This is a genomic window from Streptomyces bungoensis (genome assembly GCF_001514215.1).
Classification (GTDB): Bacteria; Actinomycetota; Actinomycetes; order Streptomycetales; family Streptomycetaceae; genus Streptomyces; species Streptomyces bungoensis.
The window spans coordinates 114,250-171,535 of sequence record NZ_KQ948851.1; the positions used below are offsets into that span (position 1 = coordinate 114,250).

General features: G+C 73.2%; 48 protein-coding genes and 2 pseudogenes (1 of these 50 cut by a window edge). 27 read left to right on the plus strand and 23 right to left on the minus strand.

What is annotated here, in order from left to right; all coding sequences use genetic code 11:
- A protein-coding gene (locus tag AQJ66_RS00400; RefSeq protein WP_061914613.1) for a hypothetical protein crosses the window boundary here: on the plus strand, nt 1-438 show its 3' portion. Its footprint begins 126 nt before the window's first position; only the last 438 of its 564 coding nucleotides appear in the window; the start codon falls outside the window, past its left edge; the stop codon is at nt 436-438.
- Between the two features lie 13 nt (nt 439-451).
- Here the strand turns inward: AQJ66_RS00400 and AQJ66_RS00405 are convergent, their stop codons facing one another.
- Both AQJ66_RS00405 and AQJ66_RS00410 read right to left on the minus strand, forming a co-directional pair.
- On the minus strand, nt 452-1,270 hold the full coding sequence (locus AQJ66_RS00405) for a PaaX family transcriptional regulator (protein ID WP_061914616.1): 819 nt from the start codon (nt 1,268-1,270) through the stop codon (nt 452-454).
- Nucleotides 1,271-1,285: 15 nt separating this feature from the next.
- Nucleotides 1,286-2,875, minus strand: coding sequence for an AMP-binding protein (locus AQJ66_RS00410; protein ID WP_061914618.1), 1,590 nt, complete (start codon nt 2,873-2,875; stop codon nt 1,286-1,288).
- 158 nt (nt 2,876-3,033) lie between these two features.
- Between AQJ66_RS00410 and AQJ66_RS00415 the strand changes: the two genes are divergently transcribed.
- The 3 genes and pseudogenes from AQJ66_RS00415 to AQJ66_RS40905 all read left to right on the plus strand — a co-directional run.
- The gene (locus AQJ66_RS00415) at nt 3,034-4,194 is read left to right on the plus strand and encodes an acyl-CoA dehydrogenase family protein (RefSeq protein WP_061914621.1); all 1,161 of its coding nucleotides are present in this window, start codon (nt 3,034-3,036) and stop codon (nt 4,192-4,194) included.
- A complete protein-coding gene (locus AQJ66_RS00420) occupies nt 4,191-4,589 on the plus strand; it encodes a RidA family protein (RefSeq protein ID WP_061914624.1) in 399 nt (132 codons plus the stop codon). The genes AQJ66_RS00415 and AQJ66_RS00420 overlap by 4 nt, the downstream gene beginning before the upstream one ends.
- Before the next feature lie 64 nt (nt 4,590-4,653).
- Nucleotides 4,654-4,917, plus strand: a pseudogene (locus tag AQJ66_RS40905) (DUF6299 family protein); the annotation flags it as partial.
- Between the two features lie 90 nt (nt 4,918-5,007).
- On the opposite strand, the gene AQJ66_RS00425 reads toward AQJ66_RS40905, so the two are convergent.
- From AQJ66_RS00425 to AQJ66_RS38720, 4 genes and pseudogenes are all read right to left on the minus strand, one after another.
- Complete coding sequence (locus tag AQJ66_RS00425; protein ID WP_061914628.1) at nt 5,008-5,223, minus strand: acyl-CoA carboxylase epsilon subunit; 216 nt, start codon at nt 5,221-5,223, stop codon at nt 5,008-5,010.
- 11 nt (nt 5,224-5,234) lie between these two features.
- A complete protein-coding gene (locus AQJ66_RS00430; RefSeq protein WP_061914631.1) occupies nt 5,235-6,779 on the minus strand; it encodes an acyl-CoA carboxylase subunit beta in 1,545 nt (514 codons plus the stop codon).
- A 145-nt stretch (nt 6,780-6,924) separates the two neighbouring features.
- Nucleotides 6,925-7,710, minus strand: coding sequence for an AfsR/SARP family transcriptional regulator (locus AQJ66_RS00435; RefSeq protein ID WP_061914634.1), 786 nt, complete (start codon nt 7,708-7,710; stop codon nt 6,925-6,927).
- A 236-nt stretch (nt 7,711-7,946) separates the two neighbouring features.
- Nucleotides 7,947-8,043: pseudogene (locus tag AQJ66_RS38720) on the minus strand.
- 174 nt (nt 8,044-8,217) lie between these two features.
- On the opposite strand from AQJ66_RS38720, the gene AQJ66_RS00440 reads away from it, so the two are divergent.
- The 6 genes from AQJ66_RS00440 to fabI all read left to right on the plus strand — a co-directional run bounded on the left by AQJ66_RS00440 (nt 8,218) and on the right by fabI (nt 13,295).
- Nucleotides 8,218-9,249: a DUF2156 domain-containing protein gene (locus AQJ66_RS00440; protein WP_061914637.1), complete on the plus strand. Its 1,032-nt coding sequence runs from the start codon at nt 8,218-8,220 to the stop codon at nt 9,247-9,249.
- 29 nt (nt 9,250-9,278) lie between these two features.
- Nucleotides 9,279-9,428 (plus strand): hypothetical protein, encoded by a 150-nt coding sequence (locus AQJ66_RS39230; RefSeq protein WP_167359135.1) that lies wholly within the window; start codon nt 9,279-9,281, stop codon nt 9,426-9,428.
- 238 nt (nt 9,429-9,666) lie between these two features.
- Entirely contained in the window at nt 9,667-10,767 is a 1,101-nt protein-coding gene (locus AQJ66_RS00445) for a fatty acid desaturase family protein (protein WP_061914640.1), read from the plus strand.
- Nucleotides 10,768-10,805: 38 nt separating this feature from the next.
- Complete coding sequence (locus tag AQJ66_RS00450) at nt 10,806-12,173, plus strand: MFS transporter (protein WP_061914643.1); 1,368 nt, start codon at nt 10,806-10,808, stop codon at nt 12,171-12,173.
- Between the two features lie 28 nt (nt 12,174-12,201).
- The gene (gene fdxA / locus AQJ66_RS00455) at nt 12,202-12,531 is read left to right on the plus strand and encodes a ferredoxin (RefSeq protein ID WP_061914646.1); all 330 of its coding nucleotides are present in this window, start codon (nt 12,202-12,204) and stop codon (nt 12,529-12,531) included.
- Nucleotides 12,528-13,295 (plus strand): enoyl-ACP reductase FabI, encoded by a 768-nt coding sequence (gene fabI, locus AQJ66_RS00460; RefSeq protein WP_061914649.1) that lies wholly within the window; start codon nt 12,528-12,530, stop codon nt 13,293-13,295. The genes fdxA and fabI overlap by 4 nt, the downstream gene beginning before the upstream one ends.
- Nucleotides 13,296-13,364: 69 nt before the next feature.
- Here the strand turns inward: fabI and serS are convergent, their stop codons facing one another.
- The 12 genes from serS to AQJ66_RS00520 all read right to left on the minus strand — a co-directional run bounded on the left by serS (nt 13,365) and on the right by AQJ66_RS00520 (nt 25,499).
- Nucleotides 13,365-14,642, minus strand: coding sequence for a serine--tRNA ligase (gene serS, locus AQJ66_RS00465; protein WP_061914652.1), 1,278 nt, complete (start codon nt 14,640-14,642; stop codon nt 13,365-13,367).
- The gene (locus AQJ66_RS00470) at nt 14,626-16,104 is read right to left on the minus strand and encodes an APC family permease (RefSeq protein WP_061914655.1); all 1,479 of its coding nucleotides are present in this window, start codon (nt 16,102-16,104) and stop codon (nt 14,626-14,628) included. Before AQJ66_RS00470 ends, serS begins: the two co-directional genes overlap by 17 nt.
- Before the next feature lie 214 nt (nt 16,105-16,318).
- Nucleotides 16,319-17,539, minus strand: a complete 1,221-nt coding sequence (locus tag AQJ66_RS00475; RefSeq protein WP_061914658.1) for a beta-ketoacyl-[acyl-carrier-protein] synthase family protein — start codon at nt 17,537-17,539, stop codon at nt 16,319-16,321.
- Nucleotides 17,539-17,769, minus strand: a complete 231-nt coding sequence (locus tag AQJ66_RS00480) for a phosphopantetheine-binding protein (RefSeq protein ID WP_061914661.1) — start codon at nt 17,767-17,769, stop codon at nt 17,539-17,541. The genes AQJ66_RS00475 and AQJ66_RS00480 overlap by 1 nt, the downstream gene beginning before the upstream one ends.
- A gap of 32 nt (nt 17,770-17,801) precedes the next feature.
- Complete coding sequence (locus AQJ66_RS00485) at nt 17,802-18,812, minus strand: beta-ketoacyl-ACP synthase III (RefSeq protein ID WP_061914664.1); 1,011 nt, start codon at nt 18,810-18,812, stop codon at nt 17,802-17,804.
- Nucleotides 18,809-19,789: a ferritin family protein gene (locus tag AQJ66_RS00490; RefSeq protein ID WP_061914667.1), complete on the minus strand. Its 981-nt coding sequence runs from the start codon at nt 19,787-19,789 to the stop codon at nt 18,809-18,811. Before AQJ66_RS00490 ends, AQJ66_RS00485 begins: the two co-directional genes overlap by 4 nt.
- Nucleotides 19,786-20,331 carry a flavin reductase family protein gene (locus tag AQJ66_RS00495; RefSeq protein WP_061914670.1) on the minus strand — a complete coding sequence of 182 codons (546 nt, stop codon included), beginning with the start codon at nt 20,329-20,331 and terminating at the stop codon, nt 19,786-19,788. The genes AQJ66_RS00490 and AQJ66_RS00495 overlap by 4 nt, the downstream gene beginning before the upstream one ends.
- Nucleotides 20,328-20,867 (minus strand): hypothetical protein, encoded by a 540-nt coding sequence (locus AQJ66_RS00500; protein WP_061914673.1) that lies wholly within the window; start codon nt 20,865-20,867, stop codon nt 20,328-20,330. Before AQJ66_RS00500 ends, AQJ66_RS00495 begins: the two co-directional genes overlap by 4 nt.
- Nucleotides 20,868-20,889: 22 nt before the next feature.
- Complete coding sequence (locus tag AQJ66_RS00505) at nt 20,890-21,372, minus strand: type II toxin-antitoxin system RatA family toxin (protein ID WP_061914675.1); 483 nt, start codon at nt 21,370-21,372, stop codon at nt 20,890-20,892.
- A gap of 2 nt (nt 21,373-21,374) precedes the next feature.
- Nucleotides 21,375-22,670, minus strand: coding sequence for an aspartate aminotransferase family protein (locus tag AQJ66_RS00510; protein WP_061914678.1), 1,296 nt, complete (start codon nt 22,668-22,670; stop codon nt 21,375-21,377).
- 21 nt (nt 22,671-22,691) lie between these two features.
- Nucleotides 22,692-23,834 (minus strand): acyl-CoA dehydrogenase family protein, encoded by a 1,143-nt coding sequence (locus AQJ66_RS00515; protein ID WP_061914681.1) that lies wholly within the window; start codon nt 23,832-23,834, stop codon nt 22,692-22,694.
- A 27-nt stretch (nt 23,835-23,861) separates the two neighbouring features.
- On the minus strand, nt 23,862-25,499 hold the full coding sequence (locus AQJ66_RS00520) for an aldehyde dehydrogenase family protein (protein ID WP_061914683.1): 1,638 nt from the start codon (nt 25,497-25,499) through the stop codon (nt 23,862-23,864).
- Nucleotides 25,500-25,661: 162 nt separating this feature from the next.
- Between AQJ66_RS00520 and AQJ66_RS00525 the strand changes: the two genes are divergently transcribed.
- The 13 genes from AQJ66_RS00525 to AQJ66_RS00590 all read left to right on the plus strand — a co-directional run bounded on the left by AQJ66_RS00525 (nt 25,662) and on the right by AQJ66_RS00590 (nt 45,885).
- The gene (locus tag AQJ66_RS00525) at nt 25,662-25,961 is read left to right on the plus strand and encodes an acyl carrier protein (RefSeq protein ID WP_061914686.1); all 300 of its coding nucleotides are present in this window, start codon (nt 25,662-25,664) and stop codon (nt 25,959-25,961) included.
- Nucleotides 25,962-25,972: 11 nt separating this feature from the next.
- Nucleotides 25,973-31,825 carry a type I polyketide synthase gene (locus AQJ66_RS00530; RefSeq protein ID WP_061914689.1) on the plus strand — a complete coding sequence of 1,951 codons (5,853 nt, stop codon included), beginning with the start codon at nt 25,973-25,975 and terminating at the stop codon, nt 31,823-31,825.
- A gap of 25 nt (nt 31,826-31,850) precedes the next feature.
- Entirely contained in the window at nt 31,851-33,455 is a 1,605-nt protein-coding gene (locus tag AQJ66_RS00535; protein ID WP_061914692.1) for a fatty acid--CoA ligase, read from the plus strand.
- 32 nt (nt 33,456-33,487) lie between these two features.
- Nucleotides 33,488-34,552, plus strand: coding sequence for an LLM class flavin-dependent oxidoreductase (locus AQJ66_RS00540; RefSeq protein ID WP_244162701.1), 1,065 nt, complete (start codon nt 33,488-33,490; stop codon nt 34,550-34,552).
- A 29-nt stretch (nt 34,553-34,581) separates the two neighbouring features.
- A complete protein-coding gene (locus tag AQJ66_RS00545; RefSeq protein WP_061916560.1) occupies nt 34,582-35,349 on the plus strand; it encodes a thioesterase II family protein in 768 nt (255 codons plus the stop codon).
- A 167-nt stretch (nt 35,350-35,516) separates the two neighbouring features.
- Nucleotides 35,517-36,986, plus strand: a complete 1,470-nt coding sequence (locus AQJ66_RS00550; RefSeq protein ID WP_079059997.1) for an MFS transporter — start codon at nt 35,517-35,519, stop codon at nt 36,984-36,986.
- Between the two features lie 196 nt (nt 36,987-37,182).
- Complete coding sequence (locus AQJ66_RS00555; protein WP_244162702.1) at nt 37,183-38,376, plus strand: cytochrome P450; 1,194 nt, start codon at nt 37,183-37,185, stop codon at nt 38,374-38,376.
- A gap of 597 nt (nt 38,377-38,973) precedes the next feature.
- Nucleotides 38,974-40,182, plus strand: coding sequence for a cytochrome P450 (locus AQJ66_RS00565; RefSeq protein WP_061914701.1), 1,209 nt, complete (start codon nt 38,974-38,976; stop codon nt 40,180-40,182).
- A gap of 62 nt (nt 40,183-40,244) precedes the next feature.
- Nucleotides 40,245-41,720 carry an MFS transporter gene (locus AQJ66_RS00570; protein ID WP_061914704.1) on the plus strand — a complete coding sequence of 492 codons (1,476 nt, stop codon included), beginning with the start codon at nt 40,245-40,247 and terminating at the stop codon, nt 41,718-41,720.
- A gap of 73 nt (nt 41,721-41,793) precedes the next feature.
- Nucleotides 41,794-42,627, plus strand: a complete 834-nt coding sequence (locus tag AQJ66_RS00575) for an alpha/beta fold hydrolase (RefSeq protein ID WP_061914707.1) — start codon at nt 41,794-41,796, stop codon at nt 42,625-42,627.
- Nucleotides 42,628-42,842: 215 nt separating this feature from the next.
- A complete protein-coding gene (locus tag AQJ66_RS00580; RefSeq protein ID WP_061914711.1) occupies nt 42,843-43,793 on the plus strand; it encodes a diacylglycerol/lipid kinase family protein in 951 nt (316 codons plus the stop codon).
- A 60-nt stretch (nt 43,794-43,853) separates the two neighbouring features.
- Entirely contained in the window at nt 43,854-44,222 is a 369-nt protein-coding gene (locus AQJ66_RS00585; protein WP_061914714.1) for a nuclear transport factor 2 family protein, read from the plus strand.
- Nucleotides 44,223-44,316: 94 nt separating this feature from the next.
- On the plus strand, nt 44,317-45,885 hold the full coding sequence (locus AQJ66_RS00590; RefSeq protein WP_079059998.1) for an MmgE/PrpD family protein: 1,569 nt from the start codon (nt 44,317-44,319) through the stop codon (nt 45,883-45,885).
- A gap of 20 nt (nt 45,886-45,905) precedes the next feature.
- Here the strand turns inward: AQJ66_RS00590 and AQJ66_RS00595 are convergent, their stop codons facing one another.
- A complete protein-coding gene (locus tag AQJ66_RS00595) occupies nt 45,906-46,655 on the minus strand; it encodes a GntR family transcriptional regulator (protein ID WP_061916569.1) in 750 nt (249 codons plus the stop codon).
- A gap of 185 nt (nt 46,656-46,840) precedes the next feature.
- Between AQJ66_RS00595 and AQJ66_RS00600 the strand changes: the two genes are divergently transcribed.
- The 4 genes from AQJ66_RS00600 (at nt 46,841) to AQJ66_RS00615 (ending at nt 51,522) form a co-directional block, all read left to right on the plus strand.
- Complete coding sequence (locus tag AQJ66_RS00600; protein ID WP_061914717.1) at nt 46,841-48,121, plus strand: extracellular solute-binding protein; 1,281 nt, start codon at nt 46,841-46,843, stop codon at nt 48,119-48,121.
- Nucleotides 48,122-48,203: 82 nt separating this feature from the next.
- Nucleotides 48,204-49,199, plus strand: a complete 996-nt coding sequence (locus tag AQJ66_RS00605; protein ID WP_061914720.1) for a carbohydrate ABC transporter permease — start codon at nt 48,204-48,206, stop codon at nt 49,197-49,199.
- Nucleotides 49,196-50,026 (plus strand): carbohydrate ABC transporter permease, encoded by an 831-nt coding sequence (locus tag AQJ66_RS00610; RefSeq protein WP_061914723.1) that lies wholly within the window; start codon nt 49,196-49,198, stop codon nt 50,024-50,026. Before AQJ66_RS00605 ends, AQJ66_RS00610 begins: the two co-directional genes overlap by 4 nt.
- 8 nt (nt 50,027-50,034) lie before the next feature.
- Complete coding sequence (locus tag AQJ66_RS00615; protein ID WP_061914727.1) at nt 50,035-51,522, plus strand: glycoside hydrolase family 3 protein; 1,488 nt, start codon at nt 50,035-50,037, stop codon at nt 51,520-51,522.
- Nucleotides 51,523-51,612: 90 nt separating this feature from the next.
- On the opposite strand, the gene AQJ66_RS00620 is transcribed toward AQJ66_RS00615, so the two are convergent.
- The 4 genes from AQJ66_RS00620 to AQJ66_RS00635 all read right to left on the minus strand — a co-directional run bounded on the left by AQJ66_RS00620 (nt 51,613) and on the right by AQJ66_RS00635 (nt 57,286).
- Entirely contained in the window at nt 51,613-54,360 is a 2,748-nt protein-coding gene (locus AQJ66_RS00620) for a bifunctional YncE/alkaline phosphatase family protein (RefSeq protein ID WP_061914729.1), read from the minus strand.
- 4 nt (nt 54,361-54,364) lie between these two features.
- Nucleotides 54,365-55,732 carry an ABC transporter permease gene (locus AQJ66_RS00625; RefSeq protein WP_061914731.1) on the minus strand — a complete coding sequence of 456 codons (1,368 nt, stop codon included), beginning with the start codon at nt 55,730-55,732 and terminating at the stop codon, nt 54,365-54,367.
- Entirely contained in the window at nt 55,729-56,649 is a 921-nt protein-coding gene (locus AQJ66_RS00630) for an ABC transporter ATP-binding protein (protein WP_061914733.1), read from the minus strand. Before AQJ66_RS00630 ends, AQJ66_RS00625 begins: the two co-directional genes overlap by 4 nt.
- 232 nt (nt 56,650-56,881) lie before the next feature.
- Nucleotides 56,882-57,286 (minus strand): hypothetical protein, encoded by a 405-nt coding sequence (locus tag AQJ66_RS00635; RefSeq protein WP_061914735.1) that lies wholly within the window; start codon nt 57,284-57,286, stop codon nt 56,882-56,884.

The window sequence follows — 57,286 nt, forward strand, 5'->3', positions numbered from 1 at the left end:
CCCGGTGGCGGCGGGCCGGCGGCGCGGTCCCTGGACGAGGCCGGCGCGGACTGGTTCGACGCCAAGGGCATGGACCCGAACGTCGTGCTCGGCAAGCTCGTCGGCTTCGCCCAGGGCATCCCGTTCGGCAGCGTCGCCGAGCCCGAGATGGTCTGGCCCGACCCGGTCGCCTGGCCCTACGGCCGGCAGGCGCCGCCGGGGGTCGCCTCCCCCTGGGACACGGGGCTGGTGCTGCAGGAACTGCCCGACGGCTGGCGGGACACCCTCGCGGCGGTCGACGAGGAGGCGGAGCCCATGCTCGCGCTGCAGTGGTACGACATCGAGGAGGTCCGGTTCGCCGACTTCCTCGACGCGCAGGCCGCCGTCCGCCTGTTCGTCGGCCTGGCCCGCCGCGCCGGGGCCGCCGGGGCGAGCCTGTACTGCCGCTGCACCGTGTGAACGCCCCCTGTCGTCAGGCCGCCGCGCCCACGAACTCGGCCCCGGCGTCCCGCAGCCGCTCGTGCAGGCCCCGGAACACCTCCGCCGAGCGGGCGCCGGGCCAGCCGGCGGGAAGCAGGCGGGCCGGCAGGCCGGGGTCGGTGTACGGCAGGTGGCGCCAGGAGTCCAGGGCGAGGAGGTAGTCCCGGTAGGCCTCCTCGGGCGGGGTGTCCGCGCGGTGCTCCCAGGCGCCGAGGACGGGGGCGTGGGCGTCCAGGAAGCGTTCGTGCTCCTTGGCGATCGCGGCCAGGTCCCACCAGCGGGAGACGGCCTCGGCCGTGGGGGCGAAGCCGAGGTGCTCGCCGCGGAAGAGGTCGACGTACGGGTCGAGGGCGAGGCGGCGCAGGGTGTGCCGCGTCTCCTCGTACAGCCGGGCCGGGGCGATCCACACCCCGGGCGCCGCCGTGCCGAAGCCCAGGCCGGCCAGCCGGGAGCGCAGCAGGTGCCGCTTCTGCCGCTCCGACTCGGGCACGGAGAACACCGCCAGGACCCAGCCCTCGTCCTCGGGGGGCGTCGTGGCGTAGACGCGGCGGTCGCCGTCGTCCAGCAACTGGACCGCCTCGGGGGAGAGCGCGTAGCCGGCCGCGCCGGACCCGGTGCGGGCGGGCAGCAGCAGGCCGCGGCGTTTGAGCCGGGACACCGAGGAGCGTACGGACGGCGCGTCCACGCCGACCGCGGCCAGGAGCCGGATCAGCTCGGCGACGGGCACCGGGCCGGGCACGAAGCGGCCGTACGCGCCGTAGAGCGTGACGATGAGGGACCTGGGGGCGTGCTGCTCGGACACGTTGATCATTTTAGGTCGTCGGCATCACTGCCGGTCACCCGCGGTGCGCAGCCGGAACCGCTGCAGCTTGCCGGTGGCCGTGCGGGGGAGCGCGTCGAGGAAGACGAACGCGCGGGGGCACTTGTACGGGGCCAGTTCGGCGGTCAGGAAGGCGCGCAGCGCGTCCGGGTCGCGGGCGGCCCCCTCCCTGAGGACCGTGTACGCCACCACCACCTGTCCGCGCGCCTCGTCCGGGCGGCCGACGACCGCCGTCTCCACCACGTCGGGGTGGCGCAGCAGCGCGTCCTCGACCTCCGGTCCGGCGATGTTGTACCCGGCGGAGATGATCATGTCGTCGGCGCGGGCGACGTAGCGGAAGTAGCCGTCGACGTCGCGGACGTAGGTGTCGCCGGTGATGTTCCAGCCGCCCCGCACGTACTCCCGCTGCCGCGGGTCGGCGAGGTAGCGGCAGCCGACCGGGCCGCGCACCGCGAGCAGGCCCGGCTCGCCGTCGGGCACCGGCTCGCCGTGCGCGTCCTGGACGCGCGCCTGCCAGCCCGGCACCGGGACGCCCGTGGTGCCGGGCCTGATGTGCTCGTCGGCGGCGGAGACGAAGATGTGCAGCAGTTCGGTGGCGCCGATGCCGTTGATGACGCGCAGCCCGGTGCGCTCGTGCCAGGCCCGCCAGGTGGCCGCGGGCAGGTTCTCGCCGGCCGACACGCACCGTCTGAGGGACGACAGGTCGTGGCCGTCGAGCGTGTCGAGCATCGCCCGGTAGGCGGTCGGCGCGGTGAACAGCACGGAGACCCGGTGCGCGGCGATCGCGGGCAGCAGCTGCCGGGGGCCGGACTGCTCCAGGAGCAGGGCGCTCGCGCCGGCCCGCAGCGGGAAGATCACCAGGCCGCCGAGCCCGAAGGTGAAGCCGAGCGGGGGACTGCCGGCGAACACGTCGTCGGCGTGCGGGCGCAGCACGTGGCGGGAGAAGGTGTCGGCGACGGCGAGCACGTCCCGGTGGAAGTGCATGCAGCCCTTGGGGCGGCCCGTGGTGCCGGAGGTGAAGGCGATGAGGGCGACGTCGTCGTCGGCGGTGGCGACCGCGGGGTAGGGGGCGTCCGGGGCCGGGCGGCGCAGCAGGTCGTCGGGCGCGTCGCCGCCGTAGGTGGTGAGGGAGAGGCCCGGTATCTCGGCCTTCGCCAGGTCGTCGACCGCCCGTATGTCGCACAGGGCGTGCCGGACCCGGGCGATCCCGCACAGGGTGGCCAGCTCGTGCGGGCGCTGCTGGGCCAGCACGGTCACCGCGACCGCGCCCGCCTTCAGCACGGCCAGCCAGCAGGCGGCCAGCCACGGGGTGGTGGGGCCGCGCAGCAGAACGCGGTTGCCGGGGACGACGCCCAGGTCACCGGTGAGGACGTGCGCGATGCGGTCGACGCGGGCCCGCAGCTCGCCGTAGGTCCAGGTGCCGTCCGGGGTGTGGAAGGCCGGGCGGCCGGGGTCGGCGTGGCCGAGGAGCTCGGCGGCGCAGTTCAGCCGTTCGGGGTAGCGCAGCTCCGGCAGGTCGAAGCGCAGTTCGGGCCATGTGTCCGGCGGCGGGAGGTGGTCGCGCGCGAAGGTGTCGACATGGGCGGAGACGTGCATGGCGGTTCGCCCCCAATGCCGTGACAGGCGTCGAGACGGGCGTCCTGGTGCGCTCGTGGATCGAGCGTATCGTGTTGGTGACGGCAGTCAACTGTCCGCGATAACCTCCGGAGTGACGGGGAGGGCCGACGGGAGCCGCCCCGGAGGGAGGACCGGCAGTGCCCGCATTCTCACTCGAACCCGAACAGACGGCCTGGTGCGCCGAACTGCGCCGGCTGGCCGCCGAACGGCTGCGCCCGGCGGCGGAGAAGGGCGAGCCCGGCCGGGTCGACCGGCCCCTCCTCGCCGAACTCGGCCACCTCGGCCTGCTCGCCCGCCTGTTCGACTCGGGCGCCCTGGACCTCTGCCTGATGCGCGAGTCCCTGGCGCAGGTCTGCACCGAGGCCGAGACCGCCCTCGCCCTGCAGGGCCTGGGCGCCCACCCGGTCCACGCCCACGGCACCCCCGCCCAGCACGCCCGCTGGCTCCCGGGCGTCACGAACGGCACGCTGGTGGCGGCCTTCGCCCTCAGCGAGCCGGGCGCGGGCTCCGACGCGGCGGCACTGTCCCTCCTCGCGGAACCGGAGGGAGCGCGGGACGGCGGGCCGGGCGGCCCCGGGCGCTGGCGGCTCACCGGGGAGAAGTGCTGGATCTCCAACGCCCCCGAGGCCGACTTCTACACCGTCTTCGCCCGGACCACTCCCGGCGCCGGGGCGCGCGGGGTGACCGCGTTCCTCGTGCCCGCCGACCGGCCCGGCCTGACGGGCCGTGCCCTGGAGATGCTGTCCCCGCACCCCATCGGGTCCCTCGACTTCGACGGCGTGCCGGTCACGGAGGACGACGTGCTCGGCGAGGTCGACCGGGGCTTCGCCGTCGCCATGGGCACCCTGAACCTCTTCCGGCCCAGCGTCGGCGCGTTCGCGGTCGGCATGGCCCAGGCGGCACTCGACGCCACGCTCGCGCACACCGGCCGGCGGGAGGCCTTCGGCGGGCCGCTCAGCGCCCTCCAGGCCGTCTCCCACCAGGTCGCCGAGATGGCACTGCGCACGGAGGCGGCCCGGCTGATGGTGTACGCGGCGGCGACCGCGTACGACCAGGGCGCCCCCGGCGTCCCCGGCCGCGCCGCGATGGCCAAGCTGCTGGCCACGGAGACCGCCCAGTACGTCGTCGACACCGCCGTCCAGCTGCACGGCGCCCGCGCCCTGCGCCGCGGCCACCTGCTCGAACACCTCTACCGCGAGGTGCGCGCCCCACGGATCTACGAGGGCGCCAGCGACGTCCAGCGCGGCATCATCGCCAAGGAGCTGTACGCCCGGCAACGTGAGAGGGAGACCCGGTGACGACCGAGCGCGTCAACCCGCCCGACCTGTCCCCGCCCACCGGCTTCTCGCACGCCGTCGTCGCGTCCGGCACCCGGCTGGTGTTCCTGGCCGGGCAGACCGCCCTCGACGCCGACGGCAAGGTCACCGGCGCCACCCTGCCCGAGCAGTTCGAGACGGCGCTCACCAACCTGCTCACCGCCCTGCGCGCGGCCGGGGGCGCCCCCGCCGACCTCGCCCGCGTCACCGTCTACGCCACCGACGTCGCCGCCTACCGCACCCACGCCGCCCGGCTGGGCCGGATCTGGCGGCACCTGGCCGGGCGGGACTACCCGGCGATGGCGGTCGTCGAGGTCGTACGCCTCTGGGACGAGCGGGCACTCGTCGAGCTGGACGGGTTCGCCGTCCTGCCGTGAGGCCCGCGCGGCGGGCGCGGGACGACCAGCGGGAGACACCCCGTGTCGGCGCCGTCGCCCTGCTGTGCGCCGTCGCCGGCCCGGCCGCGGCCCGCCCGTCCGGCACGGACACCGTGACCGCCGACGCCCTGGGCCGCGTCACCGGGACGGCGGCCCCGTCTTCGTCGGCTCCTCGATCAGCCGGGGCGACGGCCGGGTCACGTACGGCATCGGCGGCACCGGGGCCGTCCGCGACGGCGCCACGCACCGCTGGGAGGACTCCGGCACCGTCCCGCCGAAGCCCTTCGCGGCCGGCACGGCCCACGTGCGGGCCACGGTCGCCGAACTGCGCGCGGACGGCGTCCTGTCGGGGCTGCCCGACGTCCACGCCGTCAAGGAGCGGGACGTCCCGCCCGCCGGGAAGCGACGCCCGCGGTCGTCAGGTGCGCTGCCAGCTGTGCGGGGCGTGGAAGGGGTGCGGACGCCAGGACGCGGTGCCGGGGGAGCCGAGTTCGGTGCCGGGACCGGCCTGGGCGCTGCGGCTGAACAGCAGCACCGCGAGGGCGGCCAGTTCCTCGGCGGTGGCCTCCCCCTTCTCGACGCGGATCGGCGCCGTGGGGGAGGCGGCGGGGGCCGGGGCGGGGGATGCGGACATGGGGACCTCCGTCACTGAGGGGGGTTGCCGTGCTTGCGCGCGGGGCGCTCGGCGTGCTTCGTGCGCAGCATCGCCAGCGCGCCGATGAGGACGCCGCGGGTGTCGGCCGGGTCGATGACGTCGTCCACGAGGCCGCGCTCGGCCGCGTAGTACGGGTGCATCAGCTCGGCCTTGTACTCCTTGACCAGCTCCGCGCGGCGCGCCTCGGGGTCGTCGGCCTCGGCGATCTGGCGGCGGAAGATGACGTTCGCGGCGCCTTCCGCGCCCATCACCGCGATCTCGTTGGTGGGCCAGGCGTAGGTGAGGTCGGCGCCGATCGACTGGGAGTCCATGACGATGTAGGCGCCGCCGTAGGCCTTGCGCAGGATCAGGGAGATGCGCGGCACGGTCGCGTCGCAGTAGGCGTACAGCAGCTTCGCGCCGTGCCGGATGATGCCGCCGTGCTCCTGGCCCACGCCCGGCAGGAAGCCGGGCACGTCGAGCAGGGTGACGATCGGGATGCTGAACGCGTCGCACATCTGCACGAAGCGGGCCGCCTTCTCGGACGCCTCGATGTCCAGCACGCCGGCCAGGGTCTGCGGCTGGTTGGCGACGATCCCGACGACCTGCCCGTCCAGCCGGGCCAGCGCGCAGATGATGTTGCGGGCCCAGCGCTGGTGCACCTCCAGGTACTCGCCGTCGTCGACGATCTCCTCGATGACCCGGGCCATGTCGTACGGCCGGTTGCCGTCGGCCGGCACCAGGTCGGCCAGCGTCTCGCAGCGGCGGTCCGCCGGGTCGTCGCAGGGCACCGCGGGCGGGGTCTCGCGGTTGTTGCGGGGCAGCAGGGAGAGCAGGTAGCGCACCTCCTCCAGGCAGGTCTCCTCGTCGTCGTAGGCGAAGTGGCAGACGCCGGAGGTCTCCGCGTGCACGTCGGCGCCGCCGAGCCCGTTCTGGGTGATCTCCTCGCCCGTGACGGCCTTGACCACGTCCGGGCCGGTGATGAACATCTGCGAGGTCTCGCGGACCATGAACACGAAGTCGGTGAGCGCGGGGCTGTAGGCGGCGCCCCCGGCACACGGGCCGAGCATCACGGAGATCTGCGGGATGACCCCGGACGCCGCCGTGTTGCGCCGGAAGATCCCGCCGTAGCCCGCCAGCGCGGTGACGCCCTCCTGGATGCGGGCGCCGGCCCCGTCGTTCAGCGAGACCAGGGGCGCGCCCGCCGCGAGGGCCATGTCCATGATCTTGTGGATCTTCGCCGCGTGGGCCTCGCCGAGTGCGCCGCCGAAGATCCGGAAGTCGTGGGCGTAGACGAAGACCGTGCGGCCCTCCACCGTGCCCCAGCCGGTGACGACGCCGTCGGTGTACGGCTTCCTGGCCTCCAGCCCGAACCCGGTGGCCCGGTGCCGGCGCAGCGGTTCGACCTCGTGGAACGACCCCTCGTCCAGCAGCAGGGCGATCCGTTCCCGCACGGTGAGCTTGCCCTTGGCCTTCTGGGCGGCGGTCGCCTTCTCACCGGGGCCGGCGAGCACGCGCTCGCGGATGCCCGCCAGTTCCTCGACCTGGGACCTCATGTCTCCCCCTGCTGGTGCGAAGTGATGGGACGTCAGGTGGGCCGCCGGTGCGGGCCGCGCACCGAGGGCCGCGGCCCGTCGAGCGTGACGGGGCGGGCTGACCGGGGACTGACGGACCGCTTACGCCCGCCGGGGCGGCCGCCGCTCAGGCCGGTTGCAGCATCCGGTCGCCGGTCAGCGAGGGATCGTGGGCCAGGATCGCGTTCTCGACCCGGCGCAGCGCGGGGGAGGGCTGGATGCCGAGCTCCTCGTCCAGGTGGCGGCGCATCCGGTGGAACACGTCGAGGGCGTCGGCCTGTCTGCCCGAGCAGTACAGGGCGATCATCAGCTGCTCGCAGAACCGTTCCCGCAGCGGGTGTCCGGCGTGCGCCTCGGTCAGCTCGGCGAGCACCGCGGCGTGCCGGCCGAGCCGCAGCTCGGCCTCGAAGCGCAGCTCCATGGCCCGCATCCGGTACTCCTCGAAGCGGGCCGCCGCCAGCTGGCACAGGGTCCCGCCGGTGAACCCGCCGAACACCGGCCCCCGCCACATCCCGAGCGCGTCGCCGAGCAGCCGGGCGGTGCCGGCCGCGTCGGCCGGCGTGGCGGACTCGGCCAGCCGCACCGCCCGGATGAACTCGGCCGCGTCCAGCTCGCCCTCCGCGAGGGTGAGCCGGTAGCCGGAGGGGTGCATGGTCACCCGGGAGGCCGGCCGGTCCGGCTCCAGCTCCCGGAGCCTGCGGCGCAGCCGGCTGACATGGGCCTGGAGGGCGTTGGCCCGGTGGTCGGGCACGGCGTCCCCCCACATCTCCTCGGCCAGGCTCTCCCCGGACACCGGCTGGCCCTCGCTGACGAGCAGGGTCTGCACCAGCACGCGCTGCAGGTCGCCGAAGACGTCCGCCGGGCCGGCGGAGGTGTGTATCTGCAGTGCGCCGAGAACGGAGAACCTCAGCATGTATTCCCCCTCGTGAATTCCACAATTCCTGGCGAAAGTGCTTGTTCCTGGGATCTCACTGCGGCAAGGGCACGGTGACCGAACGACCGCGCCCCGGCGGGCGTCGCATTCCTGGACGGCCCGCCGGGGCGGTTTATACCGCCGGGACGGGGGGCGGCCGGCGGTACCTGGGGAATCCGGTCCCGAGCCGACTGCGGCACAGGACCGGGTGGTCGGTGAATTCATCGTCGAATTCATGGCGGAGAGGGCAGGGTTTGAACCTGCGTGGGCTGCGTGGGCCCGACCTGAAGGCATGCTCCAAGGTCCCCGATAGGCCGCTCCGGGCACCTCTCCTCGCTCCCGGCCCGGTTTTCCGTGCCGTTCACGGGAACCACAGTGGCAGGGCCCGCTGACGGAATGCTGACACGCTTCTGACGCAGGCAACGAATTTCCTGCGGCCCTTTTCCGGAACGCTCTGACGGTGCTGTACTCCCTTCGACGGAATACGCTCCCGAAAGGGGTACGCACATGACCGCGACCACCACCGAGGCCACTACCGGAACCACCACCGACACCGCCGTGCACCAAGCGGTTCTCGACGCCGTACGCACCCACACCGCAAGCGAGAATCCGAGTTCGTTCCTGGCGCTCAACAGCGGAAACAGCGTCTTCACCGTGCCGGGCGCGGACGGCGTCGTCGTCTACCGCCGCACCGGCCGCTGGGCCGTCCAGTTCGGCGGTCCCTTCGCCGCCGAGCGGGACTACGGCACCCTCCTCGACGCCTTCCGCCGCCACGTCCGCGACGAGGGTCTCGGCCTGGTCGGCGTCCAGCTCCAGCGCGCCGACGCCGAACGGTACGCCGGCCTCGGCTTCACCGTGAACCAGGTCGGCGCCTCCTGGGCGGTGAGCCTCGCCGACTTCACCCTGCGCGGCACCAAGTTCATGCAGCTGCGCAACAAGATCTCCCGCGCCCACCGCAACGGCCTGCAGATCCGCGAGGTCGACGCGGCCGACGTGCAGGGCGACATCGCCGCCATCGACCGGGCCTGGCTCGGCTCCAAGGGCGGCGCCCAGCAACTGGAGTTCCTCGTCGGCCAGATCGGCGGCGAGGCCCAGGCGCACCGCCGGCTCTTCGTCGGCACCATCGACGGCGCCCCCGTCGCCTACATCTCGTACTCGCCGGTCTACGGCAGCCGGGCCGGCTGGATGCACGACCTCAGCCGGCGCATCCCGGAGGGCTCCCCGGGCCTGATGGAGGCCATCAACGCGCACGCCATCGAGGTGTTCCGCGCCGAGGGCGTCGCCTGGCTGCACTTCGGGTTCACACCCTTCACCGGCCTGGACGCGGCCCACGAACTCGACGGGCACAGCCCCGCGTTCCAGTGGCTGATGCACGCCCTGTGGGCCGAGGGCGCTGCCCTGTACCCGGCGCAGACGCAGCTGTCGTACAAGCAGAAGTGGGCCCCCGACGTGCTGATCCCCGAGTACGTCGCCGTCGACGGGCCGCAGGCCTCGCTGCCCGGCTTCGCGCACGTCTTCCGCGCCTGCAACGCCTTCTGACCACCCCGCCACGACACGAGGAGACCGGCATGACCCAGTCCACCGAGGAACTCCAGCACGCCATGGTCGAGCAGCTGATGGCCGTCATCGGGGCCCCCGACGACGAGACGGTCGCCGAGGCCGCCGACGCGGTCGTCCGCGACCTGGACGAACGGCTGCGCGCCGGAGCGGCCGCCTGAGGGCGGGCCGCCCGATCAGGACGGCATCAGTGCCACATCAGCGCTCCACGGAACGCTGGACACACGTTCGCCCGGCGGCCCGGGCCCGGGAGCACCGCACTGTGCCCCCGACGCCCGTCCGCCGGGCGGACCCGCCCGCGACGCACGCGGGAGCTGAAGTCGACTCGCGGCGCCCGCAGGTCCGCGGGGCAGCGGCGCCGCCGCCCGAACCGGGCACTTCTCCCAAGGAGAGCAACGCATGCAGCGTCCGCACACACCACCGGCCGGTGCCCTGACCGCCGACGCCGGAACGCGCACCGGTGCCTCGGCGACCTTCGCCGAACTGCTCAAGCGGGTCAAGGCCGAGGGCCTGCTCGACCTCGACCCCCGGTACTACGTGGGCAAACTCGCCCTCAACACCGCCCTGCTGCTGATCGGTTTCGCCGCCTTCTTCGAGCTCGGCGACTCCTGGTGGCAGCTGCTGACCGCCCTGTGGATGGGGCTGTGCGGCGGCCAGTCGGCGTTCATGTGGCACGACGCCGGCCACAAGGCGATGTTCCGCAGCAAGAAGGCCGCCTCCGCGGTCGGCTACATCCACGCCAACCTGGTCAACGGGGTCAGCTACGGCTGGTGGGTCAACCACCACAACCGGCACCACAGCAACCCCAACCACCTGGACATGGACCCGGACATCGGCCGGCGCACCGCCATCTTCGACATCAAGCAGTACCCGAGCCGCAAGGGCACCCAGAAGCTCGTCGTGCGCTACCAGAGCGTGCTGTTCTTCGTGCTGCTCGTCCTCGAGGGCTTCAAGATGCTGAAGACGGCCGTCCGCTCCATCGTCCGGGGCGACACCAAGCGGCCCGTCCTGGAGACCTCCCTCATCCTCCTGCGCACGGCCGTCTACCTCGGTCTCGTCTTCACCGTCCTGTCCCCGGCCCTGGCGGTCGCCTTCATCCTCGTCCAGCACGCCGCCCTCGGCGTCTACTTCGGGATGATCTTCGCCCCCAACCACAAGGGCATGCAGATCCGCGACGGCGAGGAGGAGACCCTGGACTGGCTGGAGCGCCAGGTCCTCACCTCCCGCAACATCCGCCCCAATCGGCTGGTCGACTTCCTCTACGGCGGCCTCAACTACCAGGTCGAGCACCACCTGTTCCCGGCCATGCCGCAGAAGAGCCTGCCGCGCGCCCGCGAACTGACCATGCAGTACTGCGCCGAGCGCGGGGTGCCGTACCACGAGGTCGGGTTCTGGGCCTCCTACCGCGAGGTCGCCTCCTTCCTGCACGAGGTCAGCGCGCCGGTGCGGCGCGGTGACGTGGAGGAGCAGATCCGGCGCCGGGCCGCCGAGGCCGCCTGAGCCACACCGAGTTCCGCCCGCCCCAAGGAGCACACCCCATGTCCCAGACCACCGCGGCGGCGGGCGGAGTCACCGCCGCCGCCCCGATCGGCGCCCGCCTGGACCGCCTGCCGATCACCCCGCTGCACCGCAGGCTCACCGCGGTCGTCGGCGTCGGCCTGTTCTTCGACACCTTCGAGAACAACCTGTCCGGCACCCTCGGCAAGGTCCTGCAGAGCGGCTTCGGCTTCGGCGCCACCTCGCTCAAGCTGGTCCTGGCCTCGGTGTTCGTCGGCCAGTTCATCGGCTCGCTCACGCTCGGCCGGATCGCCGACCGGTTCGGCCGGCGCCGCGCCTTCCTCATCAACCTCGCCCTCTACTCGGTCTTCTCCCTGCTCGGCGCCTTCTCCCCGAACGCCGCCTGGCTGATCGCCACCCGGTTCCTCGCCGGTGTCGGCATCGGCGCCGAACAGGCCCTCTCCGACTGCTACCTGGCCGACGTGCTGCCCGCCGGCAAGCGCGGCCGGTTCATCGCCTGGGCCTACACGCTCGCCTTCTGCGGCGTCCCCGCCGTCGGCTTCGCCGCGCTGTGGCTGGTCCCGCTGACCCCGCTGGGCGTGGCGGGCTGGCGCTGGCTGTTCGTGCTCGGCGCGCTCGGCTCGGCCGTGGTGTGGGTCCTGCGGCGGCAGCTCATCGAGTCCCCGCGCTGGCTCGCGGCGACCGGCCGCACGGCCGAGGCCGAGCGGCTGGTCGCCCGGATGGAGGCCGAGGCGGCGGACCGCGGGCTGCCCCTGCGCCCCCCGGCCCGGGCCCCGCACCCGGTCGCCGGGACCTCCCGCCTGCGCGACGTCCTCGCGCCCGGCATGATCCGCCGCACCCTGGTGCTCTGGCTGTTCTGCGCGCTGTCCGTCGTCGGCTACTACGGCTTCGGCACCCTCGCCCCGCAGATCGTCGCCGCCAAGGGCTACGGCATCGTCGCCGGGCTCGGCTTCACCGCGCTGTCCTTCCTCGGCTACCCGGTCGGCTCGGCGCTCGCCCTGCCCGTCGTGGACCGGCTCGAGCGCCGGACGCTGATCGCCCTGTCCGCCTCCGCGATGGTCGTGGCCGGGCTCGGCTTCGCCTACGCGGACTCCGCCGCGCTCATCGTCGTCTGCGGCTTCGCCTACACCCTGTTCAGCAACGTCTTCTCCAGCGTCAGCCACGTCTACCTGTCCGAGCAGTACCCCACCGCGATCCGGGCCACCGCCTCCGGCGCCGCCTACTCGCTGTCCAAACTCAGCGCCGCCGCGCTGCCGTTCGTCCTGCTGCCGGTCCTGGACGCACACGGCGCGGGCGCCCTGTTCGCCGTCATCGCCGCCGCCATGGCCGTCCTCGCCGTCACCGTGCTGACCCTGGGCGAGCGCACCACCGGCGTCCCGGTCGAGTGACACCCCCAACCTTCCCGAGGAGTTGAGCATGGCCTACGTCATCGGACTGCCCTGCGTCGACGTCAAGGACCGCTCCTGCGTCGAGGAGTGCCCCGTGGACTGCATCTACGAGGGCCGCCGCGCCCTGTACATCCACCCCGAGGAATGCGTGGACTGCGGCGCCTGCGAACCGGTGTGCCCCGTCGACGCCATCTACTTCGAGGACGACCTGCCCGCCGAGTGGGGCGACGACCACGCGGCGTCCAACGCCGCCTTCTTCGCGGAGCTCGGCTCGCCCGGCGGCGGCAGCGCCCTCGGCCCCCAGGACCACGACTCGCCGCTGGTCAGCACGCTGCCGAAGGGGGTGACCGTAGCGTGAGCGGCATCCTCGCCGGCAAGCGGATCCTGGTGACCGGGGTCGTCACGGACGCCTCCATCGCCTTCCACGCGGCCCGGATCGCCCAGGAGGAGGGCGCCGAGGTCGTCCTCACCGGCTTCGGCCGGCTCTCCCTGATCGAGCGGTTCGCGGACAAGCTCCCCAGGCCCGCCCCGGTGATCGAGCTCGACGTCACCGACCAGGGCCACCTGGACACCCTCGCCGAGCGGATCGGCGCGCACACCGACTCCCTCGACGGCGTGGTGCACTCCATCGCCTACGGCCCCCAGGGCGCCTTCTCCTTCCTCGACGGCACCTGGGACGACGTGTCGACCGCCGTGCACGTCTCGGCGTACTCCCTGAAGTCCCTCACCACGGCCTGCCTGCCGCTGCTGGAGCGGCGCGGCGGCTCGGTCGTCGGGCTCACCTTCGACGCGGCCGTCGCCTGGCCGCACTACGACTGGATGGGCGTCGCCAAGGCGGCGCTGGAGTCCACCAGCCGCTACCTCGCCCGCGACCTCGGCCCCCGCGGCGTCCGCTGCAACCTGGTCGCGGCCGGGCCGCTGCGCTCCATGGCCGCGAAGTCGATCCCCGGCTTCGCCGACCTGGCCGACGTCTGGACGACCCACCGGGCCCCGGCCGGCTGGGACCTCACCGACCCGGACCCGGCCGCCCGGGCGGTCGTCGCCCTGCTGTCGGACTTCTTCCCGCGCACCACGGGCGAGATCGTCCACGTCGACGGCGGGGTCCACATGATGGGTGCCTGAACCTCCCGAACGTCCCGAAGGGGCGGGAGCCGAGGACCGGTCCTCGGCTCCCGCCCCTTCGTCGTGCGGTCACTCGGTGGCGCCGCCGGGCAGGATCCGCCGGAACCCGGTGTACGGCACCAGCGCCTCGGGCAGCACCACGGACCCGTCGTCGCGCACGCCCTGCTCCAGCAGCGCTGCCACCGTGCGCCCGATCGGCAGCGCCGAGCCGTTCAGGGTGGCCGCCGGCGCCTTGCGGCCGTCGGCGCCCCTGACCCGGATGTCGGCGCGCCGGGCCTGGAAGGTGCCGCAGTCGGACACCGAGGAGATCTCCCGGTAGGCGCCGCCGCCCGGCAGCCAGACCTCGATGTCGTACGTCATCCGCGCCGAGAAGCCCATGTCGCCCGCGGGCAGCAGCACGGTGCGGAAGGACAGTTCGAGCCGCCGCAGGCACTCCTCGGCGTGCCCCACCATCAGCTCCAGCTGCTCCTGGGCCTGCTCCGCCGCGCAGACGCGCACCAGCTCCACCTTCTCGAACTGGTGCAGCCTGAGCACGCCCCGGGTGTCCCGGCCGTACGCCCCCGCCTCCGCGCGGAAGCACGGGGTGCGCGCGGTGAAGGCGTACGGCAGGCTCCGCGCGTCCAGGAGCCGCCCGGCCACCAGGTTGGTCAGCGGCACCTCGGCGGTCGGGATCAGGAACAGCTCCCGGTCGCCGACCTGGGTGCGGAACAGGTCCTCCTCGAACTTGGGCAGCTGCCCGGTGCCGGTCATGGTGTCCCGGCTGACGAGGAAGGGCACCGACTGCTCGGTGTAGCCGTGCTCTTGGGTGTGCAGGTCGAGGAAGAAGTCGCCGAGGGCCCGCTCCAGCCGCGCCCCGGCGCCCCGGGCCACGCTGAATCGGGCGCCGGAGAGCCGGGCCGCGGCGGGGGAGTCGAGGATGCCGAGCGCCTCACCGATCTCGGCGTGGTGCCGTGCGCCGTCGGCCGGGCGCGGGGCGGGGCCGCCCCGCCGCACCTCCACCGCCTCCTTCTCCGAGTCGCCGTCCGGTACGGCGTCCAGCGGCAGGTTGGGGATGGACAGCAGCAGTTCGGTCAGGTCACCGGCGGCCGTGCGGGCGGCGGACTCCGCCCGCTGCACCTCGGCGCGCAGGGCCCGGGCTGCCTCCTTCTCCTCCTCGGTCGGCGGGCCGGAACGGCGGGCCTTGGCGGTGCGGTTCAGCTCGGTGCGCAGCCGGGTCACCTCGCTCTGGGCGGCCGAGCGGGCGCGCAGGGCGCCGCCCAGGGCGTCCAGGTCCAGGTCGTGGCGGCGGCGGGCGAGGCGCCGTACGGCGTCGTCGCCGGCCTCGAGCAGCTCAGTGGGATCGTGCATGACGGTCTCCTGACGGGGCGGGGGAGGACTCGGGGGCGGGGGCTACGGTGTGCCGGGTGCCGAGCAGGCGGTAGCGCAGGGGGTGCGCGGAGCGCAGCCGGGCCGCGTACGCCAGGCCGCCGAGCGCGACCAGCGGCAGCAGCCAGGGCAGGGCGGCGATCACCTTCGACGGCGAGCCGGTGAGCATGTCGAAGTTGCCCACCACCAGCCAGACGGAGGCGGCGAGACCGGCGAAGCCCAGCAGCGGCGCCACGGTCTCCCGCCACCAGTGCCCGCGCCCGGCGCGCAGCCGCAGCCCGAGCACCGACAGCGCGGCCAGCGCCTGCAGGGCGACGATGCCCAGGGTGCCGAGACCCAGCATGCTGGTGGTCAGGTCGGCGTACGGATCGAGCCCGGCCGCGGCGAAGGCGGCCACGACCACCGCGGTCAGCGCGCTCTGCGCGAGGCTCGCCCGGTGCGGGGAGCCGTGCCGCGGGTGCTCGGCGGCCAGGCCGCCCGGCAGCAGGCCGTCGGCGGCGAGCACCTGGGCGTACCGGTTGGCGGCGCTGTGCAGGGCCAGCGTCGCCGCGAACAGGCTCGTGCACAGCAGGATCTGCAGCCCGGTGCTGCCGGCCTTGCCGAGGAGGTCGTCACCGAGGACGAAGAACAGGTCGCCCATCTGCTTGGCCGCCACCTCCCGCACCCGTCCGCTGCCGACGGCGCCGACCGCCAGCCAGCTGGTGAGCGCGTAGAACCCGGCGATCAGCACGACGGCCGCGTACGTGGCCCGGGGCACACTGCGCCGCGGGTCGCGCGCCTCCGCGCCGTACAGGGCGGCCGACTCGAACCCGATGAAGGACACGAACGCGAACATCAGCGAGACGCCGACGCCGTGCCCGGTGGCGACGTGCGGGGAGAACGACGCCGCGGGCAGGGCGTGCAGCCCGTGCCGGACGAGGATCGCGACGTCCAGGGCGGCCAGCACCCCGATCTCACCGAGCATCAGCAGCGCCAGCACCCGCGCGCTGAGCGCGATCTCCCGGTACCCGAGCACGGCCGTCAGCACCAGCCCGACGGCCGCACACCACTCCCAGGACACCGTCAGGCCGTGGGCGGCCAGGACGAGCTGGGTGAAGTAGCCGAGCGCGCCCGCCAGACCGATGGTCGCGCAGTTGTACGACAGCAGCGCCACGTATCCGGCCGCCACCGCGGGCGGCCTGCCGAGCCCGTCGGCCACGGACGCGTAGAACCCGCCCGAGCCGCCGGTGCGGCGGGCGCTGACCGCGTATCCGACCGAGAAGCACAGCAGCGTGACCCCGGCGAACAGGAAGGCCGCCGGCACCCCCGCCCCGTCGCCGAAGGCGAACGCGAGCGGCACGGTGCCGACCATGGCCGAGAGCGGAGCGGCCGCGGCGACGATGAGGAAGAGGATGTGCCCGGTACCGAGCCGGCCGGCCCGGGGCGGGGAACCACTGGTGGACATGGGGAACTCCAGAGAAGGGGAGAGGGACGAAAACGGGGGACAGCCGCCCGCGGGCGAACCAGCGGACGGCTGTCGGAAGACGGGCCCCGTGAGCAGGCGGCGCAGCCGCCGCGAAAGGGGCGCGGGGCTGCACTCGACGTGCGGCTCCGCCGCGCGGGCGCGACAAGCCACGGACGAACCCGCAGCCGCCGAACGACAGGCGCCCGGCAGACGCTCAGGCAGGGGCGATCGCGAGCGCCGTGTTCTGCCCACCGAACCCCAGCGAATTGCTCAACGCCAGGTCGATCGGCATCTCCACCGGTGTCTGCGCCAACTTCACCTCGATCCGGGGATCGGGCATGACGAGGTTGGCAACCGGTGGAACCACCTCGTGCTCGACGCTCAGCAGGGTGAAGGCCGCCTCCACCGCGCCGGCGGCGCCGAGCAGGTGCCCGGTGACGCCCTTCGTCGACGTGACCACCGGATCCCCGCGCAGCGTGCGCCGGATCATCCGCGCCTCGGACAGATCGTTGAGCGGCGTGGACGTCCCGTGCGCGTTCACGTGCTGCACGTCGTCGGGATCCGCCCCCGCGTCCGCGAGCGCGGCCCGGACCGCCGCCTCGATGCCCGCGCCGTCGGGATGCGGTGACGTCATGTGGTGCGCGTCGGCCGTGGCGCCGTAGCCGATGATCCTGCCGTGGACGTGCGCGCCCCGGGCCCGGGCGTCCGCGACCCGTTCCATCACGAGGATCCCGGCGCCCTCCCCGGCCACGAACCCGTCCCGGTCGGCGTCGAACGGGCGGGACGCGGTCGCGGGGTCGTCGTGCCGTTTCGACAGCGCGCCCATCTGGGCGAACCCGGCCATGACCAGCGGGGTGATCATGGCCTCGCTGCCGCCCGCGAGGACGATGTCGCAGCGGCCGAGGGCGAGCAGGTCCCGGGCCGTGCCGATGGCGGTCGCGCCCGAGGCGCAGGCGGTCGCCACCACCAGGTTGGGCCCGGTCGCCCCGAACTCGATGGCCGTCTGCCCGGCCAGCATGTTCGGCAGCTGCATCGGCAGCAGCAGCGGCGACACCCGGTCGGCGCCCTGCTCGCGCAGCACGTGGTGCTGTTCCTCGACCGTGCCCGGACCGCCGTCCGCGCAGCCGAGCACCACGCCCACCCGCGCGCCGTCCCAGGTCTGCGGGTCGAGGCCGGCGTCGGCCACCGCCTCGTGCGCGGCGACCAGCGCGAACTGCACGAAGCGGTCCAGCCGGTGTGCGCGCCGCGCACTGAGCAGGGTCTCGGGGTCGAAGCCGGGCACCCGGCAGGAGATCTGTACAGGGTTGTCCGCCAGCACCGGATCGAGGGCGGCGGCCGGCCTGCCGTCGCAGACCGCCGCCCAGCTCGGCCCGACCCCGATCCCGCCCGGGGTGACCAGGCCGAGCCCGGTGACGGCGATGTCCATGCCGGCCATCAGACCTTCGCGCTCCGCTCCTCCATCAGCCGGACCATGTCGGCCACGGTCTCGGCCTCCAGGAGGTCGTCGTCGCTGATGTCCAGGTCCAGCTCGGACTTCAGCAGCAGCGACAGCTCCACCACGGCCAGCGAGTCCAGCTCGATGTCCTCCCGGGTGGCCTCCGGAGTGATCGACTCGGGCGACACCTTGAGCTTGTTGGACAGGATTTCCTTGAGCTGCTCCAGCATGGCGGTTCCTTTCGAAAGGTGTGTTCCGGTGGTCACTCAGTGGTCTGCAGCCCGGGCCAGACGAGGGTGGCCGCGCCCCAGGACAGGCCCCCGCCGAAGGCGGTGAGCAGCACCCGGTGGCCGGCCGTGAGCCGTCCCTCGGCGGTGGCCTCGGCGAGCAGCAGGGGGATGGAGGCGGCTCCGGTGTTGCCGACCCGCGCGATGTTGCTCAGCCGGCGCTCGGCGGGGATGCCGAGCCGGTCCGAGACGGCCTCCAGGATCCGGGCGTTGGCCTGGTGCGCGACGAACCGGTCGACCTCGTCGAGGCGCCATCCGGCCCGCTCGGCGGCCTCGGTGGAGGCGGCCGTCATGTGTTCCACCGCGTGCCGGTAGGTGTCCCGGCCCAGCATCCGGAAGTAGTGGTCCTCCGGGGCCACCGGCCGGCCGGCGGACCGGGTCCGGGAGCCGCCCGCCGGGACCTCGATCAGATGGCTCAGCTCGCCGTCGCTGCCGAGCACCAGCGGTCCCAGCGCCCCGGGTTCGTCGGGCGACCCGGCGCGCAGCACCACCGCGCCCGCGCCGTCCGCGAAGATCACCGCGGTGGTGCGGTCCTCCGGGTTGACGATCGTGGTGAAGGCGTCCGCCGCGATCAGCAGCACCCGGTCCGCGATGCCGGCCGCGACGAGCCCGGCCGCCGAGGCCAGGCCGTACAGGAAGCCCGAGCAGACGGCCGCCACGTCGAAGGCGGGCACGCGGCCCAGGCCCAGCCGGGCCGCGACCTGCGGCGCGGTCGCCGGGCAGGGCTGGTCGGGGGTGGTGGTGGCCAGCACCACCGCCCCGACCTCCTGGTCGCCCGCGGACTTCAGCGCCCTGAGGCCCGCCTCCACCGCCAGGTCACTGGTGGAGGTGCCCGGGGAGACGACGTACCGTTCGGCGATCCCGGTCCGCGAGCGGATCCAGGCGTCGGAGGTGTCCAGCCGCGCCGACAGGTCCTCGTTCGTGACGACGTTGGGCGGGACGTACGACCCGATGCCGGTGACGACGGCGGCCCGCCCGGTGCTCATGCGCCGGCCTCCGAGGAGAGGACCTCGACCGGCAGGCCCATGTAGGCCATCCGGACCTCGGCCATCTCGTCGGTCCAGCGCTCGGCCATGTCGTAGCGCTGCTCGGCGGTGGTGTCGAGCAGCCGCACGCCCGGCCAGACCTCGTAGTCGCCGATCTTGTCGGCGTGCTCGAACATGCCCTGCTGGAACAGCTCCTCGCGGTGGATGACGAACTCCCGGTCCGGGATCTCGTCCCACAGCTTCACGCCCGAGCGCAGGATCTCCAGCAGCCGCGGCTTGTACTCCGGGTGCGCGATCACGTGGTCGCGCAGGATGGTGCTGGCCACGGTGAGGTGGCGGATCTCGTCGATGGCGGTGCCGCGGGAGATCTCGCCGGTGGCCGGGGACAGCGGGGTCCACTTGCGCTCGCTCAGCTCGGCGGCCGGGGCGAGCACCCCCTCGATGATGATGGCGAACACCGCGACCCCGCCGGGGAAGTCGGCCTGGTCGCGAACGATGTCCAGGGTGAAGTCCACCACCGGGTCCAGGACCCGCTTGCGGTAGTCCCGGGCCATCGTGTCGATCTCCTTCAGGAGCGTGTCCGCCGGCACGCCCAGCTCCACCAGGTGCTGCCGGAAGACCCGGGCGTGCCGGGCCTCGTCGAGCAGCTGGGTGGCGTAGAACTCCATCTGCGGGATGCCCGGCGCGATCGACACGTAGTGGCCGAGCAGCCGGGTGGCCAGCTCCTCCGCCAGCGCCCGGAAGCCGAACTCCAGCACCAGCGCCTCGCGCAGCGGGCCGGGTGCCTTCAGGAAGTCCGGGGTGAGCGCGCTGTCGTGGTGGCCGGTGACCCCGCGGTCGCGCAGGGTGCCCTGGGCGACCGAGGTGATCCAGTAGGCGAGGTCGCACTCCTCGGGGCCGAGGGTGAGTTCCTTCGCGCCGTCCAGCAGACCGGGCGCCTTCTCCCAGTCCGCCTCGGGGGCAACGGGTGCGGTCATGATGCGGCGGCCTCCTTCGCCGGACGCAGGGATCCGGCGTAGAGCCCGCCGGCGTAACTGAACAGCGGCAGGCCCTCGTCCGCCGTGGCGCGCACGACGTGGCCGAGCAGCAGTTCGCTGTCGCCCGCCCCGTGCGCCGAGTGGAAGCGGCACACGTAGTGGGCGAGCGCGCCCGCGATCAGCGGGGCGTGCGCGTACCGGTCCGCCGTCCAGGCCAGGCCCGTGAACGCCGCGTCGCCGTCGGGCCGGGCGCTGTCGGCGAACCGGCGGGCCACGTCGGCCTGGTCGCCGCCGAGCACGTTGATCGCGAACCGGCCCTCGGCGGCGGCCAGCCGCGCGAAGGACGAGCCCGCCCGCAGCACCACCCCGACCAGCAGGGGCTCGCGCGAGACGAGGGTGACCGTGCTCGCGGTCGTGCCGTGCATCCGCTCCTCGGGTCCGGTGGTCAGCACCGACACCGGGGACGCCAGGTGGTACAGCGCCCGGCGGCGCTCGGCGGGGTCCTGCCGGACCGGCCGTCGTACGTCGGTCGCGGTGGTCATCGCGCGGCCTCCGTCTCGCGCACCGGAGCGGCGGCCCGCGCCGGGACGTGCCCGACCGGCACCGGGTCCGCGGCGTGCCCCACCGGCTTCGGGTGCGGCAGGCCCAGGTCGTCCAGCAGCCGCAGGTAGCCCGGCTGGCGCACCGGCTCGAAGGGCAGCGCGAAGGACTTCATGAAGTTGCCGAACAGGCCGCGGTCGCCGAACAGGTGGAACGGCAGCACCAGCAGCGCCCACTCGGGCTTCACCAGCCAGCACCACAGCGCGGCGACCGCGCCCTGCGTGATGAGGCTGTGCATGACGTTGTAGAGGACGTAGTACGCCTTGTGGATCGGCCGGCCGCCGCTCTTCTTGAACGCGATGGCGCCGGGGATGTAGCCGATCAGGTCGATGTAGAGGAACAGTCCGAGCGCCGGCAGCCAGCGGATGTCGCCGAAGTGGTAGACGATCATGCCGGTGGTGACGGCGAGGCCCACCAGGTACTCGGCGCGGTGCAGCGAGTAGGTGCGCGGGGTCTCGAAGGGGTTCGCCTGGTCCATGGTCAGCTCCTCCGCTTGAGGTCTAGGCGCCGACCGCGGCGGGCGTGGTCAGGTCGATGCCGCCCTGGATGCGCACGGCCGGGAACAGGCCGGTCAGCGCCCAGGCGACGGTCTCCTTGATGACCCGCTCGGCGATCGGGTCGAGGATGCCCTCGAGGCTCGGGATGCCGAAGTCGAAGTCGGCGTCGAAGCGGACGCGCACGTCGGCGCCGTCCTGGCGGACCGCCCAGGTGCCGGCGAAGGAGTCGAAGTCGCCGTCGGACTGCTCGAAGCGGATCTCGCCCTGCTCCGGCAGCACCGTGTCGTCCTCGGTCCAGCGCAGCAGGCCGCTGCGGAAGTGCAGCTCCCAGCTGGAGGAGGCGTTCGGGTCGGGGTAGGAGGCGTGCACGGTGGTCGCGTTGACGTGGGGCGCCAGGGCGGGGTACTTCTCCCAGCGCCGTACGGCGTGCAGGACCGTGTCGGCCTGCTCCGCGGGTATCAGGGCATCGAGTTCGACGTGCCGCACGATCAGTTACCGCCTTCCGGCATTGTGGCCGCGCCCTTGATCAGGTCGCGGGTGGCCAGGTCGAAGGAGTTGACGAGGAAGTCCACGTCGGTGTCGTCCAGCACGGCGGGCGGGGTGAACCGCACCACCGAGCTGCCGTTCATGGAGTGGTTGGCGACCACGCCGTGGTTGAACAGCTCGATCAGCAGCTCGCCGGCGAGGCCCGCCTCGACCAGCTCGACACCGATGAGCAGGCCCCGGCCGCGCACGTCCACCACCAGCTCGGGGATGTTGCGGTGGGCGACCTCCGCGATCCGCGGCAGCAGCCGGGCGCCGAGGTCCATGGCCCGGGTGACCAGGCGCTCCTCCTTGACGGCCCGGATCGCGCCCTGCACCGCGGCCATCAGCACCGGCTGCCCGGAGAAGGTGGCGGTGTGGACGTAGGGGTCCTTGTCGAAGGGGCGGAACGCCTTGCGGGTGGCGACGGCCGCCGACACCGGCATCACCCCGCCGCCCAGCGCCTTGCCGGTGAGCAGGACGTCCGGGACGACGCCCTCGATGTCGGCGCCCCACCACTCGCCGAGCCGCCCGAAGCCGGACTGCACCTCGTCGAGGATGAGGAAGCCGTCGTACTCGCGGACCAGTTCCTCGACGCGCTTGAGGTAGCCCTTCGGCGGGATGACGACCCCGCCCTCGCCCTGGACCGGCTCCAGGATCACGCACACCTCACCCGGGTGGGCGCGCAGTTCGGCCTCGAGGGCGTCGGCGTCGCCGAACGGCAGGTGCTGGAAGTCGGGCACGAGCGGGCGGAACGGCGCCTGGTAGACGTCCTTCGCGGTCGCCGACAGGGCGCCCAGGGTCTTGCCGTGGTAGCCGCCGCGCATCGAGATGGTGCGCTTGAACCCGTTCGCGCGGGCCAGTTTCAGGCCGGTCTCCACCGCCTCGGCGCCCGACAGCGCGAAGTGCACGCGGTCCAGGCCGGCCGGCAGCACGGACACCAGGGCCTCGGCGGCGCGGGCCACCGTCGGCTCCAGCAGGATGCGGGTCGCGGTGGGGTGGGTGCGCAGCTGGCGCTCCACCTCCTCCATGACGATCGGATGGCGGGCGCCCATGATGAACACGCCGTAGCCGCCCGCGTTCAGGAAGCGCTCACCGTCGCTGGTGGTGAGCCAGGCGCCCTCGGACGCCGTCTCCATGTGGCTGCCGAACAGCTCGGCGAGCGTGGCCCGGCCCTTGCTCAGGTGGGCCCGGTACAGATTGAGGATCTCCGCCTCCGTGTCGGCGGCCGGGGCCGCCGGAGACTCCTGCAGTACGGTCACGTGGGACTCCAGGTCGAAGGGTCAGGCCAGGACCAGCGGGCCGCCCGCGAAGTACGCGAGCATCGGCTCCGCCGCGGCGAGACGGGACGGCGGGTGGAAGGCGAGGGCCCGGGTGGCGGCGGCCGCCTGGGCGGTGTCGGAGCCGTTGATGAACTCCAGGCCGCCGAGCAGCTCCAGGGCGCGGGCGACGATGTCCGGCATCGCGTTCTGCACGGCGTACCGGGCGACCAGCACGCGCGCCACCGACTCCTCGTCGCCGGGCTCCGGGCCGGTGCCGCGGGCCACGCCCTCCAGCAGGGCGAGGGCGGCCTCCATGTCGACGGCGAGCGCGGCCCGCTCCGCGGCGCCGCCCCGCTCGCGCTCCAGCACCTGCTCCACCAGCGCGGCGGCGGCGCCCGCGTACCCGGCGGAGATCAGCATCTCGAACCAGACGAACCCGGCGGACTGCAGGTCGTCGAGGCGGGTGGGATCGTCGGCGCCGGCCCGGACCACCATCTCGGCCGGGACGAACACGTCCTCCAGCCGCACCTCCTCGCTCTCCGCGCCCGCCAGCAGCTGGTTGCCCCAGAAGGTGTGCACGGACAGGCCGGGCGCGCCGGCCGGCACCAGCGCGAGGGCCAGCTCCGGCTCGCCGCCGTCCTCGCCGTGGATCGCGATGGACGCGGTGAGCAGGCTCATCGAACGGGACAGGCTGCACGGCTTCTTCGACCCGGACAGCAGGAACCCGCCCTCCACCGGGCGCGCGGTCACGGCCGGCTTGAGGATGTTCTGCGCGGTGCGGCCCTCGGCCCAGCCGGAGGCCATCATCATCTGGTCCGGCACGATCCGGTGCAGCAGTTCGGTCTGGGCGCCGGTGAGCCGGCCCGCCTTGACGGCGAGGGAGTACAGCATGGCGGCGGTGAAGTGGTGCATGGACACCGCGGCGACCAGCGACGGGGACAGGGCGCCGAGCGCCAGCTGGACGCGCAGGGCCTCCAGCGGGGCCGCGCCGTGGCCGCCGTAGGCCTCGGGTATGAGCAGGCCGACCCCGCCGTGGATGCGGAACAGGTCGATCACCGGGCTGCCGGGCCGCTCCCGCTCGGCGTACGGGAGCTGGTCCAGCTCCTTGAGCAGTCCGGGGTGGAACCGCTCGCAGACGGTGCGGGCAGCATCGAGGGAACGCAAGGGAAACCTCCGCGGGACTGGGTGTGGTCAGGCGCCGAAGACCGCGTCGTACGGGCTGACGTCGCGGGCGATGCTGACTCCCTGGACGTGGGAGGTCTTGAGCATCGGGTAGTTGGCCTCGCCGAACGCGCCGCCGGTGCGGCCGGTGCCGCCGTGGCTCGGCAGGTAGGGCAGGAAGCCGATGTGGGAGTCGTTGACCTTCAGCAGACCGCCGTTGACGGTGCGCCGCACGAAGGTCTCGATCACGTGGTCCGAGCGCGACCACAGGGAGTTGCGCAGCCCGTAGTCGTTGCTGTTCACGAACTGCAGGAACGATTCGAGCAGCGCGTCGTCGCTGTCGCGTTCGGCGACCACGATCGGGACCAGCGGGAAGAAGGTCTCCTCGCGGACCACGTCGTAGGTCCGCGCCCGGTCCAGGCCGTCCACGCGCACCACCGTCGGCTGCAGGAACACGCCCGTCTCCGACACCGTGCCGTCGACCTCGGTGCGGTTGCCGCCGGTGACCAGCTCGGCGCCGTTGTCCAGGGCCTGGCGCAGCAGCCGGAAGAAGCGCTCGCTGCGCCGCACCGGCGACAGCAGGACGTCCTCCTCCTCGGGCAGGCCCGGCTTGATGCCCTTGACCTGCTTCTTCACCTCGTCGATCAGCGCCTCGGCGATGTCCGGGTGGACCAGCACGTAGTTGGGCACCATGCAGATCTGACCGGAGCCGTAGAACGCCTCGGTGATGGCCTCGGCCGCCCACGTCACGTCGGCGTCCTTCCAGACCACGATGCCGTCGTTGCCGGCGAGCTCCAGGATCGGCTTCTTGCCGTGCGACACGCACTGCTGCTCGAAGCGCAGGCCCTCCTGGCTGCCGCCGATGTAGAAGATGTCGTCGATCAGCGGATCGGCGATCCAGCGGTCCATGGTCTGCTTCGGGTTGGAGCACACCGCGTTGAGCACACCGGCCGGCGCGTCGAGCTCCTCCAGCAGCGGCGCCACGATGTCGCGCAGCAGCCACATCGTGGACAGCGCGATGGAGCGCGGGGCCCGCACGACGACCGCGTTGCCGGCCATCAGCGCCAGCACGCACAGCGCGGCGCTCGGCAGCGGCGCGTTCTGCGGCGGGTTGAAGGCGACCACACCGTCCGGCTGGCGGTGCAGGATCAGCTTGCGGCCGTTGTACTCCTTCTCCACCCTCATCTGCTTCAGGTACCAACGCAGGGAGCCCGGGGCGTAGATCTGCAGCAGGCAGCTCAGCTCCCACCGGGCGAGCTTCACGGGGTGCGACTCGGCGACCAGCATGCGCAGGAACTCGTCCTGGTGCTTGATCAGTTCCTCGCGGAAGCGGGTGCCCAGCTGCATCCGCCGCTCCAGCGGTACGGCCGCCCAGTCGGGGGCCGCCGCGGCGGCCGCCTGGGTGGCCAGGTCGATGGCGGAGTCGTCCGCGATCGCGCAGCGCCCGACGACATAGGGGTGCTTGGCCGCCTCCGACTCCGGGTCCTGTTCCAGGGAGCGCTTCAGGCTGACGCTCGTGAAAACGTCTTCCAGCAGGGAACGCCCGCTGACGGTGTAGACCCACCCGTCCCCGGCCACGTCCTTGCCCGCGATGTAGAGGTCGTAACTCTTCAATCCGGAAGGTGCCTCAGCACTCTCCTCCTGCTCCTGCGCGGCTTCGCGAAGCATCTTCAGCCTTTCGGATATGGCGTGTGGATTTCTTGAAGCACTGCGAGCCTGACAGCGGAATCTGACCCGGCGCTGACACCCCGCTGACCACGCCGATCCGGCCACGGGAGCGCTCCCGGGGCCGTCAGCGGGGCGTCAGCCGGCGCTGCTTGCATGAGGCGCATGCCACCTGTCGACAGCACCATCGAGCGGTTGCGCGACCTGCCGCGCAGTGAACTCGCCGAAGAAATCGAGTCGATCGTCCTGACGAAGTTCCGGGCCGTCCTGCTGATGGACGAGTCCGAGGACCTCCCCGTCGACGTCAGCTATTTCGATCTCGGCCTCACCTCGCTGCGGCTGACCGAGATACGGCAGAGCCTGGAACAGCTCCTGGACCTGTCGATCAACGTCAGCGTGCTCTTCAACGAGCCGACGATCGCCCACCTCGTGGACCACCTGACCCAGGCCATCCAGGAAGCTTGAGGAGTCGCTCCATGCCGCGTACGGAATCAGAGCAGGCGCCCGAGCCGGTCGCGATCGTCGGAATCGGTCTGCGGTTCCCCGGCGGCAGCGGCTCGGCCGACGAGTTCGACGCCTTCCTGCGGGAGGGCCGCAGCGGGATCGGCCCGATCCCGCGGGACCGCTGGGACGTCGAGGCGTTCACCCCCGAAGGACCCGACGACAAGGGCAAGATCCGCGCCTCGGGCGGCGGGTTCCTCGACCGCATCGACCTGTTCGACGCCGGCTTCTTCAACATCTCCCCGAAGGAAGCCCGCTACATGGACCCCCAGCAGCGGCTGCTGCTGGAGACCGCCTGGCAGGCCCTGGAGCACGCCGGCATCGACCCGGCCCCGCTGCGCCGCGGCAACGGCGGCGTGTACATCGGCGCCAGCTCCATCGACTACGCCCTGGAGCTCGACTCCCTGCCGTACGAGGAGCTGGACGGCCACCTGGCGTCCGGCATCACCATGTTCCCGCTCTCGGGCCGGCTGTCGTACTTCCTCGGCTGGCGCGGCCCCAGCATGAGCGTCGACACCGCCTGCTCCTCCTCGCTGGTCGCCCTGCACCTGGCCGCGAACGCCCTGAGGGCCGGCGAGACCGACATCGCGCTGTGCGGCGGCGTCAACGCCCTGCACCACCCGCGCATCCCGGTGATGTTCTCCAACGCCCAGATGCTGTCCCCCGACGGGCAGTGCAAGACCTTCGACGAGTCCGCCGACGGCTACGCGCGCGCCGAGGGCTGCGGCGTCGTCGTCCTCAAGCGGCTCTCCGACGCCCGGCGCGACGGCGACCGGATCCTCGCCCTGGTGCGCGGCACGGCGGTGGGCCAGGACGGCGACAGCGCGGGCCTGACCGTGCCCAACGGCCCCGCCCAGGAGAAGGTCATCCGCACCGCCCTGGCCGCCGCGCACCTCGCCCCCGAGGACATCCAGTACGTCGAGGCGCACGGCACCGGCACCCCGCTCGGCGACCCCATCGAGTTCGGCGCCATCGGGGACGTGTTCGTCGACTCCCACACCAAGGACCGGCCGCTGCTGGTCGGTTCGGTGAAGACCAACCTCGGCCACATGGAGCCGGCCTCCGGCATCGTCGGCGTCATCAAGACCGTGCTCCAGCTGCGCGCCCGCACCATCTACCCGCACCTCAACCTCACCACCCCGTCCGGGCGCATCCCCTGGGACCTGTACCCGGTGCGGGTGCCGACGGCGTGCGAGCCGTGGGAGGCCGAGGTCCGGCGCGCGGTCGTCAACAGCTTCGGGTTCGCCGGGACCATCGGCGCGGTGGTGCTGGAGGAGGCGCCCGAGCAGGCCGAGCAGCCCGCCGATGGCGGCGCCGCACCCGTGTTCACCCTGTCCGCCAAGAACGCCGGCGCCCTGCGCGAACTGGCCTCCGCCTACCGCGAGTTGCTGGACGAACGGCCGGAGCTCCCGCTCGGCGCCCTCTGCCACACGGCCAACACGGCCCGCAGTCACCACCCCTACCGGATCGCCGCCCCCGTCACCGACCGCGCCGCGCTGGCCAGGCTCCTGGAGCGCGCCGCCGAGGCCGAGCACGAGGGCCCCACCGGCATCCGCAAGACCGCGTTCCTGTTCACCGGCCAGGGCTCCCAGTACGCCGGCATGGGCGCCGCCCTCTACGCGGCCCTCCCCGTCTTCCGCGCCCGCGTGGACGAGTGCGACGAGCTGTTCGCCGAGCACCTCGGCCGCTCCGTGCGCGAGCTGCTGCTCGGCACCGCCGCCGACCCCGAGGCGATCGACCGCACCGAGTACACCCAGCCCGCCCTGTTCACCCTCGAGTACGCGCTCGCCCAGCAGTGGATCGCCTGGGGCGCGAAGCCCAACGTGCTCATCGGGCACAGCATCGGCGAGGTCGTCGCCGCCGCCGTCGCCGGGCTGTTCAGCCTGCCCGACGCGGTGCGCCTGGTCGCGGCCCGCGCCCGGCTGATGCAGGCGGTGACCGCCGAGGGCGGCATGGCCGCCGTCAGCGCCCCCGTCGAGGAGGTCGTCCCGCTGCTGGAAGGCCACGACGACCTCGCCGTGGCCGGGATCAACGCCCCCGACCAGACCGTGATATCCGGCGCCACCGCCGCCCTCGACGAGGTCACCGGCATCCTCACCGGCCGGGGCGTGCGCGTCGAGCGCCTGAAGGTCTCGCACGCCTTCCACTCCCCGCTGATGGCCGAGGTCTACGACGACTTCCGCGCCGCCCTGGACGGCATCGCCTTCCACGAGCCGCAGATCAGCATCGTCTCCAACGTCACCGGCCGCCTCGCCCGCTTCCGCGAGATCGGCAACCCGGACTACTGGGTGCGGCACATCGGCGAACCCGTCCGCTTCCTCGACGGCATCCGGGCCGTCGCCAAGCGCGGCCGGCACGCCCTGATCGAGGTCGGCCCGCAGGCCGGGCTCACCGCGCTCGCCCGGCGCTCGGTCACGGTCGAGGACCACGTGTGGCTGGCCAGCCTGCGCCGCCGCGACACCACCACCGCGACCACCCTCACCGCTCTCGCCGACTACTACGCGGCCGGCCTCAACGTCTCCTGGACCGGCTACCACGCCGGCTGCCCCGCGCCCGCCCGCGTGGACCTGCCGACGTACGCCTTCCAGCGCAAGCGCTACTGGCTGCCCTCCGCCGCACCCCGCCGCTCCGCCGCGAACGGCACCGCCCGGCACCCGCTGCTCGGCACCGAGGAGCGGTTCGCCAGCGGGGTACGGGAGTTCACCGCGGAGTTCACCGCCGAGGAGCTCGGCGCGCTCGCCGACCTCGCCGACGGTGGCCGGACCGTCCTGCCCGCCGGCGCCTACGTCGACCTGCTGCTCGCCGTGCAGGACGCGGTGCGGGGCCACGCCCGCTCGGCCGTCCGCGACCTGAGGCTGCTCGCCCCGCTGGAGCTGCCCGCCGAGACCCTCACCGCGCTCACCACCCGCTGGCGGCCCCGCCCCGGCGGCGGCGCCGAGGTCGAGGTGTTCACGGTCGTCGGCGGCGAGGAGAACCTGCACGCCACCGCCGTCGTCGCCGCCGAACCCGAACCCCTCGTGCCCGTCTCCGAACTGGCCGAACTCGACGCCACGCTCGCCCCGGCCGCCCAGCACATAGACGACGAGGACATCTACACCGACCTCGCCTCCGTCGGCCGCCCCCAGGGCCCCCGCATGCGCCTGCTGCTGCGCGCCGCCCGGCACGGCGACGCAGTGCCCCGGCAGGCACCGTCCGCCCCGTCACGACGCCCGGCACGCCCTCTCGCCGCACCGGCCGAAACCCCGAGTACGCCCAGTACGAGGGATTCCGGCCGGCACGCCGAGAGCACGCACCGGACGCCGCTCCTCGATGGGCAAACGGCGCCCGCCGGGGCACTGGTCACCGGCGAACTCACCGGCCGCGACGCCACCGCCGTCGAGCACGTCCCGGCCGAGCTGCTGGAGGCCGCCGTGCAGGCCCTGGTCGTCCTCGACCCCGAGGGCCCGGTGTTCGTGCCTCGCGAGATCGCCTGCGTACGGCACTTCCGCAAGCCGCGCGGCGAGAACCTGCGGGTGCTGGCCCGGGTCCGCGGCGAGCAGGACCGGCGCCTTGCCGACGTGCTGCTGCTGGAGAACGGCGAACCGGTCGCCGAACTGCTCGGCGTGCGCATGGCCCGGCCCGAGGGCCGCACCGGCCGCCGCCGCTTCCTGCACCGCCCCGACTGGGTGCGCCGCGCCCTGCCGGCGCGGGACGGCACCGCCGTCCGGCACGTCGTGCTGCTCGACCCGTCCGCCGTCCGCGCCGCCGAACTGGCCGCCGAGCCCGGTCTGAAGGTGACCTGGCTGCCCGACCTCACCGACCTCAAGGCCGCCCTGGAGGACCCCACCGTCACGGACGTGTGCCGCGTCTGGCGGCAGCTCCCGGCGCCGATGTCCGTGGGCCGGCTGCGCGCCGAGTGCGAGGACAACTACCGCGACCTGCTCACCCTCGTCGGCGCCCTGGACGCCGCGCCCCGCCCGCCCCGGCTCTGGCTGGTCACCGAGGGCGCCCAGCACCTGCCCGGCGACCCGGCCGGCGACGGCGGCCACCTCGCCGCGGCCACCCTGTGGGGCTTCGGCCGGGTGCTGCTCACCGAGTACCCGCAGTACCGGGCGACCCTGGTCGACCTCGCCCCGGGCAGCGGCCTCGCCCCGCTGGCCGAGGAGTGGCGGGCCGAGCCGCCCGGCGAGTACCAGGTCGCCCACCGGCCCGGCCGCCGCTACGTCCGCCGACTGCTCGCCGGCGACTCCGCCCTCACCTGGACCGGGGGCTTCGAACTGCGCGCCCCCGACTCCGGGGACCTGTCCGACCTGGCCCTCGCGCCGGTCACCGGCGTCGAGCCCGGCGCCGGCGAGGTCCAGGTCCGCGTGCACACCGTGGGCCTGACCGCCGACGACGCCCGCACCGCCCTGGACACCGGCCGGGCCGAACGCGCGGAGGAGGCCGCGGCCGAGGAGGAACCGCCGCCCGTCCTGGGGCAGTTCGCCCGCGGCACGGTGCTCGCCGCCGACACCGGCACCGGCTTCGCCCCCGGCGACGAGGTCCTGGTCCGGCACGACGGCACGTTCCGCTCCACGCTCACCGTCCCCGCGCCGGCCGTCGTCCACGCCACCGGCTCCGACGACACCGCGCCCCGCTTCCGGCTCGACGAGACCGGCGAGGCGCTGCGCACCGCCCTCGCCGACCCCGCCCAGCGCGCCTGGGTGACCCTCCCCGAGGACCCGGCCGAGGAGCGCACCGACCCCGTCGACGAGGGCCCCACGGGCCTGCGGGCCGACCGCACCTACCTGGTCACCGGCGGACTCGGCGGCCTCGGCCTGGTCACCGCCCGCAAGCTGGTCGCGCTCGGCGCCCGGCACCTGACCCTGGTCAGCCGCGGCGGCCGGCCCACCGACGAGGCCTCGCCGGTCCTGGCGGACCTCGCCGCCGAGGCCGAGATCGACGTCGTACGCGCCGACGTCTCCCGCGAGCAGGACGTCGAGCGCCTGGTGCGGCACCTGGCGGCCGGGCCGTACCCGCTCGGCGGGATCGTGCACGCCGCCGGCTCCTACGACAAGAAGCTGATCTCCGAGCTGACCTGGGAGTCCGTCGACGCCCAGCTCGCCGCCAAGGCCTACGGCGGCTGGCTGCTGCACGAGGCCGCCGAGGAGTCCTTCCCCGAGCTGGAGTTCTTCGTCACCTACTCCTCCATCGCCTCCGTCCTCGGCGGCGCCACCCAGGGCCACTACGCCGCCGCCAGCGCCGCGCTCGACGCCCTCGCCGAGTGGCGCGGCCGGCGCGGGGTGCCGGGGCTCTCGGTGAACTGGGGCGCCTGGGCCAGGGTCGGCATGTCCGCCCGGCTGGAGGACCACCTCGGCCAGGAGATCGAACGCAGCGGCGTCCGGTTCTTCTCCCCGACCCGGGCCCTGGACACCCTGGCCCGGCTGTGGGACCGGCCGCGCACCCAGCGGATCGTCGGCGAGTTCGACTGGGACCGCTACGTCTCGGGCAGCGTCACCGGCGACCTGTTCTACGACCGGCTGGCCCGCCAGGCCCCCGACGACGACGGCACCGGCCTCGACCTGGCGGCGCTCGCCGCGCTGCCCGCCGCCGAACGCCTGGCCGCCGTCACCGGCGTGGTCCGCGACAAGGTCGCCGTCGTCCTGCACCTGGAGGAGGGCGACGAGCTGGACCTCTCCACCGAGTTCGTGTCGCTGGGCCTGGACTCCCTCATGGCCCAGCAGGTCAAGGCCGCCCTGGAGCAGACCTTCCGGCTGCCCCTGCCGGCCTCCCTCACCCACGACCACCCCACGGTCCGCGCGCTGGCCCAGTTCGTCGACGGGCAGCTCGGCCCGGTGCCGGCGGCGTGACAGTCACAAGGGACGGGACACCACGATGAGCGAGACACCGAGGGAGCGCTGGACGCTCCAAGACTCCGCCCGGGCCCACGCGGGCAGCCGCCCGGACCACCCGGCGATCATCTGCGAGGGCCGGGTCACCACCTACGCCAAGTTCCACCGCGACAGCAACCGCGCCGCGCACGCCCTGCGCGCCTGCGGGGTCCGGCGCGGCGACCGGGTCGCCTACCTGGGCCGCGAGTCGGAGAACTACTACCTGGTGATGATCGCGTGCGCCAAGGCGGGCGCGGTCCTGGTACCGGTCAACTGGCGGCTCACCCCGAACGAGGTCGACCACATCCTGCGCGACTCCGGCGCCGCGCTGATCTTCGTCGACGACGAGTTCTGGGAGACCGTCGCCACCGTCCGCCACCAGCTGCGCGGCCTGCGCAGGGTGATCCGGGTCGACGGCACCGACGCCGACGGCGAACCCGCCCGCGGGGCCGGCCTGCCCGCCTGGGCCGCCGACCAGCCCGACACCGACCCCTCCCCCGGCACCGGCCCGGACGACGCCGTCATCCAGATCTACACCAGCGGCACCACCGGCCTGCCCAAGGGCGCGGTCCTCGCCCACCGCAGCTTCTTCACCCTGCCGCACGCCAGCCGCGAGCACGGCGTCGACTGGATCGACTGGCTGCCCGAGGACGTTGCCCTGATCTCCCTGCCGGGCTTCGGCGTGGCCGGCATCGGCTGGTTCCTGCACACCTTCAACGCCGGCGGCACCAACGTGGTCATGCCGCAGTTCGACCCGCAGGAGGCCGTACGCCTCATCCGCGCCCACGGCGTCACCACCACGTTCGCCGCCCCGGCCATGCTGCAGGCGATGGCGGCCGAACGCGGCGCGGGCCCCGAGGCGTTCGCCTCGCTGCGCAAGATCGCCTACGGCGCCGCCCCGATGTCCGAGACGCTGCTCAAGCAGTGCCTGGAGACCTACCGCTGCGAGTTCGCCCAGATCTACGCGAGCACCGAGACCGGCAGCGTGGCGGTGTGCCTGCCGCCCGCGGCCCACCACCCCGGCAGTACGCACCTCACCTCCGTCGGCCGGCCCTGCCCCGGCAACGAGATCAAGGTGATCGGCCCGGACGGCGCGACCCTCCCGCCCGGCGCCATCGGCCAGATCTGCGTCCGCGCCCCCTCCCGGATGCTCGGCTACTGGAACCTTCCCGAGGCCACCGCCCGCACCCTGGTGGGGGAGTGGCTGCACATGGGGGACGCCGGCTACCTCGACGAGGACGGCTACCTCCACCTGTGCGACCGCATCAACGACACGATCATCGTCGCCGGCCAGAACATCTACCCGGCCGAGGTCGAGAAGGCGCTCGCCGCCCACCCGGCGGTCGCCGACGCGGCGGTGGTCGGCCTGCCCGACGACCGCTGGGGCGAGAGCGTGCACGCGGTCGTGGTGCTCCGGCCCGGCGCGCGCGCCACACCCCGCGAACTCCTGCTGTCCCTGCGGGGCCGCATCGCCGACTACAAGATCCCCGGCACCTACCACTTCGTCCCCTCCCTGCCCCGCAACCCGTCGGGCAAGATCCTGCGCCGCGCGGTACGCGAGCAGCTGACGGCACCGGCCAGGGACGCCCTGAAGGCAACGGTCGTCTGACGACGCCGATCGCCGAGAAAGGAAACCGACGCATGCCTTCCAACGCCGGGGAGAGCAGCTCCCCAGCGGCGCGGGGAACCGCTTCGCACCCCGCGACGGACCCGAACCCCCCGCTGCAGATCGGCATCCTCCTCCCCACCCGGGAGCAGGCCATCAACGGCACCTACGCCGCCGCCCCCCTGCTCGACTTCGCCCGCCAGGCGGAAGCCCTCGGCTTCGACTCGCTGTGGGCCGGCGACTCGCTGACCGCCCGCCCGCGTCTGGACCCGCTGGTCGTGCTGTCGGCCGCGGCGGCCGCGACGAGCCGCATCACCGTCGGCACCGCGGCCCTCACCCCGGCCCTGCGCCACCCCCTCATCGGCGCCAACATGATCGCGAGCCTCAGCCACGTCGCCGCCGGCCGGCTCGTCCTCGGTCTCGGCTCCGGCTTCCCCATGGCCGAGACCGAGGAGGAGTTCGCCTCCGTCGGCGCCTCCTTCCAGGGCCGGGTCGGCCGCCTGGACGAGATCACGGCGCTGTGGCGCACCGCGTGGCGGGCCGGCGAGGAGGGCGAACCCGCCGCGTTCCAGGGCCGGTACTGGCTGGCGGAGAACCTGGACCGGCTGCCCTCGCCGGCCGTCCCCGGCGGCCCGCCCCTGTGGCTGGCCGGCAGCGACACCCCCAAGGTGCTCGCCCGCGCGGCGACCCGCTACGACGGCTGGCTGCCCTTCCTGCCCGACGTCGACGCCTACGGCCGCGCCCGCCGCCGGATCGCCGAACTCGCGGCGGAGGCCGGCCGCACGGTCACGCCCGCGCTCTACGCCACCGTCACCGTGAACCGCAGCGAGACGGCGGCGAAGGCCGAGCTCGAGCACTACATCAGCCACTACTACGGCCGCTCCCTGGAGCAGATGAGCAGCATCCAGGCCTACGCCTGGGGCAGCGCCGAGAAGTGCGCCGAGTGGCTCGGGGGATACGTCCGCGCCGGTGCCCGGCACCTGGTCGTACGGATCGGATCGCTCGACCCCGAGCCGCAGTTGAAGGAGATCGCCGAGGTGCTGCTGCCCGCGGTACGCGCCCTCGGCTCGTCCACCACCGTTGGGAGTACGCAGTCGTGACCACCGCCATCGGCACCATAGGCCGGCAGATGTCCAGCGAGGGGCACTGGTTCCACCCCGTGGAGCCCTCGCCCGACGCCTCGATCCGGCTGTTCCTGCTGCCCCACGCGGGCAGCGGCGCCATCATCTACCGCGACTGGGAGACCCTGCTGCCGCCAGACATCTCGCCGCAGGCGGTCACCCTGCCGGGCCGTCACAACCGCCGGGACGAGCCCACCTACGAGGAGTTCTGGCCGCTGCTCGACGCCCTGCACGAGGCGGTCCTCAACGACCTCGACGAGCGCCCGTTCGCGTTCTTCGGCCACTGCCTCGGCGCCCAGCTGGCGTTCCGGCTGGCGATCCGGATGGAGGAGGAGGGCGGGCGGACCCCGGCGATGGTCGGGATGTCCGGCTGGTCGCCCGAGGGCTTCTTCCAGCCGACGGAGGAGCAGAGCCGGATGCCGGAGCCCGAACTGGTCGAGTGGATCAAGAAGCTGGGCTCGTTCCCGGCCGAGATCTACGACAACCCCGAGATGCTCGCCCTGGTCGTGCCCGCCCTGCGCGCCGACCTCAGGGTCGCCGCCCAGTACGAGGACGACGGCGCCGGCGTCACCTGCCCGCTCGCCTCCTACGGCGGCCGCAGCGACCCGCTCCAGGAGGCCCCCGACGCCATGACCCACTGGGCCGAGCGCACGCCCACCTACCTGGGCCACAACGAGTACGAGGGCGGCCACTTCTACATCGACACCCACGCCCAGGCCGTCACCGCGCACTTCGCGCACCGTCTGCAGCGGACCGTCGCCACCGCCGCGAGCTGACCGAACGAGGCCGTGTCAGCGCCGTGTCAGCAGGGCGCGGGACAGTGACCCGATGACCGTCGCACCGGGTGCCGTCCCGCGCCCTGTCGTGCGTAGCGGGCAGGGACGAAGCCGGCTTCCCACCACCGGCACCACCACCGGCACGAAACGACCTAGGAGGGTCGTCCATGACCACCGAAGCGGAACTGACCGGCAGCGCGGCCGCGGCCGCACCGCCACCGGACATCGAGGAGGCCGCCGGCACGCCCGCCTGGGGCGCGCTCCTGGTCGTGCTGGCCGGCCTGTTCATCACCAACCTCGACTTCTTCATCGTCAACGTGGCCATCCCCTCGCTGCAGCGGGGGATGCACGCGACCAGCGCCGAGATCCAGCTGGTCGCCGCCACCTTCAACATCGGCCTGTCCGCCATGCTCATCACCGGCGGGCGGCTCGGCGACCTCTACGGCCGCCGGCGCGTCTTCTCCGTCGGCCTCGCCCTGTTCACGCTCGCCTCGCTGGCCTGCGGCGTCGCGCCGAACATGGGCGAGCTGATCGCGGCGCGCGCCGTGCAGGGCGCCGCGGCCGCGCTGGTCATCCCCCAGGTCCTCGGCATCCTGACCACGACGTACACGGGCAAGGCCCGGGTCGCCGCGTTCAACGCCTACGGCCTCACCCTCGGCGCCTCGGCCGTCTTCGGCCAGCTGATCGGCGGCCTGCTGATCAAGGCGGACGTGTTCGGCTGGGACTGGCGGACCATCTTCCTCATCAACGTGCCGATCGGCGCCGTCGTCCTGCTGCTGACCCCGAAGGTGGTCCCCGAGTCCCGGGCCGACGGCCGCACCGGACTCGACCTGACCGGTGTGGTCCTGGTGACCGCCGGGCTCACCGCCGTGGTGCTGCCGCTGGTCGAGGGCCGCGAGCAGGGCTGGCCCACCTGGACCTGGGAGTGCCTGGTGGCCGCCGTGCCGCTGCTGGCCGCGTTCTGGTACACCCAGCGCCGCAAGGCCGCCCGCGGCAAGTCGCCGCTGGTCCACCCGAGCCTGTTCGAGGACCGCGCGTTCGGCGTGGGCGTGGTCTCGCTGCTGGTGTTCTTCGCCGCGATGGCCTCCTTCTTCCTGGTCCTCGCCCTCTACCTGCAGGAGGGCCGCGGCCAGTCCGCGCTCACGTCCGGGCTGCTGTTCATCCCGCTGGGCCTCGGCTTCTTCATCGGCTCCGTGCAGGCGCCGAAGGCCGCGGCCAAGCTGGGCAAGCAGGTCCTGGCGCTGGGCGCGCTGCTGCTGGCGGCGGGTGACGTGGCCCTGGCCGAGACCGTGTGGCACCTGGACACCAGCGGCTCCGTCGAGTGGTGCATTCCGGCCATGGTCCTCGGCGGGTTCGGCATGGGCCTCGTCGTCGCCCCGCTCACCTCGCTGGTCCTGGAGGGGGTGGCCCCGCACCACGCGGCCGCCGCGTCCGGTGTCTTCTCCACCGCCCAGGAGATGGGCAACGCCATCGGCATCGCGGTGATCGGCGTGGTCTTCTTCAGCGTCGCCGGCCACCGGGTCGGCGCCCACTCCTACGCCCACGCCTTCGGCACGAGCCTGCTGGTCCAGGCGGGTATCTGCGTGCTGGTGGCGGCTCTGGTGCAGCTGCTGCCGCGCAGGGCGGAGGCCGCCTGAGCCGAACCGGGACGGCCCCGCGGCCGGCCGGCGGCCGGCCGCGGACCGCGACAAGTACAAAGCTCAACCGACGGGCACACGGAGGCAAAGAGTCCGTGTGCCCGTCAGCCATGCATCAGAAACAGGTCAGTCACCTCCTCCACGATGGCGGCCGAAATAGCCCGCTCGATTTCAGCCTTACCAACGGGAGGACACCGTGACCGATTCCTGTGAGCCCCTTCCAGCCTGGCCCATGCCGCGCTCCTGCCCCTACGCGCCACCGGACGCCTACGAGAGCCTGCGCAAGGAGCCCCCGCAGAAGGTGCGCATCCGCGGCGGCGAGGCCTGGCTGGTCACCCGGCACGCCGACGTGCGGCGGGTGCTCAACGACAACCGCTTCAGCGCCGACGACCAGAAGCCCGGCTTCCCCATCCGCATCCAGCTGCCGCCCGAGCCCGGCGTCATGTCGTTCAACCGCATGGACGACCCCGAGCACGGCCGGCTGCGCCGCATGGCGATGACCGAGTTCACCGCCCGCCGCACCCGCGCGCTGCGCCCCGAGGTCGAACTCCTCGTCGAACGGCTGCTGGACGAGCTGGCGGCGGGCCCGAACCCGGCCGACCTGGTCGAGGGCTTCGCGGTGCGGCTGCCCTCGCTGGTCATCGCGCGGATGCTCGGCGTCCCGGAGGAGGACGAGGCGACGTTCACCGAGCAGAGCCGGGTCATCCTCTCCCAGGACGCGACGCCCGAGGAGACGTACGCCGCCTTCGTGGAGATGACCCGGTTCCTGGACAGGCTCGCCGCGCAGCGCACGGAGAACCCGAAGGACGACCTGATCAGCCGGCTGGCCACCCGCTACGTGGCCACCGGCGAGCTGACCCACCAGGAACTCGTCGCCATGGCCCGGTTCTTCCTGGTCGCCGGGCACGAGACCTCCGCCCACCAGATCAGCCTGAGCGTCCTCAGCCTGCTGCGCGACCCGGCCCAGCTGGCCGAACTCCGCGCCGAACCGGCCCTGTTCAAGCCGGCCGTCGAGGAGCTCCTGCGCTACTGGTCCATCTCCCAGGACAACCAGGTGCGGGCCGCCGTGGCCGACGTCGAACTGGGCGGGGCGCAGATCCGCGCCGGTGAGGGCGTGATCGTGGCGATACCCGGCGCCAACCACGACGAGTCGGTCTACCCCGACCCCGGCCGGCTGGACATCCACCGAAACGCCTCCGGCCACCTCGCCTTCGGCTTCGGCGCGCACCTGTGCCCCGGCGCCTCGCTGGCCCGCATGGAGCTGGAGGTGTGCCTGAGCGCCCTCTTCGCCCGCTTCCCCGCGCTCCGCCTGGCCGTCCCGGCCGAGGACGTGCGCTTCCGCGAGAACACCCTCGTCTACGGCCTGGAGGAACTCCCCGTCACCTGGTGACGGCCGCTCCACCCGGGTGAAGGAGGGCCGTGTCCCCACCACGGCCCCGCCCCCGCACCGGCCCGGCCGCGGCCGGCCCGTCAGTCCGAGGTCAGCCCCGGGTCAGTTCTCCTTGGCAAAGTCATTACCGCCACACGCGCCCGCCACCGCTCCGGTTCGCCGCCGGTGCGTCCGACGTGAGGAGAACACCCGTCATGGCCCACACCCCCGCTCCGGGCCCGTACCACGGCCGACCCGGCCGCCGTCCGGCACCGCTCCGCACCCGTGAACCGGCCCACGGAGCCGTGCACCCCGAGCCACCACGCAACCGCCTGCCCCGGCAGGCCCCGTCCGCCGCACCCCGGCGGACCCGCGCCCCGCACACGCCCTAGCAGCCTCCCCCCACCGACCTCCACGGGCCCCGGCAGGGACCCGTGTCAGCGCTGTGTCAGCGCGGTGTCAGGGCCTTGCGCGAAGGTGGCGTACGACGTCCGCGCGTGGTCCGGAGGGAGGCATTCCCCTTCCGTGGGCCCGTTCCGGGCCCCCTTCACCGTGCCCAGCGCAGAGAGAGAGTCGGTGCCGAGGATCACCTTTGCCCCCCGAACACGGAGGACGAACATGTCACTCGCGGACCACACCGACATCCTTGACTGGCCCTTCGCCCGCACCGAGGACGGCGCCCCACCGCCGCTGCTCGCCGAGCTGCGCAAGGCGCCGCCCTGCGTGGTGCGGATCCCGGCCGGAGCCGCGGAGTCCCGGCTCGCCTGGCTGGTGACCCGCTACGCCGACGTGCGCCAGGCCCTGGCCGACCCGCGGCTGAGCGCCGACGAGACCTTACCCGGCGCCCCCGTGCGCATCCAGGTGCCGCCCGGGGGCAACCCCAGTTCGTTCCTCCGCCTGGACGACCCCGAGCACGCGCGGCTGCGCGGCATGATCCAGACCGAGTTCACCGCCCGCCGCGTCAAGCGGCTGCGCGAGCCGGTCCAGCGGCTGGTGGACGAGCTGCTGGACGAACTGGCCGCCCAGCCGCAGCCGGCCGACCTGCACGCCGTCTTCTCCCGGGCCCTGCCCACCCTCGTCATCGCGCGCCTGCTGGGCGTCCCCGAGGAGGACTCCCCGTTCTTCGTCGAGAAGACCCGCGTCACCATCTCCCAGGAGGACCCGGCCGTCTCCCTGGCCGCGTTCGAGGAGATGTCCGAGTACCTCGCCAAGCTGGCCCTGCGCAAGCTCGCCGCCCCCGGCGACGACCTGATCAGCCGGCTCGCCGTCAACCACCACGCGACCGGCGCCCTCACCCTCGACGAACTCGTCGGCATCGCCCGCCTCGTCCTGGTCGCGGGCCACGAGACCACCACCAACCAGATCGCCCTGAACGTCCTCGCTCTGCTGCGCGACGACGAGCTGCGGGAACAGGTCGCCGCCGACGACGGCGCGCTCGTCCCGAAGTTCGTCGAGGAGTCCATGCGGTACTGGTCGATCTCCCAGGACGCCATGGTCCGCCTCGCCGTCGAGGACCTGGAACTGGGCGGCGTGACCGTCGAGAAGGGCGACGCCGTCGTCATCTCGGTGCCCGCGGGCAACCACGACGAGTCGGTCTTCGCCTGCCCGCACCGCCTCGACCCGCACCGCGACACCAGCCACCACCTGCAGTGGGGCTTCGGCCCGCACTACTGCCAGGGCGCACCGCTCGCCCGGCTGGAGATGGAGCTGTCCCTGCGCTCCCTGCTGCGCCGCTTCCCCGGCCTCCGCCTCGCGGCCGACCCGCGGACGCTGTTCCGCCGCGGGACCGTCTTCCACGGCGTGACCCGACTTCCCGTGACCTGGTGACCGGAGGAATCCGCCGGTGCACCAGCCAACCCACAGTGAGAAATCAAGGAAACGGAGTCGTCATGACTTCTGAAGCAAGCCCGGAAGTCGCGGTGGAGGGGCGTGCGAGGCCGGCCCCCGCCGCCGGCGCACCGGCTGCCGCCCCCTCGGCCGGTGCCCTGGTGGTGGTGCTCGTCGGCACGTTCATCACGGTGCTGGACTTCTTCATCGCCAACGTGGCCGTGCCCGCCATCAAGGCCGACCTGCACGCCACCGCCGCCCAGGCCCAGATGATCGTCGTCGGCTACGGCGTGGCCTTCACCTCCGGCCTGATCACCGGCGGCCGGCTCGGCGACCTCTACGGCCGCCGGCGGATGTTCGCCCTCGGCATGGCGCTGTTCATGGTGGCCTCCGCCGCGTGCAGTCTCGCGCCCTCGGTGACCGTCCTCGTCGTGGCCCGGATCGCCCAGGGCGCCTCGGCGGCGCTGATGGTGCCCCAGGTGCTGGGCATCATCGGCACCGTGTACACCGGCGAGGCCCGCGACCGCGCCTTCAACGTCTACGGCCTGGTCATCGGACTCGCCGGTGTCTTCGGCCAGTTCATCGGCGGCGCGCTGATCTCCGTCGACGTGGCCGGCCTCAGCTGGCGCACGATCTTCCTGATCAACGTCCCGCTGTGCCTGCTCTCGCTGGCCTTCACCCGCCGCACGATCCCCGAGTCCCGCGGCCAGGGCGGCACCCGGCTCGACCTGTTCGGCGCCCTGCTGGTCACGGCGGCCCTGGGCCTGGTGGTGTTCGCGCTGCTCGAGGGCCAGGAGCGCCACTGGCCGGTGTGGGTGTGGGAGGCGCTGGCCGGGGCGGCCGTCCTGCTGGCGGTGACCGTGTGGCACCTGCGCCGCCGGGCGGCCGCCGGCCGGGGCCCGCTGATCGAGCCGGGGATGTTCCGCTCCCGGCTGTTCTCGGTGGGCCTGCTCGCCACGGTCGTCTACTTCCTCGCCATGGGCTCGTTCTTCTTCACCCTCGCCCTCTACCTGCAGCTGGGCCGGGGACTGACCCCGCTGGAGTCGGGGCTGCTCTTCCTGGCGCTGGGCGCCGGCTACTTCGGCGCCTCGATCGTCTCCGCGCGGTTCGCCGCCTCGGTGAACGCCCGCCGGGTGGCCGCCGGACCGCTCGTCCTCGCCGTCGGCTACACCGCGATCGCCCTGACCGTGCGGGACCTGGGGATGAGCGGGCACGTGCTGTGGCTGCTGCCGGTGCTGCTCGTGGCCGGGCTCGGCATGGGCCTGACCACCGGCCCGCTGACCAACCTGGTGCTGGGCGGCGCGGTCCCCGAGCACGCGGCCGCCGCCTCCGGGCTGCTGAACACCGCGCAGGAGGGCGGGGCCGCCGTCGGCGTGGCGATCGCCGGCACGGTCTTCTTCCCCGCCCTCGCCCACGCGGGCGGCAAGGCCGGCGCCTACCCGCACGCGTTCGCCGTCACCCTGGTCCCGCTCGTCTGCCTGGGCGTCCTCGCCTCGCTGCTGGTGCTCGCCGCCCCGGGCCGCGCCGCCCGGAAGTGAGCGCCCGGGCACCCGGCCGCACCGACCGTACCGACCGCACCCATCACCGGAATCGGAAAGGAGGCACGAGGACATGCCGTACCTCACCACCCGCGACGGCACCCGGCTGCATTACAGCGACTGGGGCGACGGACGGCCCGTCGTCCTGCTCGGCGCGGCCATGGCGGACTCGCGCATGTGGGAGTTCCAGGCACCGTTCCTGGCCGGCCACGGCCTGCGCTGCGTCACCTACGACCGGCGCGGCAGCGGCCGCTCGGACGTCCCCTGGACCGGATACGACTACGACACCCTGGCCGGCGACCTGGCCGACCTGCTCGACCACCTCGACCTGAGGGACGCCGTGCTGGTCGGCTACGCGGTCGGCGGCGGCGAGTGCGTGCGCTACCTGTCCCGGTACGGCACCGCCCGGGTCGGGAAGCTGGCCCTGGTCGCCTCGACGACACCGTTCCTGCTGCGCGCCCCGGACCACCCCGAAGGCCTGGAGTACGGGCTGTTCGAGCAGGTCGAGCAGGCGATCCGCACCGACCGGGCCGCCTGGCTGGACGCCCTGACGTGGCCGTTCTTCGCCGGCCGCCCGGATCCGGACCCGGACGAGCTGCCGATCTCCCGGCAGCTCGCCGGCTGGCTGATCGGCATGTGCCTGAACACCTCGCCGAGAGCCGGGATCGAGATCTACCGCACGCTGTTCACCACCGACCAGCGGGCGGAGACGGCCGCGGTGCGGGTCCCCACCCTGGTGGTCCACGGCACCGCGGACCTGGCGGCCCCCTACGCGCTGTGCGGGCCGCGGACCGCCGGGCTGATACCCGGCAGCAGGTTCCTCACGTACGAGGGCGCCGCGCACGGGCTGTTCGCGACCCACGCGGAGCGGCTCAACGCCGACCTGCTGGCGTTCGTGAAGGAGTGACCTCCCGCGTCCGGGGCACGTCCGGCTCCCCGCCCAGGGGGGCCGGACGTTCGTGTTCCGGCCGTTGCCGCACCATCGCGGCGCCCCACCCGCCGCCGCGTCAGCGGCATGTCAGACCCGTGTCAGCACCCCCCGGCACAGTGGAGACCGCCGCGACGCCGGGGCGCTCAGCCCGCCCGGTCCGCCGGTGCCGTCCGACGAAGGAGTACGCCGACATGGCAGACACCGCAGCCCCGGCTCCCACCCGGGCGCTCGTCCTGGGCAATCCCGCCTCCGGCAGCCACTCGCCCGAACTGGTCGAGGAGGTGCGGCAGCTGTGCGCCTCGTGCCTGGAGCACACCGAGGTGCACCTGACCACCGGGCCGGGGGACGCCACCGTCGCCGTGCGCCGGGCCCTGCAGCGGCCCGGCGGGGCGCCGGACCTGATCGTCGTCATCGGCGGCGACGGCACCGTACGGGAAGCGGTGCAGGGGCTGGTGCCCGTCACCGGCGCCGCCGCGCTCACCGTGATTCCCGGCGGCACCGGCAACTCCGGCTACAAGATGCTGTGGGGCGAGCGGCCCTGGAGCGAGTCCCTGAAGGCGGTCCTGACCGACCACGGCATCGGCGGCAGCGTCCGGCTGCGCCGGCTGGACCTGGCCCGCCTCGCGGAGACCCGCAACTGCGTCTACCTGGGCGCGTGTTCGGGGGTGATCGCCGACGCACTGATCACCGCCCGGGATCTGCCGCTGACCGGCCGGGAGCGCTACTCGCGCGCCTTCGCCGACACGGCCGCCGGCTACGAGCCGTACCCGGGCCGGGTCACCGTGGACGGCCGGGTCGTGCACGAGGGCCCCACGGTCCTCGCCAACGTCGGCGGCGGCCGCTACCGCGGCGGCCGGTTCCAGGTCCTGCCCGACTCGCTGCTCGACGACGGACTGCTCGACGTCTGCGTCATCGGCGGCGAGATCCCCGCGGCCGACGTTCCGGGACTCACCCTGAACGCCGCGCACATGGACCACCCGGCGACCGTGTACGCGCGCGGCCGCACGATCACCGTCGAGCGCACCGACGGCCGCAGGCTGCCGCTGGAGCACGACGGCGAGTACCAGCACGGCATCGGCCCCTCGGCCACCTTCGAGGTGCTCCCCGGAGCCCTCCCGGTCTGGGCGCCGGCCACCGCCTGAAGCCTCACGAAGCCACCCGTCCGAAGAAACAAGAAGCACGTAACAGAGGAGAACGCCCGCATGAGCGACCTGACCACCACCGTCTCCCGCTACCTCGACATCTGGAACGAGGCGGACGCCGAGAAGCGTGCCGCGGCCATCGCCGAGCTGTTCACCGCAGACGCCCCGTACATCGACCCGCTCGCGGCGGTCGAGGGCCACGAGGGCTTCGGGGCCGTGGTGGCCGGTGCCCGCGACCAGTTCAAGGGCCTCACCTTCGAACTGCACGGCACCGTCGACGCCCACCACAACCAGGCCCGCTTCCAGTGGGGCCTGGTGACCGAGCCGGGCGCCGAGCCGATCGCCATCGGCTTCGACGTCCTGGTCACCGACGAGGCGGGCAGGATCAAGGCCGTCTACGGCTTCCTGGACAAGGTCCCGGCCGCCTGAGCACGGCGCCCACCGCGGGAGCACCGGCTCGCCGGTGCTCCCGCGGTCGTGTGCGCACCCTCGACGCACGCACGGCAAGGAAGGTAGCCCCCTCATGACCGCTGTCCTCGGGGAGAGCGTCGCCCGGGCGCTGTGCGCCGACTGGGCCGAGCAGGCGCAGCCCCTGCCCCGGGCCGCCCGCGGCCGCACGTCCGCCGACACCCCGCTGCGCGAACTGTCCCACTGGGCGGCCGGACTGCGCCCGCAGCACGTCCCGTGCCGGGTGCTGAAGCTCGCCGCCAGCCAGGTGCTGTCGCAGATCGCCTCCATCCGGGCCGGTCTCCAGCACCCCCTGGGCCGCAAGCTGGTGGCCGCCTTCGGGCACCCGATGCAGCGCGACCCGCGGCAGGCCGCGGGGGTGTTCGCCGCGCTCGGCTCCTGGCTCAACCTGGACGACACGGCGTACGCCGGGCACCTGTCCAACTCCACGGTCGCCGTCCCGCTCGCCTTCGCCTACGCCCGGCAGCTCGACGGACTCTCGCTGCTCACCGCCGTGGTCGCGGCCAACGAGTGCGCGGCCCGTATCACCGCCTCGGCGACCCTCGGCCCGCTGCGCGGACAGAGCGCCGTGCACACCCACCTGGCCGGCGCCGTCGCGGGCCGCCTGCACTGCGACCGGGCCTCCGCCACCCTCTTCGAGAACGCCTTCGGGCTGGCGTTCGCCATGCCCAACTGGCCGTTGATGCGCGCCTTCCTGGCCAGCGACGCCCGGCTGTTCAACACGTTCACCCCGGTGCGCACCGCGATGGACGCCTGCGACGCGGCCTACGCGGGGCTGCGCGGGGCGCCGGACATCATGGAGCACAGCGACGGCTTCCTGGCCCGGTTCGCGACCGTGCCGCTGCCGCAGGCGGTGGCCAAGGGCCTGGGCCGCCGCTGGCACACGGACACCCTCTCCTTCAAGATGCACCCCGGCGGCCCCGGCATCGACGCGGCGGTCGACTGCGCCGCCGAGATCCACCGGGAACTCGGCTCCCTGCGGCCCGAGGACGTGGCCGAGGTCGTCGTCGAGGCCTCGCTGTACACGCTGTTCGCGGGGGAGCGGGCCGCCCAGTACGTCACCGGCCCCGGCTCCCCGCTGGGCGCGCTGGTCCTGGACGTGCCCTACCCGGTCGCCACCACGCTGCTGACCGGCGAGTTCTCGGTGGACGACTTCTCCTCGCCGCTGCTGGACGACCCCGACCGGTGGGCGCTGGCCAAGCGGATCCGCCTGGAGCACGACACCGACATGACCCGCGAACTCTTCCTGTCCGACGCGCCGTTCGGCGAGGCGGTACGCGAGGCGGGGGACCTGGCCGTGCCCTGGCTGCGCGGCTTCGGCGGGGACGAGCTGGTGGACCTGGTCGGCGCCGCGCGGGCCGACGACCGGGACTTCTCCCGGTCCACCAAGGCCACCGGCGCCCGGGTCACCGTACGGCTGACGGACGGCCGTACGGTCTCCCGCACCCGGCTGATCCCGGTGGGCGCCGCCGGCCCGGAGACCCGGGCGGGCCACGCCGACCTGGTACGGGAGAAGTTCCTGTCGGTCGGCGGCTCGCAGCAGGTGGCCGACACCGTTGGCAGGCTGCACCGGATGCGCCCGCGTGCGGTCCGCCGCTGGATCGAGACGGCGTTCCTGGACTGAGCGCCCTGCCCGGCCCTCCGTCAGCCGGCCGGGCGGCGCAGTGCCGCGACGAACTTGTAGCGCGAGCCCCGGTACACCGAGCGCACCCACTCCACCGGCGTGCCCCCGGCGTCCCGGGAGTGCCGGGACAGCAGCAGCATCGGCAGGCCCACGTCGGTGGCCAGGAGCTGGGCCTCGCGCGGGGTGGACAGGCACGTCTCGATGGTCTCGTCGGCCTCCGCGAGCCGGACGCCGTACACCTCGGCGAGGGCGGTGTACAGCGACGGGTGGGTGTCGAGCGACCCGCGCAGTCCCGGGAAGCGCCGGACCGACAGGTGGGTCGTCTCGATCGCCATGGGGTCGCCGCCCGCGAGCCGCAACCGCTCGATGCGCAGGACCCGTTCACCGGCCGCGATGCCGAGCAGCCCCGACAGCTTCGCGTCGGCCGGGATCTCGCCGACGTCCAGCACCCGTGAGGCCGGCGTCAGGCCCTGGGCGCGCATGTCCTCGGTGTGCGAGGTGAGGTCCAGGGTCCGGTACAGCTTGGGCTGGGCGACGAAGGTGCCCCTGCCCTGGACGCGGTCGAGCCGGCCCTCGGCCACCAGTTCCTGCAGCGCCTGCCGGACGGTGGTGCGGGAGGTGCCGAGCCGGACGGCGAGCAGGCGTTCGGCGGGCATGGCCGCACCGGGCGGCAGCGCCCGCGTCATCTCCAGCACCTGCTGCTTGACCCGGTAGTACTTCGGCACGCGCGCGGTGCGGCCGGGCGGCCGTGCCAGGTGACTTTCCTGGATGACTTTCTCGTAACGGCGCCTGTCGGCTTCCCGAACCACCCTTGACACTCCTAAAGGTCTAGGCCAAGCTCCACCGTACTGGTCTACACCATTAGTGGCCAGACCCGAGCCCTACGTGCAACAGCGTCGTACGCAGGTCACCGCCGAGGGCGTGGGGGGTTAGTGGTATCCCTGAGGAGGGTGGCGTGAAGCGCAAGCTTGCGGCCGCGATCGTGATCGCGGGCATGATGGTCTCCGTCTCGGCGTGCGGCGGGAACGACGACGACAACACCGGCAAGAACGCGGGACCGGACAGCTGGAAGGGCCAGACGCTGACCGTCTGGACGATGGACGGCTCGGCGCCTGAGCAGTGGACGAAGGACGTCCAGGCGGCCTTCGAGAAGAAGACCGGCGCCAAGCTCAAGTTCGAGACGCAGAAGTGGGACGGGATCCAGCAGAAGATCACCACCGCCCTCTCCGAGTCCAACCCGCCGGACGTCCTCGAGGTCGGCAACACCCAGACCCCGGCCTACGCCGCCACCGGCGGCCTCGCCGAACTGGGCGACCTGAAGCAGCAGATCGGCTCGGACTGGACCCCGTCGGTCTCCCACTCCTCCGTCTACGACGGCAAGCAGTACGCCGCACCGTGGTACTTCGCCAACCGCGTCGTCATCTACAACAAGAAGATCTGGGCCAAGGCCGGCATCAAGGACACCCCGAAGACCCGGGACGAGTTCTTCAAGGACCTGGACGCCATCGGCAAGAAGACCGGCGCCGAGCCGCTCTACCTGCCCGGCCAGAACTGGTACTTCTTCGACGGCCTGACCATCGGCCAGGGCGCCGACCTGGTGAAGAAGCAGGGCGACACGTACGTCTCCAACCTCGGCGACCCCAAGGTCTCCGCCGCCATGGAGATCTACAAGAAGTACGCCTCCTACTCCAAGGCCCCCAAGGACAAGGACGAGGCCACCCCGCAGCAGGCCCAGGTCTTCGCCAAGGGCAAGACCGGCGCGTTCATCGGCATGGGCTGGGAGGCCGGCACGGCCGTCCAGGCCAACAAGTCCATCGAGAAGGACCTCGGCTACTTCACCATCCCGGGCGCCACGGCCGGCAAGCCCGAGGGCGTCTTCCTCGGCGGCTCCAACCTCGCCGTCGCCCAGGGCAGCAAGAAGCAGGCCCTGGCCAAGGAGTTCCTGAAGATCGCCCTCTCCGACCAGTACGAGGGCGAGCTGGCCAAGCTCAACGGCGTCATCCCCAACAAGCAGTCCCTGGAGACCAACCTCAAGGGCAACGCCGTCGCCGAGGCCGCCGCGCCGGGCGCCGCGGCCGGCGGCACCACCCCGCTGATCCCCGAGTGGGCCGCGGTGGAGAACACCCCCAACCCGATCAAGTCGTACATGACGGCCGTGCTCAACGGCAAGTCCCCGGCGGCCGCCGCCAAGCAGGTCGAGGGCGAGATCAACAAGCGCCTGGCCCAGCAGAACTGATGACCCGCGCCGGGGGCGTCGGCGGACGCCCCCGGCTCAGTCAGTCGTACGGCCCGTACGGCCCCGGAAGAGATGGCAACTCATGTCAGTGCAGACCGAAGGCACGGACACGGCCGGTCAGCCCGCTGTCCGCAAGGCCCGGGTGCCGGCGCCGCGAGGTGAGGACCGCACCCCGGCCCCGTCCGCCCGCCGCGGCGGTGCCGCCCCCTATCTGCTCCTGCTGCCCGCGCTGCTGGCGACCCTGGTCCTGCTCGGCTGGCCCCTGGTCAAGAACGGCATGCTGTCGTTCCAGAACCTCAACCCGCGCCAGCTCATCCAGCACCTCACCGAGTGGAACGGCGTCGACAACTACCAGGAGGTCCTGACCGGTTCGGACTTCTGGCACGTCGTGGAGCGCTCGGTGGTCTTCACCGCCGCCAACGTCGTGCTGATCATGGTCCTCGGCACCCTGGTCGGCCTGCTGCTGGCCCGCCTCGGCAGGAAGATGCGGCTGACGCTCCTGCTGGGCCTGGTCCTCGCCTGGGCCATGCCGGTCATCGCGGCCACCACCGTCTACCAGTGGCTGTTCGCCCAGCGCTTCGGCGTCGTCAACTGGGTCCTGGACAAGGCCGGCTGGCACTCCATGGCCGACTACAACTGGTTCGGCTCCCAGTTCTCCACCTTCTCCGTGATCACGCTGCTGATCGTCTGGCAGTCGATCCCGTTCGTGGCGATCAACCTGTACGCGGCCACCACCACGATCCCCAGGGAGCTGTACGAGGCCGCGTCGCTCGACGGCGCCGGCGCGTGGAAGAGCTTCACCTCGGTGACCTTCCCGTTCCTGCGGCCCTTCCTGTACGCCACGACCTTCCTCGAGGTCATCTGGGTGTTCAAGGCGTTCCCACAGATCTTCGCGCTGAACGAGGGCGGCCCGGACCACCTCACCGAGACCCTGCCGATCTACGCCTTCGTCGAGGGCGTCGGCAACCAGCACTTCGGCGTCGGTGCGGCGATCTCCTTCCTCACCATCCTGGTGCTGCTCGTCATCACCTCGTACTACCTGCGCATGGTGCTCAAGCAAGAGGAGGACGAGCTGTGAAGCGCTCCGTCTTCGGCCGTATCTGGCCCAACGCGACCGCCCTCGTCCTCTTCGTCGGCTTCGCGTTCCCCGTCTACTGGATGTTCGCCACGGCCTTCAAACCGACCGGCGACATCATCTCCGAGAACCCCGTGTGGGTCCCGACCGACGTCACCTTCGGCCACTTCACCAAGGCCGTGCACGCCGACCACTTCTGGACCCTGGTGGCCAACTCCGTCACCGTCACGGTCAGCGCGGTGCTCATGTCGCTCGTCATCGCCCTGTTCGCCGCCTTCGCGCTCGCGCGGCTGCGGTTCCGGGGCCGGCGCGGCTTCATCGTGACCTTCATGCTGGCGCAGATGGCGCCCTGGGAGGTCATGGTCATCGCCATCTACATGCTGGTCCGCGACAACGACATGCTCGACAGCCTGGTCCCCCTCACCGTCTTCTACGCCGTCATGGTGCTGCCCCTGACGATCCTGACGCTGCGCGGCTACGTGGCCGCCGTGCCGAAGGAGCTGGAGGAGTCGGCGATGGTCGACGGGTGCACCCGCACCCAGGCCTTCGTGCGGGTCATCTTCCCGCTGCTGGCGCCCGGCCTGATGGCCACCTCGCTGTTCGGCTTCATCACCGCCTGGAACGAGTTCCCGCTGGTCCTGATCCTCAACAAGGACATCGAGAAGCAGACGCTGCCGCTGTGGCTGTCGCAGTTCCAGACCGCGTTCGGCGACGACTGGGGCGCCACGATGGCCGCCTCGTCCCTGTTCGCCCTGCCCATCCTGATCCTGTTCATCTTCCTGCAACGCAAGGCTGTCAGCGGTCTGACCGACGGCGCCGTGAAGGGATGACACCGCCGATGACCACACTTGCCACGGGCGCAGACACCCTCACCCGCGACGCGCTGGCGGTGCTGCAGCCGGGCTTCGACGGCACCACCGCACCGGACTGGGTGCGCCGCCGCCTCGGCGAGGGGCTCGCCTCCGTCGCCCTGTTCGGCCGCAACGTCGTCAGCGAGGAACAGGTCACCGCGCTGACCGCCGAGCTGCGCGCCGAGCGGGACGACCTGCTGGTGGCCATCGACGAGGAGAGCGGCGACGTCACCCGCCTGGACGTGCGCACCGGCTCCTCCTTCCCCGGCAACCACGCCCTCGGCGCCGTCGACGACCCCGCCCTCACCCGGGGCGTGGCCCGCGAGCTGGGCCGGCGCCTGGCCGCCTGCGGCGTGAACCTCGACTGGGCGCCCTCCGCCGACGTCAACGCCAACCCCGACAACCCCGTCATCGGCGTGCGCTCCTTCGGCGCCGACCCCGGCCTCGCCGCCCGGCACACCGCCGCCTGGGTCGAGGGCCTGCAGTCCACCGGGGTCGCCGCCTGCACCAAGCACTTCCCCGGCCACGGCGACACCAACGTCGACTCCCACCTCGCCGTCCCGCGCATCGACGTGGACGCCGAGACCCTGTACGCGCGGGAGCTGCCCCCGTTCCGCGCCGCCATCGCGGCCGGCACCCGGGCCGTCATGAGCGCGCACATCGTCGTCCCCGCCCTCGACCCGGACCGCCCCGGCACCCTCTCCCGCCGGATCCTCACCGACCTGCTGCGCGGCGAACTCGGCTACCGGGGCCTGGTCGTGACCGACGGCATGGAGATGCGCGCCGTCTCCGCCACGTACGGCCTGGAGCACGGCGTGGTCCTGGCGATCGCGGCGGGCGCGGACGCGATCTGCGTCGGCGGCGGCCTGTGCGACGAGGGCACCGTGCTCAGTCTGCGGGACGCGCTGGTGGCCGCCGTGCGCTCCGGCGAGCTGCCCGAGGAGCGCCTCGCCGACGCCGCCGCCCGGGTGCGGGAGCTGGCGCGGTGGACCGCCGGGGCGCGCGGCGGCGCCGAGGCCGCCGTACCGGACCCGGGGATCGGCCTGACCGCGGCCCGCCGCGCGCTGACCGTGACCCGCAGCGGGGCCGGCGCACCGGTCACCGAGGCGGTCCACGTCGCCCGGTTCAGCCCGGCACCCAACATCGCCGTCGGCGAGGAGACGCCCTGGGGGCCTGCCGCCGAGCTGGGGCGGCTGCTGCCCGGCAGCACGGCCGGCACCTTCGGCGGACCGGACGCGGGCGCGCAGGCCCTCGCGGCCGCCGCCGGCCGGCGGATCGTCGCCGTCGTCCGCGACGAGCACCGGCACCCCTGGATGGGCGCCGCCCTGGACACCCTGCTCGCCGCCCGCCCGGACACCGTGGTCGTCGAGATGGGCGTCCCGCAGGCCCCGCCGCGCGGCGCCCTGCACATCGCCACCCACGGCGCCGCCCGGGTGTGCGGCGTGGCGGCGGCGGAGGCCGTCGTCGCGGGCTGAGGAGCCGCGGAGCGCACGCGGGCCGCACGGCGAAGGGCCCCGGCCCGGCGGTGACGCCGGACCGGGGCCCCTTGTCCGGGACGGGCCCGCTCAGCCGTCGGACTCCGACGACGGCAGGTAGGCGCCCGGCACGTCCTGCGGGGCGTAGATCCCCCTCTCACCGGGGTACGGCTTGCTCCAGTTGTGCGTCTGGTACCAGGTGTAGTGGTTCATCTGGGCGGGGTTGGCGAAGTCGGGCACGGCGTGCGGCCCGGTCAGCCGCTGCTCGGCCTTCCAGGCGTTCCACTCCGCCGCCAGCGACCGCTTGGCCGCGGGCACCTTCGCCGCGGGCACCGGCGCCGCGGCGGGGTCCTGCGGTGCCGGGGTGTCCGTGCCGCAGGACGGCGCCGTGCTCAGACCGTCGGTCAGCGAGGTCCGGTTGGGCAGGGCGGTGAACGGCGTGTAGTCGGCGTGCCGGGTGAACGCCGCGCGCATCGGGGTGGCCGCGCTGTCCTTCTGGTTCATCGGGTGGATCCCGAGGATCTGCTCGATGGTCCGGATCACCGTGATCTGCGAGTAGTAGTGGCTGTCGACCGCGCCGTGCCGGGCCCAGGGGCTGATGATCTGGATCGGGGCGCGGTGGCCGTCCACGTGGTCGAGGCCGGCCTGGGAGTCGTCCTCGACGACGAAGACCGCCGAGTCCTTCCAGTACGCGCTGTGCGAGATCTCGTCCACGATCCTGCCGGTGGCGAGGTCGTTGTCGGCGACCTGCGCGGCGGCGCTCGCCGGACCACCGGTGTGGTCGCTGGAGAGCCAGAACATGTTCAGGTCCGCCGGCCCGTTCCGCTCGAAGTCACGCTTCCAGATCTGGTACCGGTAGACGTCCGGGACGCTGGTGTCGAACTTCGGGAAGCCGTGCACCGACACGTCGTTGAGCGACGGGATCGGCGAGGACGAGTTCAGCGGGTAGGCGGTGTCCTGCCCCGTCGCGGCCATGTTCTTCGCGTCGCAGTACAGGTTCTGCCAGCTCGCGCCCGACGGCTTGGTCAGGAACTGCTGGAACTCGCCGAAGTCGCGCACCGACCGGCCCACCGCCTGCGCGCCGGTCCACAGGAAACCGGTCCGCTGGTGGCCGAGGGCGTCGTCCTCGGTGTCGTAGCTGCGCGCGTACTCGCCGGCCGAGGACTCGGTGTACTCCGGGTCGTCCGCCTGCATCAGCCAGTTGTGGCCCTCGGCGGAGTTCGTGCCGATGTCGTAGGTGTTGTCGTACAGGCCGAACTGCCGGGCCAGCGCGTGCTGGTTGGGCGTCACGTTCTCGCCGAACTCGGTCAGCGACGGGTCGCCGTTGCCCTCGGGGATGTCGCCGAGGACCTGGTCGTAGGTCCGGTTCTCCTTGACGATCAGGAAGACGTGCTTGATCGTCGACGGGTCGCCGAGGCGCTGCGGGACCGCCACCGGCTTGGCGTGGCCGCCCTTGGCCCGCTTCACCGAGTCGCCGGTCCAGCCGTTCTGCCGGAAGACCTTGGCCGTCTCGTGCCGGATGACGCTGTCGTCGGGCAGGGTGAACCGCTGCACGCTCGACGTCGTGTCGTGGGTGGCGTGCCCGGCCCGGTCGACGGGCCGGCGGGCGTCCACACCGCGGGTGTCGGAGACCACGACCTGGTCGCCGACGGTCGCGATCTCCGCGGGGAAGTAGTCCGTCGGCAGCAGGCCGACGTAGCTCACCGGCTCCTGCGGGGCGGTGTACTTGTAGACGGCGACCGCGTTCGCGCGGCCGAGCGTCACCAGCAGCCGGCCGTCGTCGGTGAGCGTCACCGCGTCGGGCTCGTAGCCCACCGACGCCTCCGGCCACGGCTGGGTGGCGATGGTCTGCACGACCTTGTCGGTGGCCGTGTCGACCACCGACACGTCGTTGGTCGCGGTGTTCGTGACGAACAGCGCGCCCTTCTTCGCGTACAGGGCGGTCGGGTGCAGGCCGACGTCGATGCTGCGGACGGCGGCGGCCGGGTCGGCCAGGTCGATGACGCTGACGGTGCCGGTGGTGGTGGCGGCCGTCACCGGGTCGGCGGGCACCTGGGTGCCGTAGGAGTTGATGGTGGTGTCGCCGGGCCGGGCCGGACGGCCGCCCTCGTTGCTGACGTACAGCTTGCCGCCGACCGCGACGAGGTCGCGCGGCGCGTTGCCCACGGCCCAGCTCCGCTCGACCGCGCCGGTCGCCGCGTCGAGGGCGACCACCCGGTTCTGGCCGTTGACCGCGGAGTACACGGTGGAGCCGTCGGCGGAGAACACCGCCTCGCCGACGAGGGCGTGCTTGGCCCCGTCGGCCGGGATCCTGATGGTGGTGGGGTCGGCGACGCTGCCGTCCGGGTTCACCGTGAACCGGGTGTAGCCGTCGGTCTGGCCCAGCCACAGCTGCTTGCCGTCGGGCGAGTAGGTGGGGCCTTCCTGGCCGACGCTGTTGCTGCCGAGGCGCGGGCTGGAGGACTTGGCGGTGCCGACGACCTGCTGCACCGTCCAGTTCTTCAGGTCCACGACGGCCAGGGCCGCGCCGCCGTCGGTGACCGAGGCCGCGAGGTGGGTGCCGTCCGGGCTGACCGTGGACGACATGATCTTGCCGTTGTTCACGACGAGGCGGTCGCCGTACGGGGCGATGTACTGGTCGTCGGAGACGACCTGGCCGTGGTCGGTGATCTGGCCGACCTGGTCGAATCCGAACTGGCGCGTCTGGGCGAAAGCCGTGCCGGCGGCGGCCAGGGCCAGGGCGGTGACGCCCGCCGCGACCAGGGTCCGGCGTCCCGGACGTCTGCCGGGGAGGCCGGGGCTGCCCTTCTCTACACGCCTGCGGCGTGTTACCTGCATGGAGTCATCCCTTCGAGGAGGCCTTCGCGGTGGCGAGGAGCTCGACGGTGCCGTCGAACTGCCAGAGCGGGTTCGGCGCGTCCCCGGTAGGGGTCCGCACCAGGAAGTAGCCGTTGACTTCCTTCGGTCCGTCGCCGTCGGCCACGAACCGCCCGTCGGGGGCGACGTCGAGCTGGTAGACGGCCGTCCCTGCGGCCTCGACGCCGGGAAGGTGCCAGGAGACGACGCAGCGCCAGTCGTTGCCCGGCCCTTCGGCAGCGACGTGCACGCTGCCCTTGTCGCACGCCGCCGTGGCCCTCAGCCGCGCCTCGGTGACGGCGGGACGGCCCAGTTGGGCGGTCTGCAGGCGGTACAGGTGCGCGAACGCCGTGGCGAGCGAGCGCTGCACCTTCTCCTGCGCGATTCCGGAGCCGGTGGCCCCGGTCGTCACGGTGACGACCGCCGTCGTCGCGGCGGCCAGCCCCGCCAGCGGCAGGGCGCCGAGGGTGAGCGCGCGACGCCCTGAGCCGTCGTCGGCCGGGTTGGTGAAGTCGCGCCGCAGGAAGAGCAGCCGGGCCAGCGCCGTCGCGCTCACCGCCCACACCAGGCCGACGGCGATGCCGATCAGCAGCGGGGTCTTCTGCGCCGGCGTGCTGAACAGGCCGTTCCAGGTGGTGAAGGCGGAGGTGGGCAGGGCCAGGCGCACGGCGACGGGCATCGGCATCATCTGCGCGAGCTGCATCGCGAGGGCGACGAGCGCGGGCAGCAGCAGCCCCATCGGCGACCGTCCCAGCGCCACCGACCCCAGCAGCCCGATGCCCGCGAGGGCCAGGGTCGGGGCGAGGACGCACAGCCAGGCGAGCAGCACCCGGGCGGCGGCGTCCCCCGGCGCCAGCGGATGGCCGTCCAGGCCGGGCAGCGGCCGGTCGCCGACCGCCAGCAGCCCGCCGGCCGTACTGGAGCAGGCCAGCCCGGCCACGAGCAGCAGCAGGACGGTGAGACCGGCGAGCGCCTTCGCCGCGAAGACGCGCCGGGGCGAGCGGACCGCCACCAGCAGGTGCCGCCAGGTACCGAGCCGGTCCTCGGAGGCGAACACGTCCCCGGCGACCACCGAGGTCAGCAGCGGGAGCGCCCAGGTGCCGGCGAACCCGAGCGTCACCAGCGGCCCGGCCCACCCCGTGGCGTGCATCCAGCGGCCGAAGAGGGTGTCGGTGGGCAGCGTGCTCTGCAGGCTCACCGCGGCGGTGAACAGCCCCGGCACGCTCCAGCAGGCGAGGACCAGCAGCCGGATCCGCCACTGCGAGACCAGCTTGACCAGCTCGAACCGGTAGCCGCGCGCCACGGAGACGGACCCCGCGCCGGACACCCGGGCCCCGGCGGCGACCGCGGTCACCGCCCGTCCTCCTGCTGCTCCGTCAGGGCGAGGAACGCGGTCTCGAGCGGCGACACCACGGGCGCGAGCTCGCGCACGGCGACACCGGCGCCCACCAGCCGCGCCACCAGCTCGTCCAGGGCGGGCACGGACGCGCGTACGACGAGGACGCCGGCGTCGACGATCTCGATCCCCCGGACGGCGGCGGCCAGTTCGCGGGCGGCCGGCGGGTCGGAGGTGAGCAGCCGGTAGTCCAGTTCCCGGTTCTCGGCGGCCAGTTTGCCCAAGGGACCGGAGAAGACCACGCGTCCGGTGGCGAGGATGGTGACCTCGGAGCACAGCGCCTCGAGGTCGTCCATGCGGTGGCTGGAGAGGACGACGGCGGTGCCGTCCGCCGCGAGCCGGGAGAGGACCCCGTGCACATGCCTCTTCCCGGCGGGGTCGAGTCCGTTGGACGGCTCGTCGAGCACGAGCAGCCGCGGCCTGGTGAGCAGCGCGGCGGCCAGGCCCAGCCGCTGGCGCATGCCCAGGGAGAAACCGCGGGTCCGGTCGTCGGCGACCGCCGTGAGCCCGACCTGGTCGAGCACCTCGTCGATGCCCGCCGTCCGCGCGTCCGGGCCGCGCAGGGAGGCCAGCGCGGCGAGGTTCTGCCGCGCGGTGAGCGAGGGGTACAGACCCGGGCCGTCCACGAACCCGGCGACCCCGTCCGGAGCGGACAGCACCCGCCCGACCGGTGTTCCGAGGATCTCCAGGCTGCCGCGGTCGGCGACGGCCAGGCCCAGCAGCAGGCCGAGCAGGGTCGTCTTGCCGGCGCCGTTCGGCCCGACGAGACCGTGTATCCGGCCTTCGGTCACGTCCAGGTCGACGCCGTCGAGTGCGACGACGTCACCGAAGCACTTGGTGATCCCACGAGCCCGGACCGCGAGCGACGCGTCCATGGCCCCCCTTCCCCAGCCCGCAGGAAACCTAGGGAGGGGACACGGCGCGTGCGGGGGCAGCCGGTTGAACGCTCAGGAAACTGATGGTCAAGTCATGGGCAAGCGCGCGGCCTTGGCGGGGACCGGACCGCGTACCGGGGCGGTACGCACGGAGAAGCCCGTCGCCGTCCGTCCGCGCTCCGTGGGGGCGGGCGCGGGCGGACGGCACACGGGCACCGGGCCGGCGGTCGGGTCAGGAACGGCCGTGTCCGCCGGCGCCGGACGTGCGGTGGCCGCCCCCGCCGCCACCGACGGGTTCGTGGGTGCCACCGCTGTGGGAGTCCGCGTGGTGGGTCAGCACCTTCATGATCTCCGAGGACAGCACCTCCGCCAGGGCGGGCGCGAGGGAATCCGCCAGCGCGGTCGCGAGGGACTGCGCGAACAGCACCCTTTCCAGTTCCGAGGAACGGGAGGGCGGATTGGCCATGTACGCCACCGCCGCTTCCATCAGGGCGCCTGCCAGCGGGTCCTTTCCGCCGTGCTTGACACCGGTGCCGGCATGCGGGGCGCCGGCATCGCGCATCATTTCCTCGAAGACCTCGTCGATGAAGGCCTCCAGGGGATCCCGTTCCGATTCTCCGCCGGACTCAGCTGCCAT

Bases quoted from the DNA above. Each gene is read 5' to 3' on its own strand.
- AQJ66_RS00405 (WP_061914616.1), bottom strand. From the start codon at position 1,270: ATGATCAACGTGTCCGAGCAGCACGCCCCCAGGTCCCTCATCGTCACG.
- AQJ66_RS00410 (WP_061914618.1), bottom strand. From the start codon at position 2,875: ATGCACGTCTCCGCCCATGTCGACACCTTCGCGCGCGACCACCTCCCG.
- AQJ66_RS00425 (WP_061914628.1), bottom strand. From the start codon at position 5,223: ATGTCCGCATCCCCCGCCCCGGCCCCCGCCGCCTCCCCCACGGCGCCG.
- AQJ66_RS00430 (WP_061914631.1), bottom strand. From the start codon at position 6,779: ATGAGGTCCCAGGTCGAGGAACTGGCGGGCATCCGCGAGCGCGTGCTC.
- AQJ66_RS00435 (WP_061914634.1), bottom strand. From the start codon at position 7,710: ATGCTGAGGTTCTCCGTTCTCGGCGCACTGCAGATACACACCTCCGCC.
- AQJ66_RS00440 (WP_061914637.1), top strand. From the start codon at position 8,218: ATGACCGCGACCACCACCGAGGCCACTACCGGAACCACCACCGACACC.
- AQJ66_RS39230 (WP_167359135.1), top strand. From the start codon at position 9,279: ATGACCCAGTCCACCGAGGAACTCCAGCACGCCATGGTCGAGCAGCTG.
- AQJ66_RS00445 (WP_061914640.1), top strand. From the start codon at position 9,667: ATGCAGCGTCCGCACACACCACCGGCCGGTGCCCTGACCGCCGACGCC.
- AQJ66_RS00450 (WP_061914643.1), top strand. From the start codon at position 10,806: ATGTCCCAGACCACCGCGGCGGCGGGCGGAGTCACCGCCGCCGCCCCG.
- fdxA (WP_061914646.1), top strand. From the start codon at position 12,202: ATGGCCTACGTCATCGGACTGCCCTGCGTCGACGTCAAGGACCGCTCC.
- serS (WP_061914652.1), bottom strand. From the start codon at position 14,642: ATGCACGATCCCACTGAGCTGCTCGAGGCCGGCGACGACGCCGTACGG.
- AQJ66_RS00470 (WP_061914655.1), bottom strand. From the start codon at position 16,104: ATGTCCACCAGTGGTTCCCCGCCCCGGGCCGGCCGGCTCGGTACCGGG.
- AQJ66_RS00475 (WP_061914658.1), bottom strand. From the start codon at position 17,539: ATGGCCGGCATGGACATCGCCGTCACCGGGCTCGGCCTGGTCACCCCG.
- AQJ66_RS00480 (WP_061914661.1), bottom strand. From the start codon at position 17,769: ATGCTGGAGCAGCTCAAGGAAATCCTGTCCAACAAGCTCAAGGTGTCG.
- AQJ66_RS00485 (WP_061914664.1), bottom strand. From the start codon at position 18,812: ATGAGCACCGGGCGGGCCGCCGTCGTCACCGGCATCGGGTCGTACGTC.
- AQJ66_RS00490 (WP_061914667.1), bottom strand. From the start codon at position 19,789: ATGACCGCACCCGTTGCCCCCGAGGCGGACTGGGAGAAGGCGCCCGGT.
- AQJ66_RS00495 (WP_061914670.1), bottom strand. From the start codon at position 20,331: ATGACCACCGCGACCGACGTACGACGGCCGGTCCGGCAGGACCCCGCC.
- AQJ66_RS00500 (WP_061914673.1), bottom strand. From the start codon at position 20,867: ATGGACCAGGCGAACCCCTTCGAGACCCCGCGCACCTACTCGCTGCAC.
- AQJ66_RS00520 (WP_061914683.1), bottom strand. From the start codon at position 25,499: ATGCTTCGCGAAGCCGCGCAGGAGCAGGAGGAGAGTGCTGAGGCACCT.
- AQJ66_RS00525 (WP_061914686.1), top strand. From the start codon at position 25,662: ATGCCACCTGTCGACAGCACCATCGAGCGGTTGCGCGACCTGCCGCGC.
- AQJ66_RS00530 (WP_061914689.1), top strand. From the start codon at position 25,973: ATGCCGCGTACGGAATCAGAGCAGGCGCCCGAGCCGGTCGCGATCGTC.
- AQJ66_RS00535 (WP_061914692.1), top strand. From the start codon at position 31,851: ATGAGCGAGACACCGAGGGAGCGCTGGACGCTCCAAGACTCCGCCCGG.
- AQJ66_RS00540 (WP_244162701.1), top strand. From the start codon at position 33,488: ATGCCTTCCAACGCCGGGGAGAGCAGCTCCCCAGCGGCGCGGGGAACC.
- AQJ66_RS00545 (WP_061916560.1), top strand. From the start codon at position 34,582: ATGTCCAGCGAGGGGCACTGGTTCCACCCCGTGGAGCCCTCGCCCGAC.
- AQJ66_RS00550 (WP_079059997.1), top strand. From the start codon at position 35,517: ATGACCACCGAAGCGGAACTGACCGGCAGCGCGGCCGCGGCCGCACCG.
- AQJ66_RS00565 (WP_061914701.1), top strand. From the start codon at position 38,974: ATGTCACTCGCGGACCACACCGACATCCTTGACTGGCCCTTCGCCCGC.
- AQJ66_RS00570 (WP_061914704.1), top strand. From the start codon at position 40,245: ATGACTTCTGAAGCAAGCCCGGAAGTCGCGGTGGAGGGGCGTGCGAGG.
- AQJ66_RS00575 (WP_061914707.1), top strand. From the start codon at position 41,794: ATGCCGTACCTCACCACCCGCGACGGCACCCGGCTGCATTACAGCGAC.
- AQJ66_RS00580 (WP_061914711.1), top strand. From the start codon at position 42,843: ATGGCAGACACCGCAGCCCCGGCTCCCACCCGGGCGCTCGTCCTGGGC.
- AQJ66_RS00585 (WP_061914714.1), top strand. From the start codon at position 43,854: ATGAGCGACCTGACCACCACCGTCTCCCGCTACCTCGACATCTGGAAC.
- AQJ66_RS00590 (WP_079059998.1), top strand. From the start codon at position 44,317: ATGACCGCTGTCCTCGGGGAGAGCGTCGCCCGGGCGCTGTGCGCCGAC.
- AQJ66_RS00605 (WP_061914720.1), top strand. From the start codon at position 48,204: ATGTCAGTGCAGACCGAAGGCACGGACACGGCCGGTCAGCCCGCTGTC.
- AQJ66_RS00615 (WP_061914727.1), top strand. From the start codon at position 50,035: ATGACCACACTTGCCACGGGCGCAGACACCCTCACCCGCGACGCGCTG.
- AQJ66_RS00620 (WP_061914729.1), bottom strand. From the start codon at position 54,360: ATGCAGGTAACACGCCGCAGGCGTGTAGAGAAGGGCAGCCCCGGCCTC.
- AQJ66_RS00630 (WP_061914733.1), bottom strand. From the start codon at position 56,649: ATGGACGCGTCGCTCGCGGTCCGGGCTCGTGGGATCACCAAGTGCTTC.
- AQJ66_RS00635 (WP_061914735.1), bottom strand. From the start codon at position 57,286: ATGGCAGCTGAGTCCGGCGGAGAATCGGAACGGGATCCCCTGGAGGCC.